Annotated in this window: 60 protein-coding genes (2 of these 60 cut by a window edge); 27 read left to right on the top strand and 33 right to left on the bottom strand. The window is 47.8% G+C overall.

What is annotated here, in order from left to right; translation table 11 throughout:
* Positions 1–88: the final stretch of a redoxin domain-containing protein gene (locus tag IE163_RS15385; protein WP_189433881.1), read on the top strand. 512 nt of this gene lie to the left of the window's left edge; the window shows 88 of its 600 coding nt (coding positions 513–600); its start codon lies beyond the left edge, outside the window; the stop codon is at positions 86–88.
* 146 nt (positions 89–234) lie between these two features.
* On the opposite strand, the gene IE163_RS15380 is transcribed toward IE163_RS15385, so the two are convergent.
* The 4 genes from IE163_RS15380 to IE163_RS15365 form a co-directional block, all read right to left on the bottom strand.
* Positions 235–1,131: an exo-alpha-sialidase gene (locus IE163_RS15380; RefSeq protein ID WP_189433880.1), complete on the bottom strand. Its 897-nt coding sequence runs from the start codon at positions 1,129–1,131 to the stop codon at positions 235–237.
* Between the two features lie 60 nt (positions 1,132–1,191).
* A complete protein-coding gene (locus IE163_RS15375; protein WP_229833599.1) occupies positions 1,192–1,980 on the bottom strand; it encodes a transporter substrate-binding domain-containing protein in 789 nt (262 codons plus the stop codon).
* 5 nt (positions 1,981–1,985) lie between these two features.
* Positions 1,986–2,429 (bottom strand): nucleoside deaminase, encoded by a 444-nt coding sequence (locus IE163_RS15370; RefSeq protein ID WP_189433878.1) that lies wholly within the window; start codon positions 2,427–2,429, stop codon positions 1,986–1,988.
* 143 nt (positions 2,430–2,572) lie between these two features.
* A complete protein-coding gene (locus IE163_RS15365) occupies positions 2,573–3,289 on the bottom strand; it encodes a DUF5020 family protein (RefSeq protein WP_189433877.1) in 717 nt (238 codons plus the stop codon).
* Between the two features lie 120 nt (positions 3,290–3,409).
* Here IE163_RS15365 and IE163_RS15360 point away from each other — a divergent pair, with 120 nt between their 5' ends.
* A complete protein-coding gene (locus IE163_RS15360; RefSeq protein ID WP_189433876.1) occupies positions 3,410–4,174 on the top strand; it encodes a substrate-binding periplasmic protein in 765 nt (254 codons plus the stop codon).
* Here IE163_RS15360 and IE163_RS15355 read toward each other — a convergent pair.
* The 6 genes from IE163_RS15355 to mtnK form a co-directional block, all read right to left on the bottom strand.
* Positions 4,171–5,406: an ABC transporter permease gene (locus IE163_RS15355; RefSeq protein ID WP_189433875.1), complete on the bottom strand. Its 1,236-nt coding sequence runs from the start codon at positions 5,404–5,406 to the stop codon at positions 4,171–4,173. The two genes, IE163_RS15360 and IE163_RS15355, sit on opposite strands and share 4 nt — an antisense overlap.
* 1 nt (position 5,407) lies before the next feature.
* A complete protein-coding gene (locus IE163_RS15350; protein WP_189433874.1) occupies positions 5,408–6,589 on the bottom strand; it encodes an efflux RND transporter periplasmic adaptor subunit in 1,182 nt (393 codons plus the stop codon).
* On the bottom strand, positions 6,589–7,593 hold the full coding sequence (locus IE163_RS15345; RefSeq protein WP_189433873.1) for an HlyD family secretion protein: 1,005 nt from the start codon (positions 7,591–7,593) through the stop codon (positions 6,589–6,591). The genes IE163_RS15350 and IE163_RS15345 overlap by 1 nt, the downstream gene beginning before the upstream one ends.
* A 1-nt stretch (position 7,594) precedes the next feature.
* Positions 7,595–8,536, bottom strand: coding sequence for an HlyD family secretion protein (locus IE163_RS15340; protein ID WP_189433872.1), 942 nt, complete (start codon positions 8,534–8,536; stop codon positions 7,595–7,597).
* Positions 8,524–9,204 (bottom strand): ABC transporter ATP-binding protein, encoded by a 681-nt coding sequence (locus tag IE163_RS15335; RefSeq protein WP_189433871.1) that lies wholly within the window; start codon positions 9,202–9,204, stop codon positions 8,524–8,526. The genes IE163_RS15340 and IE163_RS15335 overlap by 13 nt, the downstream gene beginning before the upstream one ends.
* Positions 9,205–9,364: 160 nt before the next feature.
* A complete protein-coding gene (mtnK, locus tag IE163_RS15330; RefSeq protein WP_189433870.1) occupies positions 9,365–10,567 on the bottom strand; it encodes an S-methyl-5-thioribose kinase in 1,203 nt (400 codons plus the stop codon).
* Positions 10,568–10,658: 91 nt separating this feature from the next.
* Between mtnK and mtnA the strand changes: the two genes are divergently transcribed.
* The 3 genes from mtnA (at position 10,659) to IE163_RS15315 (ending at position 13,182) form a co-directional block, all read left to right on the top strand.
* Positions 10,659–11,690: an S-methyl-5-thioribose-1-phosphate isomerase gene (gene mtnA, locus IE163_RS15325; protein WP_189433869.1), complete on the top strand. Its 1,032-nt coding sequence runs from the start codon at positions 10,659–10,661 to the stop codon at positions 11,688–11,690.
* A 117-nt stretch (positions 11,691–11,807) separates the two neighbouring features.
* The gene (locus IE163_RS15320) at positions 11,808–12,134 is read left to right on the top strand and encodes a hypothetical protein (protein WP_189433868.1); all 327 of its coding nucleotides are present in this window, start codon (positions 11,808–11,810) and stop codon (positions 12,132–12,134) included.
* A gap of 199 nt (positions 12,135–12,333) precedes the next feature.
* Positions 12,334–13,182 carry a substrate-binding periplasmic protein gene (locus tag IE163_RS15315; protein ID WP_229833598.1) on the top strand — a complete coding sequence of 283 codons (849 nt, stop codon included), beginning with the start codon at positions 12,334–12,336 and terminating at the stop codon, positions 13,180–13,182.
* A gap of 428 nt (positions 13,183–13,610) precedes the next feature.
* Here IE163_RS15315 and IE163_RS15310 read toward each other — a convergent pair whose 3' ends face one another.
* The 4 genes from IE163_RS15310 to IE163_RS15295 form a co-directional block, all read right to left on the bottom strand.
* Positions 13,611–14,516 (bottom strand): LysR family transcriptional regulator, encoded by a 906-nt coding sequence (locus IE163_RS15310; RefSeq protein ID WP_189433866.1) that lies wholly within the window; start codon positions 14,514–14,516, stop codon positions 13,611–13,613.
* Between the two features lie 223 nt (positions 14,517–14,739).
* On the bottom strand, positions 14,740–15,282 hold the full coding sequence (locus IE163_RS15305) for a 1,2-dihydroxy-3-keto-5-methylthiopentene dioxygenase (RefSeq protein WP_189433865.1): 543 nt from the start codon (positions 15,280–15,282) through the stop codon (positions 14,740–14,742).
* Positions 15,283–15,285: 3 nt separating this feature from the next.
* Positions 15,286–15,960 carry an acireductone synthase gene (gene mtnC, locus IE163_RS15300; protein WP_189433864.1) on the bottom strand — a complete coding sequence of 225 codons (675 nt, stop codon included), beginning with the start codon at positions 15,958–15,960 and terminating at the stop codon, positions 15,286–15,288.
* Entirely contained in the window at positions 15,957–16,598 is a 642-nt protein-coding gene (locus IE163_RS15295; RefSeq protein WP_189433863.1) for a methylthioribulose 1-phosphate dehydratase, read from the bottom strand. The genes mtnC and IE163_RS15295 overlap by 4 nt, the downstream gene beginning before the upstream one ends.
* A gap of 217 nt (positions 16,599–16,815) precedes the next feature.
* On the opposite strand from IE163_RS15295, the gene IE163_RS15290 reads away from it, so the two are divergent.
* The 6 genes from IE163_RS15290 to IE163_RS15265 all read left to right on the top strand — a co-directional run bounded on the left by IE163_RS15290 (position 16,816) and on the right by IE163_RS15265 (position 22,735).
* Positions 16,816–17,994 (top strand): methionine aminotransferase, encoded by a 1,179-nt coding sequence (locus IE163_RS15290; RefSeq protein ID WP_189433931.1) that lies wholly within the window; start codon positions 16,816–16,818, stop codon positions 17,992–17,994.
* Entirely contained in the window at positions 17,982–18,758 is a 777-nt protein-coding gene (locus tag IE163_RS15285; protein ID WP_189433862.1) for an amidohydrolase, read from the top strand. The genes IE163_RS15290 and IE163_RS15285 overlap by 13 nt, the downstream gene beginning before the upstream one ends.
* An 80-nt stretch (positions 18,759–18,838) precedes the next feature.
* Positions 18,839–20,008 (top strand): MFS transporter, encoded by a 1,170-nt coding sequence (locus tag IE163_RS15280; RefSeq protein WP_189433861.1) that lies wholly within the window; start codon positions 18,839–18,841, stop codon positions 20,006–20,008.
* A gap of 62 nt (positions 20,009–20,070) precedes the next feature.
* A complete protein-coding gene (locus tag IE163_RS15275; RefSeq protein WP_189433860.1) occupies positions 20,071–20,499 on the top strand; it encodes a cytidine deaminase in 429 nt (142 codons plus the stop codon).
* 8 nt (positions 20,500–20,507) lie between these two features.
* The gene (gene deoA, locus IE163_RS15270) at positions 20,508–21,830 is read left to right on the top strand and encodes a thymidine phosphorylase (protein ID WP_189433859.1); all 1,323 of its coding nucleotides are present in this window, start codon (positions 20,508–20,510) and stop codon (positions 21,828–21,830) included.
* A 44-nt stretch (positions 21,831–21,874) separates the two neighbouring features.
* A complete protein-coding gene (locus IE163_RS15265; RefSeq protein WP_189433858.1) occupies positions 21,875–22,735 on the top strand; it encodes a hypothetical protein in 861 nt (286 codons plus the stop codon).
* 16 nt (positions 22,736–22,751) lie between these two features.
* Here the strand turns inward: IE163_RS15265 and rho are convergent, their stop codons facing one another.
* Positions 22,752–24,017: a transcription termination factor Rho gene (gene rho, locus IE163_RS15260; protein WP_189433857.1), complete on the bottom strand. Its 1,266-nt coding sequence runs from the start codon at positions 24,015–24,017 to the stop codon at positions 22,752–22,754.
* Between the two features lie 191 nt (positions 24,018–24,208).
* On the bottom strand, positions 24,209–24,535 hold the full coding sequence (trxA, locus tag IE163_RS15255; RefSeq protein WP_189433856.1) for a thioredoxin TrxA: 327 nt from the start codon (positions 24,533–24,535) through the stop codon (positions 24,209–24,211).
* A gap of 101 nt (positions 24,536–24,636) precedes the next feature.
* Here trxA and rhlB point away from each other — a divergent pair, with 101 nt between their 5' ends.
* Together rhlB and gppA are read left to right on the top strand one after the other, a co-directional pair.
* Complete coding sequence (gene rhlB, locus IE163_RS15250; RefSeq protein ID WP_189433855.1) at positions 24,637–25,926, top strand: ATP-dependent RNA helicase RhlB; 1,290 nt, start codon at positions 24,637–24,639, stop codon at positions 25,924–25,926.
* Positions 25,892–27,448, top strand: coding sequence for a guanosine-5'-triphosphate,3'-diphosphate diphosphatase (gene gppA / locus IE163_RS15245; RefSeq protein ID WP_189433854.1), 1,557 nt, complete (start codon positions 25,892–25,894; stop codon positions 27,446–27,448). Before rhlB ends, gppA begins: the two co-directional genes overlap by 35 nt.
* A gap of 14 nt (positions 27,449–27,462) precedes the next feature.
* Here the strand turns inward: gppA and hemB are convergent, their stop codons facing one another.
* From hemB to IE163_RS15195, 10 genes are all read right to left on the bottom strand, one after another.
* On the bottom strand, positions 27,463–28,464 hold the full coding sequence (hemB, locus tag IE163_RS15240) for a porphobilinogen synthase (RefSeq protein WP_189433853.1): 1,002 nt from the start codon (positions 28,462–28,464) through the stop codon (positions 27,463–27,465).
* Complete coding sequence (locus IE163_RS15235; RefSeq protein WP_189433852.1) at positions 28,454–29,251, bottom strand: TatD family hydrolase; 798 nt, start codon at positions 29,249–29,251, stop codon at positions 28,454–28,456. Before IE163_RS15235 ends, hemB begins: the two co-directional genes overlap by 11 nt.
* A gap of 1 nt (position 29,252) precedes the next feature.
* Positions 29,253–29,741 carry a hypothetical protein gene (locus tag IE163_RS15230; protein WP_189433851.1) on the bottom strand — a complete coding sequence of 163 codons (489 nt, stop codon included), beginning with the start codon at positions 29,739–29,741 and terminating at the stop codon, positions 29,253–29,255.
* A complete protein-coding gene (gene tatC, locus IE163_RS15225; RefSeq protein ID WP_189433850.1) occupies positions 29,738–30,490 on the bottom strand; it encodes a twin-arginine translocase subunit TatC in 753 nt (250 codons plus the stop codon). Before tatC ends, IE163_RS15230 begins: the two co-directional genes overlap by 4 nt.
* Positions 30,468–30,848, bottom strand: coding sequence for a Sec-independent protein translocase protein TatB (tatB, locus tag IE163_RS15220; RefSeq protein WP_189433849.1), 381 nt, complete (start codon positions 30,846–30,848; stop codon positions 30,468–30,470). The genes tatC and tatB overlap by 23 nt, the downstream gene beginning before the upstream one ends.
* Before the next feature lie 2 nt (positions 30,849–30,850).
* Entirely contained in the window at positions 30,851–31,117 is a 267-nt protein-coding gene (gene tatA, locus IE163_RS15215) for a twin-arginine translocase TatA/TatE family subunit (RefSeq protein WP_189433848.1), read from the bottom strand.
* A 61-nt stretch (positions 31,118–31,178) separates the two neighbouring features.
* On the bottom strand, positions 31,179–32,807 hold the full coding sequence (gene ubiB / locus IE163_RS15210; RefSeq protein WP_189433847.1) for a ubiquinone biosynthesis regulatory protein kinase UbiB: 1,629 nt from the start codon (positions 32,805–32,807) through the stop codon (positions 31,179–31,181).
* Between the two features lie 3 nt (positions 32,808–32,810).
* On the bottom strand, positions 32,811–33,416 hold the full coding sequence (locus IE163_RS15205; protein WP_189433846.1) for a ubiquinone biosynthesis accessory factor UbiJ: 606 nt from the start codon (positions 33,414–33,416) through the stop codon (positions 32,811–32,813).
* Positions 33,416–34,171, bottom strand: coding sequence for a bifunctional demethylmenaquinone methyltransferase/2-methoxy-6-polyprenyl-1,4-benzoquinol methylase UbiE (gene ubiE / locus IE163_RS15200; protein WP_189433845.1), 756 nt, complete (start codon positions 34,169–34,171; stop codon positions 33,416–33,418). Before ubiE ends, IE163_RS15205 begins: the two co-directional genes overlap by 1 nt.
* A gap of 109 nt (positions 34,172–34,280) precedes the next feature.
* Positions 34,281–35,303 (bottom strand): GGDEF domain-containing protein, encoded by a 1,023-nt coding sequence (locus tag IE163_RS15195; protein ID WP_189433844.1) that lies wholly within the window; start codon positions 35,301–35,303, stop codon positions 34,281–34,283.
* A 376-nt stretch (positions 35,304–35,679) separates the two neighbouring features.
* Between IE163_RS15195 and IE163_RS15190 the strand changes: the two genes are divergently transcribed.
* The gene (locus IE163_RS15190; protein ID WP_189433843.1) at positions 35,680–37,419 is read left to right on the top strand and encodes a DUF885 domain-containing protein; all 1,740 of its coding nucleotides are present in this window, start codon (positions 35,680–35,682) and stop codon (positions 37,417–37,419) included.
* A 47-nt stretch (positions 37,420–37,466) separates the two neighbouring features.
* Here the strand turns inward: IE163_RS15190 and IE163_RS15185 are convergent, their stop codons facing one another.
* Positions 37,467–37,709 carry a hypothetical protein gene (locus IE163_RS15185; RefSeq protein ID WP_189433842.1) on the bottom strand — a complete coding sequence of 81 codons (243 nt, stop codon included), beginning with the start codon at positions 37,707–37,709 and terminating at the stop codon, positions 37,467–37,469.
* 50 nt (positions 37,710–37,759) lie between these two features.
* The gene (locus tag IE163_RS15180) at positions 37,760–38,215 is read right to left on the bottom strand and encodes an EVE domain-containing protein (protein WP_189433841.1); all 456 of its coding nucleotides are present in this window, start codon (positions 38,213–38,215) and stop codon (positions 37,760–37,762) included.
* 63 nt (positions 38,216–38,278) lie between these two features.
* Between IE163_RS15180 and tesB the strand changes: the two genes are divergently transcribed.
* On the top strand, positions 38,279–39,142 hold the full coding sequence (gene tesB / locus IE163_RS15175) for an acyl-CoA thioesterase II (protein ID WP_189433840.1): 864 nt from the start codon (positions 38,279–38,281) through the stop codon (positions 39,140–39,142).
* Here tesB and plsB read toward each other — a convergent pair.
* Positions 39,133–41,580 carry a glycerol-3-phosphate 1-O-acyltransferase PlsB gene (gene plsB, locus IE163_RS15170; protein WP_189433839.1) on the bottom strand — a complete coding sequence of 816 codons (2,448 nt, stop codon included), beginning with the start codon at positions 41,578–41,580 and terminating at the stop codon, positions 39,133–39,135. The two genes, tesB and plsB, sit on opposite strands and share 10 nt — an antisense overlap.
* 194 nt (positions 41,581–41,774) lie before the next feature.
* On the opposite strand from plsB, the gene lexA reads away from it, so the two are divergent.
* The 5 genes from lexA (at position 41,775) to IE163_RS15145 (ending at position 46,879) form a co-directional block, all read left to right on the top strand.
* A complete protein-coding gene (gene lexA, locus IE163_RS15165; protein ID WP_189433838.1) occupies positions 41,775–42,395 on the top strand; it encodes a transcriptional repressor LexA in 621 nt (206 codons plus the stop codon).
* A gap of 382 nt (positions 42,396–42,777) precedes the next feature.
* Positions 42,778–43,848: a cytochrome c oxidase subunit II gene (coxB, locus tag IE163_RS15160; RefSeq protein ID WP_189433930.1), complete on the top strand. Its 1,071-nt coding sequence runs from the start codon at positions 42,778–42,780 to the stop codon at positions 43,846–43,848.
* Positions 43,849–43,851: 3 nt separating this feature from the next.
* On the top strand, positions 43,852–45,435 hold the full coding sequence (gene ctaD / locus IE163_RS15155; RefSeq protein ID WP_189433837.1) for a cytochrome c oxidase subunit I: 1,584 nt from the start codon (positions 43,852–43,854) through the stop codon (positions 45,433–45,435).
* A gap of 9 nt (positions 45,436–45,444) precedes the next feature.
* Entirely contained in the window at positions 45,445–45,999 is a 555-nt protein-coding gene (locus IE163_RS15150) for a cytochrome c oxidase assembly protein (protein WP_189433836.1), read from the top strand.
* Between the two features lies 1 nt (position 46,000).
* Entirely contained in the window at positions 46,001–46,879 is an 879-nt protein-coding gene (locus tag IE163_RS15145; RefSeq protein ID WP_189433835.1) for a cytochrome c oxidase subunit 3, read from the top strand.
* A gap of 23 nt (positions 46,880–46,902) precedes the next feature.
* Here the strand turns inward: IE163_RS15145 and IE163_RS15140 are convergent, their stop codons facing one another.
* Positions 46,903–47,112: a DUF2909 family protein gene (locus IE163_RS15140; protein WP_189433834.1), complete on the bottom strand. Its 210-nt coding sequence runs from the start codon at positions 47,110–47,112 to the stop codon at positions 46,903–46,905.
* 22 nt (positions 47,113–47,134) lie between these two features.
* Here IE163_RS15140 and IE163_RS15135 point away from each other — a divergent pair, with 22 nt between their 5' ends.
* Genes IE163_RS15135 through IE163_RS15115 form a run of 5 tightly spaced genes read left to right on the top strand, consistent with a single transcriptional unit; the run spans position 47,135 to position 50,971 of the window.
* Positions 47,135–47,875 carry an SURF1 family protein gene (locus tag IE163_RS15135; protein WP_189433833.1) on the top strand — a complete coding sequence of 247 codons (741 nt, stop codon included), beginning with the start codon at positions 47,135–47,137 and terminating at the stop codon, positions 47,873–47,875.
* Positions 47,868–48,374: a redox-active disulfide-containing membrane protein gene (locus IE163_RS15130; RefSeq protein ID WP_189433832.1), complete on the top strand. Its 507-nt coding sequence runs from the start codon at positions 47,868–47,870 to the stop codon at positions 48,372–48,374. Before IE163_RS15135 ends, IE163_RS15130 begins: the two co-directional genes overlap by 8 nt.
* Positions 48,375–48,426: 52 nt before the next feature.
* On the top strand, positions 48,427–49,419 hold the full coding sequence (locus IE163_RS15125) for a COX15/CtaA family protein (protein WP_189433831.1): 993 nt from the start codon (positions 48,427–48,429) through the stop codon (positions 49,417–49,419).
* Positions 49,420–50,328 carry a heme o synthase gene (gene cyoE, locus IE163_RS15120; protein ID WP_189433830.1) on the top strand — a complete coding sequence of 303 codons (909 nt, stop codon included), beginning with the start codon at positions 49,420–49,422 and terminating at the stop codon, positions 50,326–50,328.
* On the top strand, positions 50,321–50,971 hold the full coding sequence (locus IE163_RS15115; RefSeq protein WP_189433829.1) for an SCO family protein: 651 nt from the start codon (positions 50,321–50,323) through the stop codon (positions 50,969–50,971). The genes cyoE and IE163_RS15115 overlap by 8 nt, the downstream gene beginning before the upstream one ends.
* 7 nt (positions 50,972–50,978) lie before the next feature.
* Here the strand turns inward: IE163_RS15115 and IE163_RS15110 are convergent, their stop codons facing one another.
* Both IE163_RS15110 and nfuA read right to left on the bottom strand, forming a co-directional pair.
* On the bottom strand, positions 50,979–51,986 hold the full coding sequence (locus IE163_RS15110; protein WP_189433828.1) for a polysaccharide deacetylase family protein: 1,008 nt from the start codon (positions 51,984–51,986) through the stop codon (positions 50,979–50,981).
* Positions 51,987–52,090: 104 nt separating this feature from the next.
* Positions 52,091–52,669 (bottom strand): Fe-S biogenesis protein NfuA, encoded by a 579-nt coding sequence (nfuA, locus tag IE163_RS15105; RefSeq protein ID WP_189433827.1) that lies wholly within the window; start codon positions 52,667–52,669, stop codon positions 52,091–52,093.
* 136 nt (positions 52,670–52,805) lie between these two features.
* Here nfuA and IE163_RS15100 point away from each other — a divergent pair, with 136 nt between their 5' ends.
* Positions 52,806–55,352 carry a M14 family zinc carboxypeptidase gene (locus IE163_RS15100; RefSeq protein WP_189433826.1) on the top strand — a complete coding sequence of 849 codons (2,547 nt, stop codon included), beginning with the start codon at positions 52,806–52,808 and terminating at the stop codon, positions 55,350–55,352.
* Here the strand turns inward: IE163_RS15100 and IE163_RS15095 are convergent.
* The gene (locus IE163_RS15095; RefSeq protein ID WP_189433825.1) at positions 55,337–56,059 is read right to left on the bottom strand and encodes a ComF family protein; all 723 of its coding nucleotides are present in this window, start codon (positions 56,057–56,059) and stop codon (positions 55,337–55,339) included. The genes IE163_RS15100 and IE163_RS15095 overlap by 16 nt on opposite strands.
* A 33-nt stretch (positions 56,060–56,092) precedes the next feature.
* Here IE163_RS15095 and bioH point away from each other — a divergent pair, with 33 nt between their 5' ends.
* A protein-coding gene (gene bioH, locus IE163_RS15090; protein WP_189433824.1) for a pimeloyl-ACP methyl ester esterase BioH crosses the window boundary here: on the top strand, positions 56,093–56,130 show its beginning. Its footprint extends 727 nt past the window's final position; 38 of the gene's 765 nt are visible here — the first part of the coding sequence; its start codon is at positions 56,093–56,095; its stop codon lies off the right edge, out of view.

Raw genomic sequence — 56,130 nt, 5'->3', positions numbered from 1 at the left:
TTTTGCTAATGCGGGCAAAGCGGTGTTAGCAGGGCAAACGCCTGATCCTGCGGTAACCCGGCCTTATGGCTGCAGTATCAAATACTAAAAGCTGAACAGCTTTAGCCGCAAGCTGCTGCAATCAAATTGGTTGTCGCAGCTTTTTTATCGTTTTTCCTACGTCGCGTTTTATTGTAAATGCAGACACGTAATTTATAACTTAATATCGTTGTAACTGGTTGAGTAACCTGATTTTTACAACAATAATGTCGCCAGGTAAATACGGCTTTGTCCTTCATGTGACGAGTAGTAACTGATATAGAGCTGTTTGTCCTGCAACACCATGCCGGCGTAGCTGCAATCGCCACCAGAGGGCAAGGCCTGCCACTCGGTAAGCTGACCACTGTGCCGATCTACCCAGCAAAGGCTGGTCCTTATCCGCTCATCGTACAGCCGCACACAAGCCAGTAAGCGTCCATCCGCTAGTGCTAACCACTGCGGGCCGCCAATCCGGCAGCCAATATCCTGCCAGTGCCATTCGTTATAAGGTGGCTTGGCTTGGCCAAATAGCCCATGCTCTGGATCGCGACGCAGCAGGCACAGTGCGGTACCATCGGTCGCAAACACTAAACCGCTCTCATTAGCGTAACTGCTGCTGTAAATGTCTGGGGTAATAGGCTGAAAGTCTATACCGTTTTCAGTGGTATAGGCGCGCACAAAACGTGGCTCGCCGCCGCATTTGTAACCTAGCGCTAACCCCTGATGCTGCTGCCAGTTCAGGCGCCAGATCCAGATATTCGGCTCACCAATAGTCACAGCATCTGACCAGTACAAACCATCTACTGAAAACCAGGCAAAGCTTTGATGGCTCTGCTGGCTGTTGTCATGTAAGGCACCCGCACCATACAGCATCAGTCGACCATCGGTTAGAAGGCTAAATTTAGCATCACGCAAGTCAGCTGATGGATGGGTTATTAGGGCCACACTTTGCCAATGTTGTCCTTGATCGATGGAACGTAGTAAGCGAAAAGCGCCGTCTGCTGACACATGAGCACTGCCTTCGCGAAAGACACACCAAAGCGCATCCTGCCAAGCAATCAGATCGGTAAAGGCATTATGTGTCGCTGCTTGCCAGATACATTGAATATTCATTTACGAACCCTGTTAAGCGGTAATAGCAGACTGGATGATTGGTTGCTAAACATGATAGTGCTATTCCGCGGCAATAGGTGGCAGGAGTTGCAGTCCATACTGTGCTAGGGCATGTTGTAAAGCAGGCTGTTGCAACAGATGTTGCACCCACTGATACAAGGTGGCGATATCAAGTGGATGCTCCGCACGCAGCAGGAGCTGATGCTGATAACTTTGGTCAATGCGCTCTGAGATCAGCAAGGTCTCACGGTATTGCGGATGTAAATCCAGATATTGTGATAAGAAAGATCGGGTCACTATGGCGGTATCGGTACGTTGTTTGAAAACAAGCTCTATGCTGGCATGGTGATCAGTTACGGGAACAAGCAAATACTGGCTGCTCAATAACTCTGGAGCAGTTTGATAATCAGCAATGCGATAATGATAACCCAGAATGCCGGCCATACTTTTTCCGCTAAGATCATCAAACCATTGCTGCGATTCGGCCCTACTGCGTAGCGCAATAAAAACTTCATCATCTTTGGCAAAGGCTGGCGACTGTTGTAGTTCGATAGCGCGTTGTTGCCAGCCCCAATTTATATCTTCAAAGAAAATGGCGTCAAACAAACCCTGTTGAAAATCCTGATGACGACGAATAGCGGTGGTCATAACCAGTTCAAAGTGATACTCCTGCTGCAATTGATTTAGTTGTGCAATTAGCTCAACAAGTAAGCCTGTGGCCTGGTCTTGCTGAAATTGTACATAAGGTGGAAACTCGTAAGCGCCAACCCGCACCGGGACTTTGGCGAAAGCCATTGGTAACAGCAGCATTAACAAACATGACAGCGTACGTACTGTGTTCTTGTACACGGCTTTCATACCTTACCAATATCTTCAAACCACAATTCAGGTGCGGCGGCGATAAAGTCTTGCATCAGCTTTATACATTCCTCGTCCTGCACTATGCTAAGTTCCACGCCGCGGCTACGGACATAGGCTTCAGGCCCCTGAAAAGTTTGGTTTTCACCAACGACTATTTTCGGTATGCCATACAGTAAGGCGGTGCCACTACACATATCGCATGGCGATAAAGTAGAGTAGAGGGTGGCTTTTTTATAGTCAGCCGATGACAAACGACCCGCTTGCTCCAGGCAATGCATTTCGGCATGCAATATAGCACTGCCTTGCTGTACCCGCTGGTTATGGCCGCGGCCAACAATTTTGCCATCGATCACCAGGACAGAGCCAATAGGGATGCCACCTGCTGCTAAACCTTTTTTGGCTTCATCAATGGCCGCTTGTAAAAAGGGATCGCGCATTTTAATCTCCTTAACGTTTCTTACTCAGCCTAGCTGTTTTAAGGCATTTGAGCCATGTTTTTCGTAACGCCTCGCTCAGCCGTGGCTAAGTGTAAGTTTGGCGCCATATTAGCCAGCGTAATTCAGATTTTGCAGTGGTCTTGCTAAAAATGCCACTTGATTAACACATTTACATTTCTTTCATGGCTTCGCAGGTGTTCGCTATCAGCAACACCAAATTTGTTTTGCCACAGCACATACTCGATACCCAGCCAAAGCGGACTCTCGAGCCCCAAATGGGGGCTGATTAGCCATTTAAGTTGCGGTGTAAGATTTAGATTAGCACGTTGGTCAACACTGCCACTTGCCCAGTCTAGAAAACCATCCAGCAGAAATTGTTGTTCGCCAATCTGAAAAGGATAGGCCCAGACCAGGGTTAATTGCCAATTATCAGCGACTTTGTCGTTGTTGCGTCGATAAAGATTGGTTTGGAAAAAACGAAATCCCGGTATGGCTAAATCTAAACCGATACCATATAAAACATTGGTCGCGAAGCTGCTCATTTCTATATGTGCGGCAAGCAACACATCTTGCACCGGGCCAAATTGATAATTGAGATGGCTATTTTTCGCTAAACTAAAACGCGGCTGGATTTCGGCATAGTTGGTGCGATTACCATCTTGAAAACGCATATGATCAAGAAAAAAGAAATTATCACCCCAGCTGGTTTGAGCGGCGTGTTCAATGGTAAGTACCTGCCGGGTTGGTTCACCTAAACGGTAGTTTTCACCATAAAGGTAAGTTAACCGATAATCCTGCCACAGCACCTTGGAGTTGCTTTGCGAAGAGAATAATGCACAGAGTATTAAAAAAATGCGCATCGCGAACCCCTTTAAAACCTCAACACGCCCTAAGTTAAGCCTGCTTATTTAATTGTCGCAAGCTCGGTCGGGTGTAAAATCAACTACACTAAGTATAGGCTTTGCTAAGAGGAGCTGTGGATGCGAAGTTTATATTTTGGGTTATGTTTAGTCTTTGCTATATCTTATCCTGCACTGGCAGAGCCTCCTAGGGTGCAGGTGCTGGTTGGTTTACATAAGCCTCCTTATATTGATCTGACTTCTGGCTCTGGATATGAACTAGAGTTGTTAACTGCCTTGTTTGCAGCGGCAGGGATGCGTGCAGAATTTACTCATGTACCGAACGGTCGTTTGCTTCCTTTGTTTAAAAGCGGCGCATTTGATGCAGTGACATTGCAGCCGATGCATAGCACCTTGCCAGAATATTTCTACAGCTGCCCTTATATTCATTACCAAAACGTCGTGACGACGTTAGCTGACGGTAAACTGGATATTCAAAGCTTAGCCGATTTAGCTCGGCAGCGCGTTATTGCGTTTCAGACAGCTGAACAGGTGCTTGGTGAAGAATTCCGCTGGGCGGTTACGCAAATGATGGATTACAGTGAAACCGTCGATCAGCAAGCGCAAGTTGATATGCTGTTACGGGGCAGAGCGGACGCCATAATATTAGATCGTAATATCTTAGGTCACCATTTGGATGCATTAGCTGCAGAGCCTGCACTGAAGCTTTTTAACTTACCCGGCGGCTTTTATCGGCTGGCTTTTCATCGTCCAGAGCTTGCTGCTGCCTTTGGTGAGGCGCAGCAGCACTTGTGGCAACAACCCGCTTTTACCGAACTGCAGTTAAGGTATTTCCGGCAAGCCAACCAAAATCTGCAGCCGGCTTGCGATCAGCAACGTCGTTAATCCGTTTGTAAAGCGGTGATAGGATCTAACTCTGAGGCTTTAATGGCTGGATAGACGCCAAAAGCGATACCAATTAAAGCGCAGATGCTAAAGCTAAGCACTATCGCCGGCAACGACCAGGACACCGCCCAGCCCGAGTAAAATGCAATCAGCTCGGAGAGAATAATCCCAAACAGAATACCGGCGATGCCGCCAACAATAGCAATGGTAAAACTTTCGGCCACAAACTGCAGTTTAATATCGCGCTTAGTTGCGCCAATGGCACGTAGCAAACCAATTTCTTTGGTGCGCTCTAACACGGTGGCCAGCATAATGTTCATAATGCCAATACCCCCTACCAGCAGGGAAATACCGGCAACACAGGACATAACAATATTAAAAATTTTCTGAGTTTGCTCTTGTTGTGCCAGCAGTGCAGCCGGTACGATCAGGCGGAAATCATCAATATCATTGTGGCGTTGCTGTAACAAATGATTGAGCATGCGCGCAGCCACTGCGCTGTTTGCGCCTTCTGCCAGTTGCAGCCGAAAGGAGCTGAGTTCTGCTTCCAATGGTACGCTGCGAAAGCGGTTTTGCGCGGTTTGCAAAGGCATAAACAATTGGTTCTGCTCACCGCCCAGCTTGATGCCCTGAAATTCGTTTTGGCTGTTGTAGGGTTCAGCCAGCACACCAATAACTTGTAACCAGACATGGTTCGCTTTTACATACTGGCCTAAGGCATCACCTGCAGGAAATAAATTGGCGGCCATTTGCGAGCCGAGTACCGCGACCTGGGCCGCATAAAGATCCTCTTGCTCGGTAAAGTTTCGACCGCTGGCCAAAGGGAGGCTGCTGAGCTCCATATAGCTGGGCAGTACGCCTACCGCAACGCCTTCACTTTTGCCGCTATGGCTGATAATGGCGTAAGTTTCCAGTTGGCGCTCCGCACTAAAACCCGTAATGCCCGGTAAAGTGCTTACCGCCGCCTGCAAATCACTTTGGCTAACCCCCAGAGAATGTTTACGGTGCTCTAATAGAGTTTTTTCGTCAAAACTTTTACTTTCAACAATAATATTACGCAGCCCCATGGTTTCAATAGTTTTTAAGGCTTCGCGCTCCGCACCTTCACCGATGTTTAGCATGGCAATTACTGCACCTACCCCAAAAATCATCCCCAGCAAGGTTAAAAATGTCCGCAGTTTATGCTGTGCCAACTCGGCCAGCGTATCTTTTAGCATGGCGCTATGTTTCATTTTATTGCTCCGGTGGCAGTAAACTAATGCGATCGCCAGCACTAAGGCCAGCGGTAATTTCGGCGTGAGTGAGACTTTTGGCGCCCAAGGTCACCTGTTGCCGCTGCAAACTGCCGCCTTGTTGTTGCCAGACATATTGGCCTTGTTCATCATTAAAGATAGCTTGTAGTGGGATAGCCACGACCTCTGCTAGGGTATTGGCTTGGATCTCGGCGCGTATCTTAGCACCCGGTAAGAAAAAATCCTGTTGGGCACTTGGCTCTACAATCACTTCAATATAGCGCCGCGGATCCCGTCGCTCGCGTGATTGAGCAACCTGACCAACACTTTTTACCCGGCCTTCCAGTACTTGCTCTGGACGCGCTGTTAAGCGAAAAGACACTAACTGATCTACCGCCAAGCCAACCGCCTCTTGTTCAATAATTTGCAGTTTCAGATGTTGCAGGCTTAGATCCGGAATACTGCCAATTTTTTCTCCCGGAAATACCATACGGCCAACTTCAGGTTTTTCACCGCGCCAGTTGGTGTCGTAAAGCAAAATACCATGATGTGGCGCTCGTATTTCCAGTGCGGCTAAGCCAGTTTCTGCTTGCTCCAACAAACCCTGTTGCTGCCCTTTTTGCAGTTGCAATAAATCTAGCTCGCCTTGGGAGCGAGCCGCAAAGCTTTGTTGCTGCCAGTTTAAGTAAGACTGCTTTTCACCCAAAAATTCTTTATTTTGCATGGAGTCCAGAATTTCCAGCCGTGAGCGAATTTGTACATCGTCGATGCTAAAGCGATCGGCAAAGGCAAACTCTTGCTGCACTAAGCGCTGATCCAGCCCAATATTGGTCAGTTCAGCTTGTTGCTGTGAGCCTTTAAAATCCTGATCTGCCAGTACACCGGACAGTGCATTGGCGGCATCGCGGCGACTACGCTCTAGCTGGGTAGCGTCAAAACGGATCACTAAATCGCCCGGTGCGACGCTACTGTACTCAGCGGTTAGCTCAGCAATAAAACGCGGGCCGCGGGTACTTTGTGGCGCATTAATATTAATGGCATTAACGGCATAGAGTTCGCCTTCAGCCTGAATTCGATGTTCCAGCGCAGTAAGTTGTACCTGCAGTAAGGCGGTATTTTCTGGCGCCTTACCACAGGCGCTCAGGAAGCAAAGGGAACTGACGATAACGACTAGATGGCGCATTATTCGGCTCCCTGCGTTAAACGAATTTGTAAACGGGCGCTCATCCCGGGGCGCATAATGCTGACATCGGTTTCATCCAGCTTAATACGGGCATCCACTACACGGCTGAGGTTTTCCGCGGTTTTGTTGCGTACGGCAGTGCCTAAGTCGGTGAGAATGCCGCTAAAATTGCGCTCAGGATAGGCGTCCAAAGTGATCTGTACCGTCAAACCAGACCGCAAATATTTTAAATCGACCTCATCAATTTCGGTTTTGACATACAGGCTTTCTAACTGACTGACCTCGGCAATGGGCTGGCCAAATTGAACGGTGTCGCCTACGGAAGATTTTTCACCATTGTAGTCAGGCACATAGACCATAATTCCTGCAAGGGGCGCTGTGATTTGCAATGAGGCAACTTCACGTTGTAATTGCTGTACTTCGGCAGTCAAACGCGCAATCTTCGAAGAAATAATTTGCTCCTCGGCCGCGCGTTGTTGCTGATGAAAGTCTAAGCGGCTTTGTGCCAGCTGATACTGACTTTGGGCAATAGTATAATCAATCTGCGCTTTACGGCGGTCATTCTCTGAGCGTGAGTGATCCACAATTTCCGCTTTGCGTTGTTCACGATCATGATCATTCTTGCGTTCCGCCAGCTGCAGCTTTAGCTCTTCGTAGCGTTGCTCGTCGGTGGTTAAACGATTGGCTAGCTCTTGCTGGGCACTACGTAATTCAATATTTTTATTACGTAACTCGTCTTGTACCGTTTGGCTATCAAAAGCGATAACCGGCATGCCGGGCTCTAGCAGAGTGCCTTCGGCTGCCATTTCTCTAATATTGTACTGCCACATTCGGCCGACACTAGGGGGCGACACAGTATAAAAGCTGGCTGCCGCCAACTGGCCCGTAGCGCGAACGTGCTGGCGCTGCTGTGGGCTACTGCTGGTTTCCGGGGCGGGGGAGCAACTAGCCAGTAGCAGTAAACCTAAGCTTGCTGTAATAGCGATTAACCGTTTTTTACTCATCTTAGCGTACCTCCAGCAACAGGCCCATGCCTAATAAAGGCTGAGCTACCGGCAGGCTGTTGGCCGTAAATTTGGCTCTATAATACAAGGCATTACCCCAAGACTGCCGCTTTTCGCCTTGTCCTGCCAATAGTTGCAGGCTTACCGGAAATTGCTGCTCTGGGGCGATATCAAAGCGGGCACTGATGGCGGTGGCTTGCTGTAAGCGCGGCACGTCTACTTCGTGCACCCAGGCCTCGACATAAAGCCCCTCCAACTCAGTGACTTCAGCAATTAACCAACCAGGTTGGGCGGTAACACCGGCAAACAGCTTAGTGCGATACCAGGGATGCAAACTATAGCTAATAGCACCATCGCGCTCGGCGTAAACACTCATTTTGGTGAGGTTTTGCTCTGCTTCGGCCAGCTCTGCAGCGGTTTTTTCAATTTGTAATTGTTGTTTAAATAAGGCGGTTTGTTGTTCTTGCCTGGCAGTAGCCAGTGTTTCGCGGGCTTTTTTTAGTTCGGTAGTAGCGCGTTGTTGTAGTAGCTGGTTATTTTCATAGTCGTACAGGCTAAGATTATCTTTGGGTACTGCCGCATCAATGTCTGCTTTTTCTAACAATAATTGCCGTCGCGCTAGCTCAAATTCTGCTTCCATCACTTTTAACGCATGCTGACTTTCTAGCTGCTTTAATTGTTCCTGGGTGCTGATGAGCTGATTTTTTAACCGCTCTATATTGGCCTGAATAGTGCCAGCGTCGAACACCGCCACTAAATCACCGGCTTTTACCGCTTCAGCTTCCGGTTTTAACCATTGCACCTGAATGCGCCAGGTATCACTCATCGGCGCGACAATGTTTTGCCGGTACTCTGATACCAGACTGCCGGTAAGCAATAGCGGTAAGTCACTTTGTAATTGTTGACTCAAACTCGCGGCAAGTAACAAGCTTAAACCGAACATGCACTATCCTCCAAAATTTGCCCATCGCGCATCTTAATCACCCGTTGTGCATAGGCCGCGATATCATCCTCGTGGGTAACCATCACTACGGTATTACCATTGCGGTGTAGTTCGGTTAAGAGCTGCATAATTTCGACTGAGGTTTTGCTATCGAGGTTACCGGTTGGCTCATCGGCAAAAATCACTTTGGGATTGTTAATTAAAGCCCGTGCTATGGCGACGCGTTGCCGCTGTCCGCCTGACATCTCAGCAGGTTTATGATGCATACGATGGCCAAGCCCCACTTGCTGTAACAATCGTTCGGCGCGCTGCAATGCTTCATCAGTAGGCGTGTCGGTGTAGCGCAGTGGCAAGGCAACGTTTTCGGCAGCACTTAAGCGGGGTAATAAATGAAAAGACTGAAAGATAAAGCCAATATGCTGGTTGCGCATGGCAGAAAGCTGCTCGTCATCCAGCTCACTGACGCTGGCGCCCGCTAATTTGTAGTGGCCACTGCTTGGGGTATCCAAACAGCCCAGGATATTCATTAAGGTCGATTTACCTGACCCAGAGCTACCCATAATGGCGACAAATTCGTTTTCAGCAATCGTTAAGCTGACATCGCGTAGGGCTTTTACCTGAGTATCGCCACTACCAAAAAACTTACAAAGCGCGCTGGCTGCTATCATCGCGGTTCCCTGTTGTAATAGATTATTAACAACAGTGTGCCATGGCTGCCCAATTGCAGCCAGCGACCTGTATTCGCAAAAATGTAAGCAGTTATTGCAGCGTTGATAACGGGGCGATATTCCGGTATTTGAGCTTGTAAATCAGGGGTTTTAACCCTAGTTAGCGCTTTAGTGTTTGCACTAAAGCCAATAGCTGCTCTATCGATGTGAGGTTCTGCCGGGCGAGAATTAAACGGCGGCCCAGCTCAATAGCATGGGTTTCGCAGCTAGCCCGGGTTTTTGCATCGCTAATTTTCTCCAAATCGGCTACATGCGCTAAGCCAACGGTGCGGCGAATTAATTCACAGCCGGCATAGCCAATCGCATCGGCAAACACCTGCTGTAAAAACCGGGCCTGATAGCGCTCATTTTGTAACGCCGGATCCTGGGTAGCCGTTTGTTGCAGGTGGCTAAAGGTTTCAGCAAACTGTTGCCATAACGCTTGAATTTGCGATAACAGGTATTGTTGCTGTTTTAGCACTTGTTGTGGATCGCTAAATAACCCGGCGCTCGCCACGTAGTTAATCAGCAAATTACCCATTAAGGAGCCGACATCAAAACCAATAGGGCCATAAAAACCAAATTCAGCGTCGATAACTTTGCAGTTTTCTTCGTTAATAAAAATGCTGCCACTGTGCACATCACCATGCAGTAACGCCTGAGGTTTGGATAAAAAGTCAGCTTTTAATGCTGCGACTTCGGCTTTTAACTCCTCGTCTTGCCAGAGCTCGCGTGCCCTTGGTTGAATAAGGCTGTGGATATTATTGCGCTCGTGGTTGCAGTAAGGATCGGTAAAAAACAAATCTTCGGTTATTAAACATAGGTCTGGGTTAATAAATTGTGCCACTGCCGCTTTTTTTGCCGGGCCGGTTAATACAAAGTCGCTGGTATAAAACAAGGTTTGCGCCAGATACTGCGCCAACTGTGCTGCTAAGTGGCTAAAATGTTTACCTTTGATTAAGGCCGTGCGCAAGATGTCATACTGCTTTAGGTCTTCCATTAAAATCGCCGATAACTCGCGGTCGAAATGTAATACCTCTACCGTATGTTCCGGGCAAAAACGCGCATGTAGCTGCAATACTTCGGCTTCTATCCGCGCACGGTCGGTACTCAGTGGCCAGCTTTCGCCCACGCAGCGGGCATAGGGCAGGGCTTGTTTAACGATAAGTGAGGTACCTTTATCATTGACTACCCGAAACACCAGGTTAAGGTTGCCATCGCCAAACTCGGCCGCGCTAAGTTTGCTATGTTCACCAAAGAGCTCACTATGCTCATCGGCAAAACGCATCGCCTGTTCGGGAGTAAAGATATGATAAGCCGTCATCTAAAAAAGCCTCTGTTGCTTGTATCGGAAAACGAAAGCTTGCATAATCGCAAAACTTCTAGACGTCCGCAACGCTAAATGGATATATGTTATGAAAAACTTGCTGGCACTTAGCCTAAAAACTGTTCAGGGCGAGCTCTACGTATTAGATCAAACGCTATTACCGCACCAGCAAAACTGGCTGCATTGCACCACCGTAGCACAGATGGTGACCTTGATTCAGCGCTTACAGCTGCGCGGAGCCCCGGCGATTGGTATTGGTGCCAGCTTATTGCTGGCATATCGGGCGACTCAGGGGGATAGCCGTGAACAACTGCTGCAAGCGGCTGAAATACTGCGCGCTGCCCGGCCTACCGCAGTAAATTTAATGAATAACCTCGATTCGATGATTCAGGCCTTACGGCAAGCCGATTTTGCCGATGCCGCAGTCGCTTGCGCCGAAGCGTTATTCGCCGAAGATGTGGCCCTGTGCCAAAACATGGCCGAGCATGGCGCTGAGTTAGTACAGCCAAATGAGCGGCTATTAACACATTGCAATACCGGTGGGTTAGCCACTGCGGGTGTCGGCACAGCCTTAGGGGTGATTAACCTGGCGCAGCAGCAGGGTAAAACTATTCAGCTTTGGGTCGATGAAACCCGGCCGTTGTTGCAAGGTGGTCGCTTAACGGCCTGGGAGTGCCAGCAGTTGGGTATTCCTTATCAGCTTATTTGCGACAATATGGCTGGCATGCTGATGGCGCGTGGCGAAGTGGATCGCATCTTTGTCGGCGCCGATCGTATTGCCGCCAATGGGGACTTTGCCAATAAAGTGGGCACTTACAGCTTAGCTGTGCTGGCGCATTATCACAAAGTACCGTTTTACGTGGTGGCCCCTCATACCACCATCGATTTAAGCTGCCCGGATGGTAGCGCTATCCCGATTGAACAGCGCGCAGCCGATGAAATACGAGGGGTAAGTGGTGCCTTTGGCCAAACGCTGTGGGCACCGGAACAAGCGTCGGTATTTAACCCGGCGTTTGACGTGACCCCCGCCAGTTTAGTGACGGGTTGGGTGCTGGATACCGGGGTCTATAATCAGCAGCAAATTGCTGATGGAGTGTTAGAACATATTGTTAGTCATTGACGTGTTTTTGATCATTTAGACTTTTTTAATACATGCACAGTGGCAATCAGCTAAAGTTCGTCTAGTTTTAAAAAGACGTGGTTTATGACGTTAATATTAAAACTCGAAGGAATTTTTATGAAGAAGATTGTAACCTGTTTGGTGCTCTCTGTTGGTTTATCCGCGGTAAATGCGATTGCAGAAACAGATGACGAAGTGGTTTATTCGACAGAAGCCTATTGCTTGCTCAGCCTTGCTGGCGCAGAGCAAAGCTATTTAACCGCGTACGCGAGAAAGCTGGGCATGACGCCATCACGGTCTGTGTGTAACAACTTTAAGCAAATTGCTGAAGAGAGTACACCAAAAGAATGGAACTACGCGGGTGGTCGCCCTTACCCTGGTAGTGCTATTCGCTTAAGTAAAAGCCAAATTGAGTTATTAAAAGCCAGTAAAACCAGCAATTAATCTTCATCCTCAAGGTGCTATTGCTGCTATTAAGTGGCAATGGCCCTTTATAAAACTCCAGTTGCGTTTAAAAATGATTTTTTGACAGCTCCGGCCAGCTTTGTAAAGATAGCGAACCGAGCTACTAATTTGTTGTTATCGTATGAACCGCAGTTTTTTTACCTCAAGTCTCTTAATTGGAATAATACTGTTACTTGTTTTGATAGCAGTAACCCCAGTATCTGCCAGTGATACCATTGATCAGGGAGATAGTTATCAGGTTACCCAGCAAGCTCAGATGAGCGGGCTCGCGAGGACGATACAGCTTACTGTGTTGTACGTACCTGCCGAAGGCTTTGCTTATATTAATCCGCAAGGGCAACTAACCGGGGTTAGCGTAGAAATTATGCAAGACTTTGCCAGTTGGCTAAAGCAACAACATCAGCTAGCGGTGCAGCTTAACTTTGTTAGTGAGACAAATTGGCAGCAGTTTTATCAACGTATCGTGCACGCACAAGGTGGCGTCTTTGGTTTGGGCAATGTCACCATTACTGAGCCCCGCAAACAAGAACTTGCCTTTTCACCGCCTTATTTGCATAACATCGCTGCGCTTATTACCCATCAGGATATATCGCCATTGCCAGAGTGGCAGGCATTGCCTAAGCAGTTTGCGAAGCTAAAGCCGCTCGCCTTTAGCGGCACCTTGCATGAACAACGGATCAACCGCTTGCGCGATCAATATCAGCCCAATGCTATAGTGCAGCAGGTAAGCAGTAACCCAGATTTATTAGCCAAGGTAGCCAGTGGTCAATATTATGCCTACGTTGATGCCTATAATTACTGGCGCGCCCGTGAAGCAGGTATGCCACTGCGTGATCATCCTATAGCCGCAGAAAGTGGCGAAACCTTTGGGTTTATTATGCCGCACAGCAATGATTGGGCAGGCTTGCTAGAGGCGTTCTTTGCCGCAGACGGCGGCTATTTGCAAAGCCCACGTTATCAGCAAGTGTTAACTGAACAACTGGGTGCTGAGCTTGCGCAGTTGTTGCTGAAAAACCAGAGTGAGTAAAAGAAGGTGGGTTATGTCCAGATATTTCGCCTATATAAAAAAAGTTTCATCTGCAAAACTTGATTAGAACATTAATGCTAATTGGGTTGCAGGCTGTTAGTGCCTGCTCCAATCTGGGGTGACTAGCGCGACGTTGTTAGCAGAGGCATGATTTTTTGGCAAAAAAAGGCCCGACTTATTCAATCGGGCTAAGACAAGGTAGACAGGTAAGGGTAGGTTACACCCTTCAACAACTTTAACCGCTGTATTCGAATCTCGAACACGGGTTAACTATAAGCCGTACCAATCAGCTGTACAAACGATAAAAAAAAACCTGACAAGTGAAAAAAATTCACCTGTCATAAAGGAACTTTTGTCAGAAAGATGCTGGCGGTTTACGCTTGCCAGCTTGCAAGTATATGTTGATTGATTAAGGCGTGATCTAGTGTTTAAGTGACTGGTGGTAAAGCAAAATCGGTGCTATTAAAGCTTTGCAGGATCCAATCTATCAGCAGTTTAATTTCTGGCCGCTCGGAATCGGAATCATGCTGTACCAGATAATAACGATCGCGGCTTACCAATTCTTGCTCAAATAACTTGACCAAAGAGCCGCTACTAAACCAGGCATGGCTAATAGGCATAGGGATCAGCGCTACGCCTAAGCCCTGCTGCGCAGCGCGGGCGACGCTAAACATGCTATCGAGCTGCATAATTTGCTTGGGTTGAAATTGATGAAAGCCCACTCGCTCGGCCCATTGATGCCAGGCGGTAGGGCGGGCCTGATGCAGGATGAGCGGGGTTTTTTCTAAAATGCGATAGCCTTTGCCATGCAGTCTTTGAAATAACGCCGGGTTACAGGCCGGTAAATAGCTGATTGGAAAGAGATCATAAACGGTGCCTTCGACCGGCTTTTTGCCGGATAAGATCACCGAGACATCGGTATACTTGGGGCCTTCGCGGCGAGACTTTACCGTTTCCAGCTTGATATTGATATTCGGGTATTGCTCAGACCAACCGCGTAAGCGCGGCACAAACAGCTCGCTGGCAAAAAACTCGGGCATAGAGATACTGACTTCCAGTACACGCTCTACCTGGCTAAACTGATTAATGGTTTGGCTAAGCTGCTCTAACAGCGGCTTTATCTCCAGATAAAACTGTTTTCCCGTTTCCGTGAGTTCTATCGCCCGGGTTTTCCGCTCAAACAGGCTAAGGTTTAAGTTATCTTCTAATTGTTTAATTTGATGGCTAACTGCAGACGGCGTTAGATAAAGCTGCTTCGCAGTTTCTTTAAAGCTAAGGCATTCAGCGGCCACACAGAAACAACGTAAGCCACGTAGCGGGGTTTGCAACGACATTCAATCTTACCTGCAATTAAGCATCCAGTTAGTAGATATATCCAAACAACTTCACGATAGCGTGTCGTTTAGCCTGAAGTGACTTGGGTATAGCATTAAAGTATGACAAATTTACTGCAAGAGCTGAACCATTATATAAAAATAACCTTGTTACAGGCGGTAATTGCGGTTTTATTTTTACTGCGAGCCGTGGTTGCCCTGATTTAGGGCAACCACTAAGCCTTTAATCCAATAAGGGGAATTGCCGCGATAAGGTGGCACCGGTAAAGTGCGCGACCCAACCTTCGGTATTATTAAATAAACGGATGGCAGTAAAGTCAGGCTCAGTGCCCATATCAAACCAGTGTGGCGTATTGGCCGGCACACTAATCAAATCATTTTGTTGGCACAGCACTTGATACACTTCATCGTCTAAATGCAGGCAAAACAAGCCTTGGCCACGTACGAAAAACCGTACTTCGTCTTCAGTATGAATATGTTCATCCAAAAACTTCTGCCGTAGGGTTGCTTTGTCCGGGTGGTTTGGGCTTAAGGAAATCACGTCAACGGTAATATAGCCTTGCTGCTGTTTTAAGCGCGTTATATCGTCGGCATAAGCCGCCATTACCTGCTCGGTAGTGCTGTCGGCGGTAATGGGGGCTGCGGCTTGCCATTGTTCGAAGCGTACGCCTTTTTGCTGTAGTTTTTCTGTAATCAGCGTTACATCTTCCGTCTGCAAGCAGAGATCCTGAGGTTGGTTTACCGAAAAAATACGCAATGAACTCATAGCTTATGCCTCTATCTGAGAAAAATCGTGGGCGATGGCATGATCGCCAGCGGCTTGCTGCTCGCGGATCAATTGCACCGTAGCAATGCCTAATTCTCTGGCGGGATCTAACTCGGCGACCACATCGGATAAAAATAACACCTGATTAGGTGGAAGTTGTAGTTGCTGTAAAATGGCGGCATAGCTGGCCAGTTCGCGTTTCGCGCCAATGCGGGTATCAAAATAGCCACTTAATAGCGGCGTAAGATCGCCAGCATCACTGTACTTAAACAGTAACTGCTGTGCAGCGACTGAGCCTGAGCTATAAATATACAGCTTAATGCCTTGCGCATGCCAGGCCTGTAATTGCGTTACCACATCTGGATATAAATGGCCGGTAAAATGGCCTTGCTCGTAACCCGCGCGCCAAATCATGCCCTGTAGGCTTTTTAGCGGGGTAATTTTTTGGTCGGCATCCAGCCAGCTAAGCAGGGCACTAATGCATTGCTCAATATCAGCGTCAGGCTGCTGTAACTGCTGGCGCACCGCGGCGAGTTCTTGCGCCACTTCAGGTTGCTGGCACTGGCTACGTACAAAGGCAGGTAAATGCTGCCGGGCATAGGGAAATAACACCTCGGTCACAAAACTAATGCGGCTGGTTGTGCCTTCGATATCGGTAATAATGGCGGAATACTTCACGGCTTTCCTGTCAGTTTAATACGTTCAAGTTCGCAGTTTATAAGAAATTCCCAACCTTCTAAATGCCTTTTTGCCTGTTCTAAGCTGTAGCCCCAAACATAAAGCCCATGACCGCGTACTAACAAACCAAAATTCAGCGGCTTAGTTTGCCAACAGTGTTTTACTTGTTGTGCTAGGGCAGGAATATTCTGGGTATTATCGAAAATGGCCAGCGGCAAGCTTTGTTCGTGGCTGGTGACACCTGTTATCGCCTTTTGCATTTCATAACCGCTAAAAAAATACTGCTCAGTGCTGATAATGCGGGAAAACACAGTGGCCGCAACGGAGTGGGTATGCAGTACCACTTTAATAGCCGGATCGAGCTGATAAAGCTGGGCATGCAGCGCGGTTTCGGCCGAGGGTTTACCTAGTGGGCTAAAGAGTTCTTCCTGCTGCCAGCTTACCGGCAGTAAATCTTGCGGGCTAAGCTCGCCTTTATCTCTGCCCGAGGCGGTGACTAAGGCGGTGTTTTCATCCTGGCGAATAGAGAAATTACCGCCGGTAGCCGGTACCCAATGGCGGCTGGCGATCCAGCGTCCCAGGCTACAGAGTGCTACGGCGTTCGGATTGAGTTGTTGAATATGTGTCATATGATTCATGGTTATCAGACCTGATTGCGACATCCTGGCTGCTATTAACACAACCTTGTTTTGAACTTTGATTTGTTCCAGCGTTGTCGGAGTTAAGGTAAAAGCAGCTCAGAGCGTGTAACAATATTAGCTCTATACCCAACACCCCCGTACCTTCAAGGATGAAGGGTATATACGTTTGAACGTTTAGATGTCTATACTTAAAACCTGCCAAATGATAGCATTGATGCAGGTTTTCGCAACTTTTTCTCTGCTTATGTCGATTATCTCCAAGTTACCTGCGGTGGGTACCACCATCTTTAGTCAGATGTCGCAATTAGCCGCGCAGCAGCAAGCCATTAATTTATCTCAGGGGTTTCCGGATTTTCCGGCGGATAGCAGCTTGCTGGCCCGCTTAGCGGCGCATAGTCAGGCAGGGTTAAATCAATATGCTCCTATGCCAGGGGTAGTCGCCTTACGTGAGCAAATAGCCGCGTTAACTTCACACTGCTATCAGCGAGAGGTCAGTGCTGAGACTGAGATCACTGTCACCTCCGGCGCCACAGAGGCGTTATTTGTGGCGATTCAAATGCTGGTACAGCAGGGCGATGAAGTGCTCCTGTTTGACCCTGCTTATGATAGCTACAGCCCGGCAATTCAATTGGCCGGTGGCGTGCCGGTGCATCTACGCTTAGAAGCACCAAGCTATCAGGTGGACTGGCAGCAGGTTGCTGCGGCCATTACGCCGCGTACCCGCTTGATTATTGTTAATAGCCCGCATAACCCAACCGGTATGGTATTTAACCGGGCCGATTGGCAGGCGCTAGAGCAGTTGGTGTGCCAGCATGGCTTATATTGTATTAGCGATGAAGTGTATGAACATATGGTGTTTGATGCCAAGCCTCAATTGAGTGCTCATGGCTTTGCCGCGCTGGCTGAGCGCACTGTGGTGGTGTCGTCTTTTGGCAAAACCTTTCATGTTACCGGTTGGAAGCTCGGTTACGCCATCGCACCCGCCGCCTTAACGGCAGAGTTTCGCAAGATCCACCAGTATGTGACCTTTGCCAGCTTTACCCCGGCACAATATGCCATTGCCGATATGCTGGCAGCACATCCAGAGCAGGTCGCAGGCCTTGGTGTTTTTTATCAGCAAAAGCGCGATTTTTTTGCAAAGCAACTCGCGGCTAGCCGTTTTCGCTTGTTACCCTGCCAAGGCACCTATTTTCAGCTGGTCGATTACCGTGCTATTGCCCCTGAACTTACAGATGTCGAATTTTGCCAATGGCTAACGGTACAGCATAAGGTAGCCGCTATTCCCTTATCGGTGTTTTATCAGCAAGGCTCAGAGGCGCGGATCATTCGCCTCTGCTTTGCCAAACAGCAACAAACACTGGCTGCTGCAGCGGAGCTATTATGTCAACTTTAACGGTCGCGGTATTGCAAACTGCACTTGTCTGGCAAGATTGCCCGGCGAATATACAGCAGCTTACGGCACAATTGGCAACACTAAAGCCAGTTGATCTTATTGTGCTGCCAGAAATGTTTGCCAGTGGTTTTAGTATGGACAGCACGCAAATTGCCGAGCCAGAGCCTGGGCCAGCCCTTTGCTGGATGCAGGCGCAGGCCGCACAATATCAGTGTGCTATTACGGGATCTTTAGCGGTGCGTACCCAAGCTGGTGCCCTGGTTAATCGTTTGTATTTTGTTACGCCCGATGGTCAGGTACAGTATTACGATAAGCGGCATTTATTCCGGATGGCCGGTGAGCATCAGGCATATCAGGCTGGCCGCGAGCGGGTTATTGTCAGTTATCGCGGCTGGCGTATCTTGCTGCAGGTTTGCTACGATTTACGCTTTCCGGTATTTAGCCGTAATCACGGTGACTACGATGCGATGATTTATGTAGCCAATTGGCCAGCTGCTCGTAGCCGTGCCTGGTGGCTGTTATTGCAAGCCCGTGCTATTGAAAATCAAGCTTATGTGTTTGGCTGCAACCGGGTAGGGTTGGATGCTAATGCCATCGATTATGCAGGTGATAGCTTAATCGTCGATTATTTAGGCCAGCCACTGGCAGAGTTAGCGCCAGCGCAAGCCGGGGTGTTGTATGCCGTGGCCGATTTGGCCGCCCTGACAACCTTTAGAGCTAAGTTCCCGGCGCAGTTGGATGCAGACGATTTTAGCCTTAACTAGCATCAGATAATGTCTCTGGTTTTTTGGTGAGACAGAGCAGTACGGCCGGCGTTCGCCGGTCTATTTTTTTGGAGTAAGCCATGTCGCGCAGCGCGCCTACCGCCGTTATTTTCAGCGGTTTTTTTCTATTGGGAAATCTCATTATTCTTTGGGGCTTATTATTGCCCGATATGGCGGCGGCACTGGGCATGTCTGCAACCATCAGTGGGCTGTTTTTTAGCTTGATGTCGCTTGGCACTATTATCGGCGCCATCCTGGGCGGCAAGTACGCACAGCGCTTTCATTTTCTGCGCTTATTTGCTGCCTTGGCATTTTGTGAAGTGGTATTGCTGTTGTTGCTCTCTGTTATCCCGTCGTGGTACTGGCTGTTGCCGCTGATTGTGCTGGTGGGCATGACCTATTCTATTATGTTTACTATTGGCCATACGCTTATTGCCAGGCTATTTGCTAATAAAAGAGCTGCTATGATGGGGCTGATGGACTTTATGTTTAGCCTGGGCACCTTAACGGCACCATTGTGGGTGGTTGCGTTATTTTGGGTATTGGATGACTGGCGCTGGCCAGTGCGGATTATTGCGCTGGGGCTTTTGCTCGTTGGGCTTTATAGCTGGCAAGTCGCGAAAGCGCAGCCCATGCTGGCGGCAGCTAGCCAGTCGAGTGGCCGAAGCTTGTCGTATGGTAATGTCTTACGGCAGCCGTTATTTATGCTGCTGTTACTCGTTATGATTGGCTATGGTGCAGCAGAGTGGGGTCAGGGTAATTGGTTTGTCAGCTATGCAGTTGATGGTTTGGGGTTAGCATCAGAGCAAGCGCGTTTGCTGCTAGCCTGGTTTACTGGCGGTATGGTACTTAGCCGGCTTGGGTTTGCGCTATTGCTGCGCTGGTTAAGTGCCGCTTCGCTTATGCTGCTGTTGGGTATTTTGGCACTCAGTGGCGCCTTACTTATTAAATGGGGTGTGGGTATCTCGTTGCTGACTGCCGGCAACTTCCTACTTGGGCTGGGTATTGGTGGTTTATTTCCATTAATGCTGGCAACCGTAATGGATATAGATAGCGACAATGGCCCGGTGCTATCCGGCATTGCCAGCATTGGTAGCTCTATCGGTTTTCAGTTTGCCGGCTTGGCTACCGGTTTGTGGGCGCAGCAGGCGGGTATTCTGCAAGCCTATTGGCTGGTGCCGTTAGCCTGCGGTTGGTTATTGTTAATGCTTGTGCTGTTTTCTCGGCGACTTAGCCGCTTACACCAGTGAGCGCTTGACCTTAACGTAAAACAACGCAAAACTATATGCCCATTAGCAATAGAGTTTTTGCCGTGACTACAATTAATTGGGCAGCCTTACAAACGGCTGCCAAACAAGCCGCCGCGCAGGCTTATGCGCCCTATAGTCAGTTTCCGGTTGGTGTAGCAGTACTGGCAGAAAACGGCCAGATCTTTAGCGGTTGTAATGTTGAAAACGCCTCTTACGGTGGCACTGTTTGCGCCGAGCGCAATGCGATTGCGGCGGCCGTAGTGGCTGGGCAGCGCAAATTCAGCGTCTTAATGGTCTATACCCCACAAGAAAAACTGACACCACCTTGTGGTATTTGCCGGCAAGTGATTGCAGAGTTTTTCTTACCGGAAAGCCCCATTGCCAGTTGTAATCATCTTGGGCAGCAACAAAGCTGGAGCTTACAGCAATTATTGCCCGACGCCTTTACCCCGACTTATCTGGCCGCCAGTAATAAAATTAACAAGGAGTGATAACCAAGATGGCAATTCCACAGGAAATAATTAAAACCAAACGTAATGGCCAGATGTTAGCCGAAGCCGAAATTCAGCAATTTGTTAAAGGCTTGACCGATGACAGTTTTAGCGACAGTCAGGCGGCTGCGTTGGCAATGGCGATTTATTTAAATGGCATGACAGTGCCAGAAACAGTAGCGCTGACCTTAGCCATGCGAGATTCCGGCACGGTATTAAACTGGCAGGGCAAGTTAGATGGTCCGGTAGTTGATAAGCACAGCACCGGTGGCGTGGGTGATAAAGTGACGTTAATGCTGGCGCCGATGGTAGCAGCCTGCGGCGCCTATATGCCCAGTATTGCCGGGCGCGGTTTGGGCCATACTGGCGGTACCGTCGATAAGTTAGAGGCGATTCCGGGTTACAGCTGTACCCAGTCGTTAAGTCGCATTCAACAGTTACTGCCAGAGCTGGGCTGTGTCATTGTTGGCCAAAGTAGCGAGCTGGCACCAGCCGATCGTCGCTTATATGGCATTCGTGATGTTACCGCGACTGTGGAGTCTATCCCGTTAATTACCGCCTCTATTTTATCGAAGAAGCTGTCAGAAGGGCTGGATGCGCTAGTGATGGATGTCAAGGTGGGTAATGGCGCCATTATGGCCACCGCCAATGACGCCCAGGCCTTGGCACATAGTATCGTAAATACCGCGACCGGTGCTGGTGTTGCTACCCGGGCATTGATTACTGATATGAATCAAATCCTTGGCACTACCGCAGGTAATGCGTTAGAAGTAGTGGAAACGCTGGATTATTTAACCGGTAAATACCGCGAGCCGCGTTTGCATCAGCTAACACTAGAACTCGGTGCCAATATGTTACTGCTGGGCAAATTATATCAAGATAAAGCCTCGGCTATTGCGGCGCTGGAACACAGCTTAAGCTCGGGTAAAGCTGCAGAAATTTTCGCAAAAATGGTGTCTGCTATGGGCGGGCCTAACGACCTGCTAGAGCGGCCAGAGCAGTATCTGGCAATAGCGCCGGTAGTACAGGCTATTTTGGCACCACAAAGCGGGAAACTGCACTATACTCACACTGTTGGCTTAGGTATGGCCGTTGTGCGGCTGGGTGGTGGGCGTTCGCACCCGGCCCAGCAAATTGATCCTGCAGTCGGTTTTAGTGCTATTCTGCCAGCTGGGGTCGAAGTGGTCGCTGGCCAGCGTCTGGCGTTGGTGCATGCTTCTTCTATTGACGCTGCGACCAAGGCGACTTCAGAGTTTCTGGCTGCCTGCACCTTTGGCGATTCAGCTGATCATCAGAGTTTGCCACCTTTAGTGCACCAGTTGATCGGTTGATGCTTGTTGCGGTGCCGGGGATGGTACGATGAAAGGGAGTTTAGATGTTAACATTTGCCATCATGGCGCTAGCATCGCTATTGCCGCAAACAGAACAAAAAGCTGCGACTGTCGTATGGTTACAAACCGACTGGGCACCGCATCAAATTGTCGAGGGCCCTTTTCAGGGGCAAGGTACTTTTGATGTTTTACAGCAGCGCTTAACCGCCTTATTACCCCAATACCAACACCAGTTGCGGCTAACCAGCCTGGGCAGAATAGAATCGTATTTTTTGAATACTGATGAGACGGTTTGTGCTACTGGTGCGCTTTACACTGAAGAAAGAAGCAAAACACGTTTTTACTCTTTGCCTTTAGCCGTAGGCCCCGGCTTTGCGATTAATTATGTTGCAGGCAGCTTTGTTGAATCTTTACTGGATCAGCAATGGCAACTGGACTTACGTAAATTAGTCCAGCATCCGGAGTTGCTCGGGGCATATCAGCCTAATCGCCATTATCCAGAGGTGATGCTGCAAGCCATAACGCAATCTGGTGCAGCCTTGCTGGCAAGTGCTTTTACCAGTGAATTAAATGCGGCTGCTTTGCTACTGTCTAAACGGGTAGATTACGTGATTGAGTATCCGGAGCGCTTACAGTTTTATCAGCGCACTTTAAAAGCGCAGCAGATAATAAAAAGCGCTGCGATGTTAGATGCCAAGCCGCAGTCTGTTTCTTATATCACCTGTAATAAAACCGTATTAGCCGAGAATTTAATTAACGATATCAACAAGGTTATCCCAGATCTCTGGTTAGCCGAGGATTACGCTGACGTCTTATTTTTCTGGCTGGATGAAAATGCGATAAAGATTTTAATGCCGACATTTGAAAGCATTCGCGAGCAAATGGCAGAAAAAAACCGGCTGTAGTAGCCGGTTATTCTGATTAAGATTTTTGCCGTTTCATAGCATCGAAAAATTCGTCGTTAGTTTTGGTCATCGACAACTTATCGATCAGGAACTCCATGCAATCTGTTTCATCCATCGGATGCAGAATGCGGCGCAGAATCCACATTTTTTGCAGTTCTTCCGGCGATGCCAAAAGCTCTTCGCGACGGGTACCTGAGCGGTTAAAATCAATGGCTGGGAATACGCGGCGTTCCGCAATTTTCCGCGAGAGATGCAGTTCCATATTACCGGTACCTTTGAATTCTTCGTAAATTACCTCGTCCATTTTCGAACCGGTATCAACCAAAGCGGTGGCAATAATGGTTAAACTGCCGCCTTCTTCTACATTACGCGCTGCACCAAAGAAACGTTTTGGCTTATGCAGGGCGTTGGCATCGACACCACCGGTTAACACCTTGCCTGAGCTTGGAATAACAGTGTTATAAGCGCGGGCTAAGCGGGTAATGGAGTCGAGCAGGATAATAACGTCTTTTTTATGTTCAACCAGACGCTTGGCTTTTTCGATAACCATTTCGGCCACTTGTACGTGGCGGCTGGCCGGTTCATCGAAGGTCGAGGCGATAACTTCGCCTTTAACCAGACGCTGCATTTCGGTAACTTCTTCTGGCCGCTCATCAATCAGCAATACCATCAGCACACATTCAGGATGATTAGCGGCGATGGACTGTGCAATATTTTGCAGCAAAATGGTCTTACCGGCTTTTGGTGGCGCGACAATTAAACCACGCTGGCCGCGGCCAATGGGTGACGCTAAGTCGAGTACCCGTGCCGTGATATCTTCACGGCTGCCATTACCGCGCTCCATCCGTAAACGAGAGTTAGCATGTAAAGGCGTTAAGTTTTCAAATAAAATCTTATTACGGGCGTGCTCTGGTTTGCCGAAGTTTACTTCGCTCACTTTTAAAAGTGCAAAGTAACGTTCACCTTCTTTCGGTGGCCGGATTAAACCCGAAATGCTATCGCCAGTCCGTAAGTTAAAGCGGCGAATTTGACTGGGAGAAACATAGATATCGTCAGGGCCAGCCAAGTAAGAACTGTCTGAAGACCGCAGAAAACCGAAGCCATCTTGTAAGATCTCCAGTACGCCGTCACCGTAGATTTCTTCACCGTTTTTGGCATGGGCTTTAAGAATGGCGAAGATGATATCTTGTTTGCGCAGGCGGGCCATATTTTCCTGGCCCATAGACTCGGCTAACTCAACCAGTTCGCTAATTGGCTTCAGTTTCAGTTCTGTTAAATGCATATTTGATGGGTTCTTGTTGGTAAAAACAGATTAAATGCTTATCAGCTCGATAAAATTAGGATAGAAGTTGGTTTATTCGACGGACAAGCGTGGTTTCAGATATTTGCTACTGCACACAATAGCAGCTGTGACTAGTTACGTCCAGCGCACAATAAAAAAAGGCGTACAAAAAATACGCCTTTCTTGCGAATTTAGATATTGCTATCCAAAAACTGTTTTAACTGCGTTTTAGATAACGCCCCTACTTTAGTGGCTGCCACCTGACCATTTTTGAACAGCAATAAGGTTGGAATACCACGAATACCAAATTTTGGCGGCGTATTAGGATTTTGATCGATGTTAACCTTAGCGACGGCGACTTTGCCGGCGTATTCAGTCGCTACATCGTCCAGTATCGGCGCGATCATTTTACAAGGGCCACACCACTCTGCCCAGAAGTCTACCAGTACTGGAACTTCTGCTTTTAACACGTCAGTTTCAAAACTGTCGTCAGAAACCTGTAAAATATGTTCGCTCATCTATTTCTCCGTTCAGGCTGTGCAGTTACACTGCTAAAATATACTATCAATTTAATCGCGGCTGTTTCTTATTGCAAGCGTAACAGTTATGCTAGGCAGGTATGAATAAAACACACTTAACATCGCATAAATTCGCCGATTTCGCATTGGCGCCACAGGTTCTTGACGCGCTTAACGCTCAAGGTTATAGCTATTGTACGCCAATTCAGGCGCAATGTTTACCCCTTGCATTAGCAGGTAAAGATATTGCAGGCCAGGCGCAAACAGGTACAGGTAAAACGTTAGCGTTCTTAACGGCTACGTTCCACCACTTGTTAACCCACGAACCTAAGGGTTCCGGCCAACCAAGAGCCATTATTATGGCTCCTACGCGTGAACTTGCTGTTCAGATCCACAACGACGCCGTTATTTTGGCGCAAAAATCTAACCTGCGTCTAGGTTTGATTTATGGGGGCGAGGGTTACGATTCTCAACGCCAGTTGCTGGAACAAGGCGTAGATATTTTAATTGGTACCACAGGCCGGTTAATTGACTATTTAAAACAAGGCCTGTTTGAGCTGTCACAAATTCAGGTGGTGGTACTGGATGAAGCCGACCGGATGTTTGATCTGGGCTTTATCAAAGACATCCGCTTTATGTTTAATCGTATGCCACCCGTGACGGAACGCTTGAGCTTATTATTTTCTGCTACTTTATCTTATAAAGTACAGGAATTGGCTTTCGAAAAGATGAATCAGCCGGTGCATATCCATATCGCACCAGAAGAAATGACCGGTAGCCGGATCAGCGAAGAGCTGTTTTACCCCGCGCATGAACATAAAATGCCTTTGTTATTAACCCTGCTCGAGGAAGAGTGGCCAGACAAAGCCATAGTGTTTGCTAATACCAAACATGCCTGTGAAGACGTTTATCACTGGTTGGATACGGACGGCCATCGCGTAGGTTTATTAACCGGTGATGTGATTCAGAAAAAACGTCTGAAAATCCTGGACGATTTTACCACCGGTAAGTTAGATATTTTAGTGGCAACCGATGTTGCTGCCCGTGGCTTACACATTCCAAAAGTTAGCCATGTATTTAATTATGATTTACCGGATGACTGTGAAGATTATGTGCACAGGATTGGCCGTACTGGCCGCGCGGGTGAAAGCGGCAAAGCCATTAGTTTTGCCTGTGAACGCTATGCGTTAAATTTAACAGCAATAGAAGACTATATCCGTCATCCTATTGCTGTTACCCAGTATGACGCCGAGGCGCTATTAACCGACCTTACACCGCCAAAACCTCGGGTTCGGCGTCGGCCAGGTCAGGCACGCAGCGGCTCCGGTAGCAGAAGTAACAGTGGGCGTTCTCCTAATGGCTCAAGATCCCCGCGCAGCCGCCCTCGCTAATAGTTCCGATAGCAGCGACCTCGCTGCTTTGGCTAATTCACCGCATAGCGATATCTATGCGGTAATTGATCTTGGCTCCAACAGCTTTCATATGCTTATGGTCAAGGTGGTTGGTGGCTCGGTGCAAGTGATTGGCCGGGTTAAACGCAAGGTGCGTTTAGCCGCTGGCTTAAACGATAATTTGGTGCTTAGTCACAAAGCGATGAAGCGCGGCTGGGAATGCCTGGCGTTATTTGCTGAGCGTTTGCAAGATATCCCACCGCAAAATATCCGTATTGTTGGCACTGCTACGCTACGGTTAGCACAAAATGTGAAAACCTTTCTGCAAGAAGCTGAAGCCATACTTGGACAAAAAGTTCAGGTGATCAGTGGTGAAGACGAAGCCCGTATTATTTATCTTGGTGTAGCCCATACCTCAAATAGTGAAAGTAATCGCTTAGTGATTGATATTGGTGGTGCCAGTACCGAAGTAGTGATTGGTCAGGGGTTTACACCAAAGTTATTAAGTAGCCTCAATATGGGCTGTGTGACATTTTTAGAGCGTTATTTTAGCGATCAGCAACTAAGTGAAGAGAATTTTCAGGCCGCTATTGATGCGGCAGAGCGTGAAATACAACAGATAAAGCAAAGTTTCCTGGATGAAGGTTGGCAAATTGCTGTTGGCGCTTCGGGCACTGTGCAAGCCATGCAAGAAATTTTGGTGGCGCAGGGTAAAGACGAAGTGATCACCTTGCAGCGGCTGGAAGATATTATGCAGCAGGCGATGGCATGCGGTCCGGTCGAGCAATTGAATATTCTGGGGTTAGCGCAAGAACGTAAGCAGGTATTTGCCTCGGGTCTGGCCATTTTAATTGCCTTGTTCCGCCAGTTACAAATACCCGGTATGACCCTCTCGGGCGGTGCACTGCGTGAAGGTGTGCTCTATAGCATGTTGCCGCAGCTGCAAGATACTAATGTGCGTAGTCGTACAGTGAATAGCCTGATGGTGCGCTATTTTATCGATCAACAACATGCTGAGCGGGTAGCAGAAATGGCTGCTGAGCTGGCGGAGCAGCTGCAAAGCCGCTGGGACTTACAGCGTTTTGAGGGCCACAGCATGTTGCGCTCTGGCGCCTTGTTACACGAGCTGGGCCTGTTAATAGAGTATAAAAACCATCATCATCATGGCGCTTATATTATTAACCATTCTGATTTACCTGGCTTTACCCGTGCCCAGCAACAGTTGGTGATGGCGCTGGTTTATAATCATCGGGCCGATATTGCCCGGGAGATCATTGCCCGTCAAACCATGACCTCAGTACTTTTAACGGTACGTTTGACCCGCATTTTACGCTTAGCGGTCATTCTCTCAATGCGCCGCCGGCATGAAGCCTTGCCGCAGGTGAACATTAGCGCCAAAGCAGAATCCCTTACCTTACATATGCCTGCCGGCTGGCTGGAGCAACACCCGCTAATGCGGGCGGAGTTGGAGCAAGAGGTACAGTATCAGCAACAGGCAGGCTGGGAACTGATTATTCAATAGCACAATATCTGGCTTTATTGCTTAAGCCAGATAGCCACTTTTTTGGCGAAATAAGTGAGGATACCATCGGCACCCGCCCGTTTAAACGCCAGTAATGACTCCATAATCACGGGCTGTTCCGCTAACCAACCATTTTGGATAGCCGCCATATGCATGGCATATTCGCCACTCACCTGATAAGCAAAGGTCGGGACGCCGAATTCATCTTTGACCCGGCGCACAATGTCCAGGTAGGGCATACCCGGTTTCACCATCACCATATCAGCACCTTCTTCTAGATCCATAGCAACCTCATGCAAGGCTTCGTTGCTGTTGGCAGGATCCATCTGATAGTTCTTTTTATTGCCGCCTTTTAAATTGCCTGCTGAGCCAACGGCATCCCGGAAGGGGCCGTAGTAGCTGGACGCATATTTAGCGGAATAGGCCATAATACGAGTATTTACAAAGCCTGCTTCTTCCAAGGCTTCACGAATAGCACCAATGCGGCCATCCATCATATCGGAAGGGGCCACAATATCTGCCCCTGCGGCGGCGTGTGACAATGCCTGTTTGACCAGCGCTTCAGTTGTAATATCATTCAGCACATAGCCCTGTTCATTAATAATGCCATCCTGACCATGGGTGGTAAAAGGATCTAAGGCGACATCGGTAATAATACCCAGCTCAGGGGCATGCTGTTTCAGCAATCGCACTGCGCGCTGCGCTAGGCCCTCTGGGTTCCACGCCTCTTCTGCCGTTACAGACTTTTTATCTGCCGGTGTTACCGGAAACAGCGCAATAGCTGGGATACCCAACGCGACCAGTTCATGGGCTTCGGCCAGTAACAGATCTAAACTCAGGCGTTCAATGCCCGGCATGGAGGCAATGCTTTCCCGTTTATTTTCGCCTTCAATAATAAACATTGGGTAAATTAAATCATGCACCGTTAGCTGGTTTTCAGCCATTAAACGGCGACTAAAATCATGCTCACGCATCCGGCGCAGGCGGCTGGCAGGAAAAAAACGATTAGTGTGCATCTGGGGTGTCCTCGACGGGTAATTGCAACAAGCGACAACTGTTCTGATAACTCTGCTCAGCTATCTGCTGCACGCTTGCGCCAGTTAAACGGGCAACTTCGCTACCTATAGCAGCCAGTAAAGCCGGGCTATTGCAGCGTGGTCTGGGGCGAATAGTTCTTGGTGTTAAATAAGGGGCATCAGTTTCCAGGATCAGCCTGTCTGCAGGGATATAGGCTAAGGCTTGCTGTAAGTCCTGACCGCGTCGCTCGTCACAAAGCCAGCCAGTGATCCCAATATAGAGGCCTAAATCCAGGTAGGCTTTTAGCTGATGGCTATCGCCGGTAAAACAATGGGCAATGCCAGCGATGGGTGGCTGAGCTTTTAGCATGGCAATTTGGGTAGCAAAGGCGTCACGCTCATGTAAATACACCGGCAACTTTGCTTGTTGTGATAATGCCAGTTGCGCTTCAAATACCCGCTGTTGCTGTATTCTGGGCGAGAAATCACGATTAAAATCCAACCCGCACTCACCAATAGCAACAACCGAAGGCGCCAGCAGTTGTTGCTGCAACTGCGCTAGCCAATTTTTTGCAACGAAGGCAGCCTGATGCGGATGCACGCCGGCAGTATTAAAACAACCGGAGTGCTGTTGGCAAAAGTCGGTATTTTTCTGGCTTTCTGATAAGTCACTGCTTATCAGTAAACAGCGTTGCACGCCCGCGGCACGGGCAGCTTCGATAATAGCCACTTCCTGGCCGGCAAACTGTGGACTAAACAGGTTTACGCCACAATCAAACCAGCGCATCTTAGTCTTCGCGTTTTACTTTTAGCGTACGGTTGTTGTTATCATTGCCAAGATAAAAAGCGCCTAACATACCGCGTTTGATAAAGTGCCGCTCACCAACCTTAATTGGGTAAGTGCCAGAGGCGGTTTGCCGCCATACCTGACCATTGTCAAATTCGATAATCATTTCTTTGCGTGGGCTATAGGTAATCTTGCTAACGATAGCAGAGACTTTATCTGCAGTATCATCAGTTTTTTTGTGCTCTAAACCAAAATCGTTGTTGCCGGCCGGCCGGGTAGCTTTGGCTTCAGCGCTACGACCTGATGCAGCCGGCGTTGCGGCAACTGGCGCATTGGGTGTTTTTATTTCATCGTAACAGACTAGCCTTTTCAGGGCATTTTGCTCTGTACGGCATTGCTCTAAGGCTGAGGATAGTGAGGTTTGTGCCAGCAATGCCGGGCTAAGTAACAAAGCCATTAAGCTGGCGCTGCAGAGTAAAATTTTATTCATTGTTGTAGTTCCTCGGTAGAGTCATCTGCTTTTGGTACGTAAAAGCGGCTTAGCCACAAACCCACTTCAAATAATAAGCACATTGGAATTGCTAATAATACTTGTGATAACACATCCGGTGGCGTAAGTAACATACCGACAATAAAAGCGGCCACGATAATATAGGGGCGTTTTTCAGCCAACGCTTGCCGGGAAACACTACCACTCCAGACCAGTAGTAAGATAGCAATAGGAATTTCAAAAGATAAGCCAAAGGCAAAAAACAGTTTTAATACAAAATCCAGATAGCTACTGATATCAGTGGCGATAGTAACACCCTCAGGGGCAACGCTGGTAAAAAAGGCGAAAACCAGTGGAAATACAATAAAATAGGCGAAGGCAATACCGGCGTAAAATAACAGGGTGCTACTAAAAACCAGAGGTGCCATTAAACGCTTTTCTTTGCTGTATAGCGCCGGCGCAATAAATTGCCAGACTTGCAGCAGGATATAAGGTATGGCTAAACAAATGGCAACGATAAACGTCAGTTTAAAGGGCGCAAAAAAAGGCGCTGCGACATCGGTAGCTATCATGCTAGTGCCCTCTGGGAGCACCGCGAGCAAAGGTTGCGCTAACAGTGCGTATATATCGCGGGCGAAATAGGCCAAAGCGATAAATACCAGTAGCACTGCAACAATGCAACGTAGTAAACGATTACGCAGTTCCAGCAGGTGGCCTAACAGGCTGTCAGGATCCGGTTTTGTTTTCATCTTTTACAGCGGTCTCAATCAGGGGTTGCTCTGCAGGTGTGGCAACGGCATTGTTAGTTGCATCAGGCAAAAGTTGGGCATTAGCTGGACGTACCGAGTTAGCTGCTTCAGTGAGCTCTTTTAAAGCGGCTGTTTCATCTGCAGTAAGGTTTAGCATGCCTTTGGCTTCTGCATCTTTCAGTTTTTGATGTAACTCATGTACCCGCAGATTGTCATTCAACTCAGCTTGCATTTGATAGCCAAACTGTTTGATGCTTCTTACGGTTTTCATGGTACTGCGTATCGCACCGGGCAAGCGTTCAGGCCCTAATACCAGTAGGGCCACAACCGCAATAATCAGCAGCTCCCAAAAACCCATAATTATACTTTATCTTTGTCAGTAGTATGTTGGTTACTTGTTGCGGCATCGGCGGCAGGCTTAGTCTGCTCGGCAATTTGTGCTGGTTTCGTTTCAGCTTTTAACTCAGCGTCGTCTTTTTGCTCTTCATCTTTAATGGAGTTGCGGAAGCCTTTTATTGCTGAGCCTAAATCAGTACCAATACCGCGCAGCTTTTTGGTGCCAAATAGCAGCACTATAATGGCTAAAATGATCAGCAAATTCCAAATACTAATACCACCAAAACCCATGTTAACTTCCTCGTTTTATTACCTAAAATGCCGGGTAGGCACCTTACTGCGACTAAGCGGATTATGCCAGTGAAGCTTTTATGGCAAATACGACAGCGGCTGCGCCAAGCGTAGCGGCTAACCAGCCTGTACTAATACTGAACGCTATACTAGCACTAATCAGGCAAGCTGCCGCAAGAATAGCGCTAATTATTTGTTGTTTGCTCTGTTGCTGCTGCTGTTGCATTTGCTGCATTTGTAGCAGCAAGGCTTGCTGTTGTCTGGGCCCTTGCTCCAGATAACGATGCAGTAGTTCTGGCATCTGCGGCATTTTTTCAGCCCAAAACGGCAGATTTTCTTTTATCTGACGCCAGATAGCGGGCAGCCCCACCTGTTGTTTGACCCAATTTTCCAAAAAAGGTTTGGCGGTTTTCCACAGATCTAGCTGTGGGTAGAGTTGTCTGCCAAGACCTTCAATGTACAACAGGGTTTTTTGTAATAATACCAATTGCGGTTGCACCTGCATTTCAAAGCGCCGCGCGGTATTAAACAGGTTGAGCAATACATGGCCAAAGGAAATTTCGGCCAGTGGTTTTTGAAAAATAGGCTCGCACACGGTACGAATCGCGCTTTCGAATTCTTCTACCTTGGTGTGCGCGGGTACCCAACCGGAGTCTAAATGCAGCTGGGCGACTTTGCGATAATCACGGTTAAAAAAGGCCACAAAGTTTTCCGCTAGATAGCGCTTATCTTCAGCGTTTAAGGTACCCACTATGCCGCAGTCAATGCCAATATATTTCGGGTTTTCTGGGTGATCATAGGAAACAAAAATATTACCCGGGTGCATATCAGCATGGAAAAAACTGTCGCGAAATACCTGGGTGAAAAACACCTCTACGCCACGTTTTGCCAGCAGCTCCATATTGGTGCCTTGCGCTTCCAATGCAGGAATATCGGAAACTGGGATACCATAAATACGCTCCATTACCATCACGTTACTGCGGCAATGATCGGCATAAACAAAAGGAATATACAGTGAGTCTGATTCGGCAAAATTGCGCCGCAATTGAATGGCATTCGCGGCTTCGCGCTGTAAATCCAGTTCATCTAAGATGGTTTTGCGATATTCTGCGACGACCTCGCGTGGGCGTAAGCGTTTGCCATCGGGCAAAAAACGGGCGGCCATCACAGCCAGGCTATCCATAAGTGCCAAGTCAGCAAGAATTTGCTTGCGGATCCCAGGGCGAATGACTTTGATCACGACATCCGCTAAGCTACCATCTGCTTGTTTAAGTTGCGCGGTATGAACTTGTGCAATAGAGGCAGATGCCAGTGGTATCAATTCAAAGTGCGCGAATAATTCACTGATCTCTGTCAGTTCAAGCGCTTCTTCAATCAGGCGTTGTGCTTCTTCGCCCGCAAAGGGTGCCACTTTATCCTGCAGAATGGCTAACTCGTCGACCAGGGCTGCGGGTAGCAGATCTCGGCGGGTCGACAGCATTTGACCAAACTTGATCCAAACCGGCCCCAGGCTTTGCAGTGCCAACCGTAGGCGGGCACCTATACTGTGCTCCGGGTAGCGATTGCGCAACCAAAACAGACTGCCACGCAGCAGTTTTGCGTACCAAGGTTGCCATTGTGCCGGGATTAATTCATCCAGGCCGTATTGTAACAAGGTTTTCTGGATCTGGTAAAAACGGCTTATCCGCACCTATTACTCCTGAAGTTTGCTTAGCTGGCGGCGCAATAACTCTACTCTGGCTTGCAATTCACTAAGTTGTTGGTTGAATTGTTCGGTTTCAGCGCGGCTTGGTGCGAGCAATAACTCATCTTGTGCTAGCTCAAGTTGTAACTGGGCCAGTTGGGAATTTTTTAGCTTAATATACTGCTGTAATTGCGTTAGGGTGCTGCTTATTTTATAAGCAAGGGCGTCACCCATATAATGCGATAACGCCAGCTGCCAATCGGGGCTTAGCTGTTGCACAAACTGCGAAAAAAGCTGAGCAACTTGCAAATCACCCTCTATTTGCAAGGCATCAGATTTGATTAAACGAGTTAATTGGCTCGGATCTCTAAGCTGTTTTAGGGTGCGAATGTCTGCACTGATCTGACAATCGGTTGCATCGTTATGTTGGTTAAATAACAGGGCATCCTGGCAAGCACTGACTACTAAAGTGAGCTTGAGATCTCGCAGTGTTACCGATAGCTGTTTGTCTTGCAAACGTTTTAACGCAGGTTGACAAGCTGGGTCCAGCGCTATCAATTTACGACTGACATTCTCTGCTGTGGCACAGAGCAGCTGAGGTAACAGCGGCAGCATTAGAATTTATAGCCCCGATGTAAGGCGACTATACCACCCGTCATATTGTAGTAGCTGACTTCGGCAAAGCCTGCTGCTGCCATCATCTGCTTTAATGTTTCTTGGTCCGGGTGCATGCGGATCGACTCAGCCAGATACTGATAGCTTTCTTTATCGTTGGCGATTAGCTGGCCCATAAACGGCAATAGCCGGAACGAATAAAGATCATAGGCTTTGCTAAGCCAATCGTGAGTAGGTTTAGAGAATTCCAGTACCAGTAAGCGGCCACCTGGTTTTAATACCCTGAACATAGAACGCAAAGCCGCATCTTTATCGGTCACATTTCTTAGGCCAAAACCGATAGAAATGATGTCAAAGCTGTTATCGGCAAAAGGTAAAGCTTCGGCGTTGGCTTGCACAAATTCAATATTGTTGATTAGGCCGAGATCGCGCAGTTTGTCGCGGCCAACATTAAGCATCGATTCGTTGATGTCAGCGAGTATCACTTTACCGTTAGCGCCGACGCGCTTCGAGAACAGGGCGGCGATATCGCCGGTACCTCCGGCAAGATCCAAGACTTGCTGGCCCGGTCTTACGCCGCTGCAGTCAATGGCAAACCGCTTCCATAAGCGGTGGATCCCCATGGACATTACATCATTCATAATGTCATATTTAGCCGCGACAGAATGAAATACATCTGCGACCATGGCGACTTTTTGTTCGGCGGGTACCGATTTATAACCAAAATGCGTGGTGGAGTTGCTAGGTTCGCTCATAACAGTGCCTGATTGCGATTGATAAGCGGCTAGTGTAAAAGATTACGCTGGCTGAGCCAACAGCCGCAGTCAATCAAGGGTAGAAAATTAGCGCTTTGTGTGAACCTTGCTATACAGAGGCTAACATAGCTTCGCTGGCAACCTGATTGCGACCTCGCTGTTTCGCCAACTGCATAACATTGTTGGTCCGAGCTAAAAACTGGTACCAGTTTTCTGAGGCATGATAGAGGGCAACGCCCAGTGAAATAGTCACCTTGGGTAGACTTTTCTTGTCCCGGGCGGAAATAAAGCGGAGTTTCTCTACGCCTTTGCGCACTTGCTCAGCAATCTCGGCCGCGGTACGCAAATCAACATCAGGTAACAGTAATAAGAATTCTTCACCGCCAGCGCGTATTGGCATGCCACTTTCTTGTACATAGCTGCCAACCTTACGTGCCACTCTCGACAAAATAATGTCACCAATGGTGTGGCCATAATCCTGATTAAACCGGCTAAAGTGATCGAGATCTACCGAAATGGCAGCGATACGCCGATCAGGCTGCTCGCTTAGCCATAATTCTACCTGATTCTGCATGGCCACTCTATTGTACAGGCCGGTAAGTGGATCTTGTAAACGTTGTTTTTTTAGTTGCTCGATTTCATTGCGTAATTGATGGCTTTGTTGGTTAGCACTAATCAGCTGCTGATTGAGCTGTTGCTGTTGCTTACGGTAAGACAAGGTAACTTGCTTTAACTCAGCTAAAGCCGGTGGCATGGGTATCGCATCCTGCTCCAGCTTAAAAACGGTATGATCAAGCTGGTCAATAAAGTTTTCGGTTGCTTCGGCGGCAAGATCTGTATAGCCCGACAGGCGACTAACCATACCAGATACGTCTTGTAATAATTGTTCTTGTTGCTGCTGTTCGGGGACTAAATAACGATTGTAGAGCTCCGCCATAATGAAATCATCAAAACAGGCTTTTGCAGCCAATTTCTGTTCAATGGCCTGACAGAGCTCGCTATTGTTACCGCTAATGTATTCGTAGCCCACAGTGTAATTTGTAGGATGTGCGGCCAGTTGATTGTGCTTTAAAAATGCACCAACCTGGGCGGCTTTGTCCATGGCTTGCTGCATCGTATCTTTATACTTCATAGCACGAATCAGAGCTCCAATAGCGGTAACAAGTTAATTAACAATTTCTATAGTACGTGATAAAACAGGACTGGCAATATGTTTTCAGAATAATTTCAGAGATATGTCGAAATTACCGTCAGTTGGGCCCAAATAAGGTCGAGTTTAACAGCGATAGAAGCGGTAGAGTGGGCAATTGACGCGGCCCGCTGCCATGTGCAGTCTCTAAAAAGCGGTTACAATCATCGGTAGCGTTATTGCTGTGCTGCAGTTAGCCCGCTGTAAACATAAACTTTAGTACTACGGATTTGCGAAAACTAATGGCACTGCGGTTACCTTAATAGAACACAGGTAAGGCTAAAGGGTCTCGAATAGAAGAATAAACAGGGAACTGAATATGAATAGAATTAATAAGGCGTTTAGCTTGCTCGCAGGTGCAATGTTGTTAGCTGGTTGTGCCAGCAAAGCTCCTGAGGTAGCCACCCCGACCTTTGCTGAGTTGGCGGCACAGATTTGGCAAGCCGAAACAACATTGCGCACGCCAGCACCTGGCAACTTAACCGATATGTCGATGGCTGGGCTGGCCGAGCGGCAACAACAGCGGTTGTTATTGCAACAACGATTACTTGCCGTTGATGTGACTAAATTATCTGAGCAAGAGCAAATTGATCATGCCATTTTGGCCTACAGATTGGCAGATGAAATTGATCAATATCGCTTTGACGCACATTTTATGCCGTTAACGTCTGAATCGGGTTTTCATACCTTTTTAGCGATGAGTTTTCAGCGAAGCGTCTTGCGTCAAGCGGACGATTATCAGTTGTATTTACAGCGGTTAGCTGCCATTCCAGGCTATATGACACAGCAAACTGCGTTGATGCGGGAAGGTTTAGCGCGAGGCATTACACAGCCCAAGGTGGTGTTAGCGGGGTTTGAACAAAGTATCAGCTCTTATATCGCTGTCGATGCCGAGCAAAGTGTATTTTTCCAACCCTTGCAGCGTAAACCGGACAGCCTGGACGAGCAGCAATGGCAGCAGTTCCGGCAACAAGCTGCTGAATTAATTCGTACCCAGGTGAATCCTGCTTATCAGGCATTTTACAACTTTATGGTCGCCGACTATTTACCAGGTGCTCGCGAGGACATTGCTGCCAGTTCACTACCGAATGGCAGTGCTTTTTATCAAAACCGTTTAGAGCATTACACTACTTTGCAATTAACCCCTGCGCAGGTACATCAAACGGGGTTGGCTGAAGTGGCCAGAATTCGTGCAGAGATGCAGCAAGTTATCGACAGTCTGGGCTTTGAAGGCAGTTTTGCAGACTTCATCAATTATCTACGCACGGATCCGCAGTTTTATCCTACCTCGGCAGATGAGTTATTAAGGTATGCGGCCTGGTTATCCAAACGTGCTGATGCCCAGTTACCGCGTTTCTTCAATTTGCTGCCACGCACACCTTATGGGGTGGTAGAAGTGCCTGCAGAAATTGCCCCTAAATATACTACTGGCCGCTATTCCGGGGCCTCTCGTGATGATCAAGCGGGCTTTTACTGGGTGAACACCTACGCACTGAATCGGCGACCACTCTATGAAATGGAAGCGTTAACGTTACACGAAGCAGTACCGGGACATCATTTGCAAATTTCGTTAGCGCGAGAGCAAAGTGAATTGGCAGATTTTCGTCGTTCATTTTATACCTCGGCTTTTGGCGAAGGCTGGGGATTGTATGCCGAGTACTTAGGGCTGGAAATGGGCTTTTATCAGGACCCTTACAGCAACTTTGGCCGTTTAACTTATGAGATGTGGCGTGCCGCCAGATTAGTCGTTGACACCGGTATGCATACTAAAGGCTGGACCCGGCAACAAGCGATGGATTTTCTGGCAGAGAATACTGCGCTATCCATGCATAATGTGCAAACCGAGATCGATCGTTATATCAGTTGGCCAGCACAAGCCTTGTCATATAAGTTAGGTGAGCTCACTATCAAGCGTTTACGCAAGCAGGCCGAGGAACAGCTGGCTGATCGTTTTGATATTCGTGAGTTTCATGCTGTGGTGCTGGGTAATGGTAGCGTACCGCTAGCGGTGTTAGAACAGCAGGTTGAGCGTTATATAAAACAAAAGCAGCAGCAATAAAACATGCTGTAACAATAACGCCGGCAGTTGCCGGCGTTATTGTATTATTAATGTCTTAAGATCAGTGACGGCTCGGTATCAATCTGCCCATCATTATCAATAGCGGCCAGCTTACCGGCAAAATCCAGTATCGCTAGTTGGCCGGCCGGCAACTGCCTGACAAACTGCAACTGATAACCGTAGCGTTGTAGTTCGGCGACAGAAAATTTCTGCGCGAGCGTAAGCTGTTCCCAAAGCACATGAAGGTCTTTCGCCGTCTGGCGCCGCTCTGTTATTTTCATGGCGTGCATATTCGTGGCTCCAAAACAGGTTAGATGCTTCAGTAAGAGCGCCAGTTTGGCTACAAGTTCAACAGATCTTGCCACTGCTGCGCAGTAACGGGCATCACAGACAATCTACTGCCTTTTTGCACTAAAGGTAAGCCGGCCATTTCGGGACAAGCTTTAATTTTGTCTAGAGAAATGAGTTGCGGTAATTTCTCTACAAAAATCAAGTCTACTGCGACCCAACGGGGTTGTGCATCTGAGGCTTTGGCATCAAAGTAGGGACTTTGGTTATTGAATTGGCTGGGATCCGGATAGGCTGCCCGCACCACCTTAGCAATACCTGCCACGCCAATTAACTTACAGCTAGAATGATAAATAAAGACCTGATCGCCCACCGCGACGGAATCTCGTAAAAAATTGCGCGCCTGATAATTACGTACGCCTTCCCAAACAATGGCTTTGTTGGGTTCACGTGCAAAATCATCAATACTGCATTCCTCAGGTTCGGTTTTAAATAACCAATAGTTCATTTTGCCAGACTCCTCTATTTACGGCAGAATAACAGCACTTTAAATCACAGCATAGGCCAGAGTATGAGTCAGGTATTAGCCAATTTATTATCTTTACTAAAGCTAGAAACTATAGAGCTTGGGCTATATCGTGGTCAGAGTCAGGATTTGGGCTTCAAAGCCGTGTTCGGTGGCCAGGTAATGGGGCAGGCGTTATCGGCTGCTAAAGAAACCTTGCCGGAAGAGCGCAAGGTGCATTCCTTTCATTCTTATTTTTTGCGGCCGGGCGATGCCAGCAAGCCCATCGTTTATGAAGTTGAAAATATTCGGGATGGGAAAAGTTTTAGCACTCGCAGAGTCAGTGCTATTCAGTTTGGTAAACCCATTTTTTATATGACGGCCTCTTTTCAAACCGAAGAGCAGGGATTTGAGCATCAAACACCCATGCCAGCCGTACCCGGACCTGATGAGTTAGTGTCTGATTTAGATTTTTATCAGCAGCATGCCGCACAAATTCCGGAAAAGTTGCGCAGCAAGTTTATTTGTGAAAAACCGATAGAAATGCGACCAGTGGATTTTCAAAATCCCTTTTCACCGCAAGTGAGCGCGCCAAAGCGTTTTGTTTGGTTTAAAGCCAATGGCAATATGCCGGATGATGTCAGGGTACATAAATATTTGTTAGCGTATGCCTCGGACTTTAATTTTTTACCTACGGCACTGCAGCCACATGGTCGCTCTTTTATGGCGCCGCAGATGCAAGTTGCCACCATTGATCATGCTATGTGGTTTCATCACGATTTCCGTTTTGATGATTGGTTGCTGTACGCGGTAGATAGCCCCGCCGCTTCAGGCGGCCGGGGCTTGGTACAGGGCCAGTTTTTTAGTCGGGATGGCAAGCTGGTGGCTACCACCATCCAGCAAGGCGTGATTCGGGAGTATCAGGTCTGAGGGATCTGCTCTGGCATAATGCTGTTAATACTTTGCAATACCTCGCTGCGTAGCAATAGGTTAACGGTTTTAGCCAGATTGGCCAAACTTGCCGTGGCATTTACTCTATTGTCTTGATCCAATTGGGTATAGCCCTCGGCTTTTAACGCCTGACTAAGGGTGGCAAACAGGTTTTTGTCATAATATTCTGGGGCATTAATGCCATGCAGGGCCAGTAGTCGCTGCGCCAGCTGATGGCTTTGCTGCTCCAGTTCTGCGCGATTGAGTGGGCCATGAGCCCGCAGTAAGTTAAATACCATCGCATAGCGTTGTAAAGTATGTTCGGCATTATGCGCTAAGAGGTCAAGCATAAAGTATTCGCGGCTATGTTGAGCGGGCGCCTGATACAAGTCGCCATCTTGGAGCAATAATCCCTGGCTGGTTAATTGCTGCAAAATCGTTTTGCTGTACTGGCTAACTGAAGGGACATATAAATACAGCTCTTGGCGTAATAAACCGTAGAGTTGTTCGACCAGTATCAAAAGTTGCTGTTGGTGTAACTGCCCCTGACGCAGCACAGCTGCCGCTAAAATAGCGGGTAGGATAAATAAATGCAGTACGTTATTGCGGTAATAACTCATCAATACGGCATTAGCCGGGGTTAAGCTGATTAACTCACCAAAGCTATCGCGTGACACCTGAATTTTCTGCATCTTTTCTGCGTGGTCTATCATTTGCTCCGGGCTCATTTCCGGCAAACTCACTAAGCGGTGGTAGGGTGCTTGCTGCTGCAGTTGCAGATAACAGGTTAATTGCTGTAGCAGTTCCTGTCGGGTTAAGGTTTGTTTGTCACTGGCCAGTAAACAAAGAGCCAACATATTTATACTATTTAAGGCTGCAGCCTGATTAATATGTCGCATTATTTGATCTGATAATTTGGCAACCACTGGATTAAGCCATTGCGGTTTAGGTGCCTCTAACGCGTTAATTTCACCTTTCCAATCTGGCGCTTGTTGGTTTAAATATTGATTCAGCGAGATTGGCTCGCCGAAATTAACATAACCATAGCCGTAATCCCGTAAATTACGGATGGCTTTTAAAACGCCGGTTACCGATTCTTTCTTTTTGCCAGAGCCTTGTAGTTCGCTCAGGTAAGTATTGACCTCCATCACATGTTCGTAGCCCAGATAAACCGGTACTAAGGTCACTGGTCGATCAATACCTCTAAGCATCGATTGCACTGTCATTGCCAGCATGCCGGTTTTTGGGGTTAATAAACGACCGGTGCGGCTGCGGCCACCTTCGGTATAGTATTTAACCGCATAACCTTTCATAAAAAGCAGACTTAAGTATTCACGAAACACCGCGGAGTAAAGTTTATTACCGCTAAAGCTACGCCGGATAAAAAAAGCACCGCCGCGGCGAAACAAGGTGCCCGCTGGCCAGAAGTTCAAATTAATACCAGCAGCGATATGGGGCGGCACCAAGCCCTGATGATAGATAATATAGCTAAGTAGCAGATAATCCATATGGCTGCGATGACAGGGAACATAGACGATTTCGTGCCCTTTTTGCGCTAGATCGCGCAACATGTCGGCATTATTAATTTTGATGCCGTTATATAGCCTTTGCCACAACCAACTGAGTATCCGATCGCCAAAACGTAAGGTAGAAGTACGATAATCAGCTGCAATCTCTTGCAGTAACTTGCGGGCTTCTTGCTGAGCAGCACTAGGACTGATGCGTTTACTGCTTGCTTCATCTGCGATGGCTTTTTTCAGGGCAGGGGTCGCTAATAGTGCATTAAACAGCTGGCTGCGATTCATTAATTTTGGACCGGTAGCAGCTAATCGCTGCCGGTAAAAGTGAATTCGTGACATTCGTAACAGCTTACGGGCCGTGTCTTCGGCAGCGCCAAACTGGGCGGCCATTTGTTGTAAATCGACTGGTTTACTCAGACGCACCAGAGTATGGCGCCCTGAGATCAATACAATGACTAATTTTGCTAACCAATTAGGCGAGTGCGCTTCGCCTAGCAGCCATTTAATGCTGTTTTCTTTTCCGGGTGCACGGCCCCATAAAATGGCGGCCGGCATTAATTGTGCTTGTAAGGTTGGGTCTGCCAAATGGGCTGCTAACAATGCTTGACCTTGTTGTAGTGCCTGTGTTTTAGCGCGGCCGCCTATTAGCTGATGTGGTTTCTCCAAAAAAAGAGTGCGTGGTAATTGCTGACCATTAAGCGAAACAGATGCTAAAGGATCGGGCAGGGACAATTGCTGACAGACCCGGCGCAAGGTTGCCAGATCGCTGGCCGATTCGGTATGGCAGATATAAAATAAGGGCCGCTCAGTTACTATTCCTAACTGATTTAGTGGATTGTCTGGCACGATTTTAAATTTAACTAACAGCCGCAGTGGCCATTTCAAAAGCCTGGTAAACAGCGATAAGCTCGACAACATACCCAAAGATACCTAAATAAAAATTAATATTGCTTAGGTGGAGTTTAACATATCTTCGCCTCTGCACTTTTTAGCTAATACATTTTGTCTAAAATTAACTGCCACTAAGGTGCTCACAGCGAAAGGCGTAACACTTGGCATTTTGTAAAAGGCTGTATATACTCACAGTAAATACTGTATAGGTAGCCAGCATTATGAGACCACTTACGCCACGTCAGGCAGAAATTCTGCAACTTATTAAAGATTATCAGCAAGAAACAGGTATGCCGCCCACTCGAGCGGAAATTGCGCTGAAATTGGGGTTTAAATCAGCGAATGCCGCAGAAGAGCACTTAAAAGCGTTGGCAAAAAAAGGCGTGATTGAAATGCTGCCCGGAACATCCCGTGGTATCCGGTTGCTGGAAGATGACAATGCTCCCGAGCAGTTGGGCTTACCACTAATTGGTAAAGTAGCAGCAGGTCAGCCGATTTTAGCGGCAGAGCATGTACAAAATCATTATCAAATAGATGCGCATTTATTTAAACCTCATGCCGATTTTCTGTTAAAGGTGCAAGGGATGAGCATGCAGGACATCGGTATTTTGGACGGTGATCTATTAGCGGTGCATAAAACCAGTCAGGCTGAGCCTGGTCAGGTAATCGTGGCTCGCGTTGATGATGAGGTCACGGTAAAGCGTTTTCAGCGGAATGGTCATCAGGTATTACTGTTGCCAGAAAACCCAGAGTTTGAGGTGATTAAGGTGGATCTGCGCCAACAGCATTTTGCCGTGGAGGGCTTGGCTGTAGGGGTTATTCGCAATGGCTCCTGGTTATAAAGTACCTCTGACTCAATAAGTTATTTTACTGCTGCGCTGGTATGACCAGAAGGTTTTATCGGCGCTTTTGCATTTTAGGGGTTTACATAATCTCAATACTGGATAATTCTTAGTCGGTGACTGCTTAAAAAATAATAAAGGATAGCAGTAACTGATTTCAGCGCTTGCCTCGAAATCACTTAAAACAATAACAATAAAAAATTGCGAAACTTATCACATAGATTCGGTTGGGTGGGTAGTTAAAAACCGTGTAGTTCTGTGTACTTAGTTTCTGCAATTGCGTTGCAAATGACAGAGGAGAAGTACAGTGACAAACGCACGTTGTCTGGTTTGGTCGCTGCCGACCCTGCTTTTTGCCGCATCGGCAACTGCATCAACATCTATGCCTTTAAATATGACAAAAGGTGTTACGGAAATTAGTCAGCAGGTTTATCAACTGCATATGACGATTTTCTGGATTTGTTGCGTTATCGGTGCTGTGGTGTTTGGGATTATGTTTTGGTCCATCATTCGCCATCGTAAAGCAAGAGGGGTGCAGCCGGCTTCATTTCATGAAAGCACTAAAATAGAAATTCTTTGGACAGCCATTCCGATTGTTATTCTCATTGGTATGGCTATTCCTGCCACTAAAACGTTAATCGCAATGGAAGACACTACTGCGGCTGACGTGACAGTGCTAGTTACTGGGTCGCAGTGGAAATGGCATTACAAATATCTGGAACATGATGTTGAGTATTTCTCATTACTTGCCACGCCCCGCGAGCAAATAGCCAACAAATTGGCTAAAGGCGAAAACTACCTGTTGGAAGTTGATCGACCTTTAGTTATTCCTACCGGCAAGAAAGTACGTTTTCTAATGACGTCTGATGACGTAATCCATTCCTGGTGGGTACCTGCTTTTGCTATTAAAAAAGATGCTAATCCAGGTTTTATTAATGAGGCCTGGACTCGAGTAGACCACCCCGGTATCTATCGCGGTCAATGTGCTGAACTCTGTGGTAAAGATCATGGCTTTATGCCGATAGTGGTGATAGCTAAAGACCCCGCCGATTATCAAGCCTGGATAGTACAAGAAGAAACTCGGATTGCCGCAGCTAAAGCGGCTGAGCGCGAACTACTCGCCATGAACATGAGCATGCAAGAGTTAATGAGCACGGGAGAGCGGGTTTATCAGGGGTGGTGTGTCGCTTGCCATCAGGCGACGGGCGGCGGTTTACCGGGAATTTTCCCTGCCATTAAAGGTAGTCAGTTGGTGCTAACTGATCGCGCTGCGCATATTGATATTATCGTTAATGGTAAGCCTGGTACCGCCATGCAAGCATTTGGCCGGCAATTGAGCTTAAAAGAACTCGCCGCAGTCATTACCTATACCCGTAATGCATTTGATAATAACACCGGTGACACCGTGCAGGCTGCCGATGTGTTCGCTGTTCAGCAAGGCAAGGGAGAATAACGGATGTCAGCTATTACCTCAGAACATGATGATCATGCGCATGATCATAAGCCTAGCGGCATAAAGCGCTGGCTTTTTACAACTAACCACAAAGATATCGGTAGCATGTACCTTATCTTTGCTCTGCTTATGTTTTTTATTGGTGGTGCCATGGCAATGGTGATCCGATTGGAGTTATTTCAACCGGGTATGCAATTTGTTGAGCCGCAATTTTTTAACCAAATGACCACAGTGCATGGCCTCATTATGGTGTTTGGTGCCGTAATGCCTGCCTTTACCGGTTTAGCTAACTGGATGATTCCTATCATGATTGGTGCGCCAGATATGGCATTACCCCGCATGAATAACTGGAGTTTCTGGATTTTACCTTTTGCCTTTTTAATTCTTATTTTGAGCTTGTTTATGCCTGGTGGCGGCCCCGATTTTGGCTGGACTTTCTATGCGCCACTCTCCACAACCTACAGTAACGACAGTACCGCACTGTTTGTATTCGCGGTGCATATTATGGGTATTTCCTCCATTATGGGGGCAATTAACGTTATTGTGACTATTTGGAACATGCGCGCGCCGGGCATGACCTGGATGAAAATGCCGCTGTTTGTTTGGACTTGGTTTATCACGGCTTTTTTATTGATAATGGTGATGCCAGTTTTGGCTACCGTGGTAACGATGGTGCTGACGGATAAATACTTCGGTACCAGCTTTTTTGACGCGGCAGGTGGCGGTGATCCGGTGTTGTTTCAGCATATCTTTTGGTTCTTTGGTCATCCAGAAGTTTATATTATGATCTTACCTGCTTTTGGTATTGTCTCAGCCATTATCCCCACCTTCGCTCGCAAACGGCTTTTTGGTTATGCTTCAATGGTATACGCTACAGCCAGTATTGCCATTTTGTCCTTTTTGGTTTGGGCGCATCATATGTTTACAACAGGAATGCCGGTTTTTGCCACCCTGTTTTTTATGTATGCGACCATGTTAATAGCGGTGCCGACTGGGGTGAAGGTATTTAACTGGGTAGCAACCATGTGGCGGGGAGCTATGACCTTTGAAGTGCCGATGATGTTTGCGCTGGCTTTTATTGTGCTGTTCACTATTGGCGGTTTCTCAGGCTTAATGCTGGCAATTACACCGGCCGATTTCCAATACCATGATACCTATTTTGTGGTGGCGCACTTTCACTATGTGTTAGTGACTGGTGCTGTATTTTCTATTATTGCCGCTGCTTATTATTGGTTACCTAAGTGGACCGGCTATATGTACGATGAGCGTCTGGGCCAACTGCATTTTTGGTGTTCGCTAATTTCCGTCAACTTGCTATTTTTCCCAATGCATTTTGTGGGGTTAGCGGGTATGCCGCGCCGCATACCAGACTATGCACTGCAATTTGCCGACTTTAATGCCTTTATCAGTGTCGGTGGTTTCCTGTTTGGCCTGTCTCAGCTCATTTTTGTATGGGTGGTAGTGAAATGTGCCCGTGGTGGTGAAAAGGCAACGGCTCAGGTTTGGGAAGGGGCTGAAGGCCTGGAGTGGGAGATCCCGTCGCCTGCGCCTTATCACACCTTTGATACGCCACCGGTGATTAAATAGGACACAGCTATGCAAGCACATCGCGCTTTAGTGAGTAAATTATTGCTGGTCGCGCTACTGATGTTTGGCTTTGGTTATGCCTTAGTGCCCTTGTACGAGGTATTTTGTGAGGTTACCGGTCTTAATGGTAAAACCTCCAACACACCTGCTGCAATGTTGGTCGATGGGGTAGATACCAGCCGTGAAATTACCATTGAATTTTTAGCCAGGCCGAATAAAGACATGCCTTGGATCTTTAAACCGGAGATTCGCCGGATGACGGTGCATCCGGGAGAGGTTCATGTGATGAATTACCTGGCAGAAAACCCGACTTCACAATTTATCGTAGGGCAGGCGGTACCGTCGGTATCGCCTGGGCAGGCTGCCCTGTACTTGCATAAGATTGAATGTTTCTGTTTTACCCAACAACAATTAGCTGCTGGCAAAAATATGTTAATGCCAGTGCAGTTTTATGTGGACCCCGCGCTGCCAGCGCAGTTTAACACCATTACGCTGAACTATACCTTGTACGATGTGACGGCAAGCTGGCAGCCTGAGACGCAAATAGAAAAAATTGGGGAATAAAATGAGTAAAACCTATGAAAAGTATTATGTGCCAGCGCAAAGCCCCTGGCCAATAGTAGGTGCCGTAGCATTATTTTGTATTGCCTTTGGTGCCGGGCACTATGTGATTGATATGAGTAAACAGCAAAGCGGTTTTGGTGGTTGGTTGTTGCTGTTGGGGCTGGCTATCTTGGTTTTTATGTTAGTTGGCTGGTTTCGTAATGTGATTGAAGAGTCAATGACTGGCTTGTATAGCAGCCAAATGGATCGCTCATTTCGCCAGGGTATGAGTTGGTTTATTTTATCCGAAGTTATGTTCTTTATGGCGTTCTTCGGTGCCCTATTTTACGGCCGCTTTATTGCCATGGAGTGGTTAGGTGGTGCCAGTAACAATGCCATGACACATGCCATACTCTGGCCAGAGTTTCTGCCATCCTGGCCGCTGCTGAAAACGCCAGGTGGTATTGAAACTCAGGCCATGCCGGCCTGGGGCTTACCGGCAATTAATACAGCGATTTTAATTATCTCGTCCATAACCTTGCATTTTGCTCACACTGGGCTGAACCAAAATAAACGTGGTCAACTTAAGTTTATGCTGGGTTTGACCTTGGTGCTGGGGGCAATATTTCTCTGTTTACAAGGCTATGAATACGTACATGCTTATCGTGATTTGGGATTACGGTTAGATTCAGGTTTTTACGGCAACACCTTTTTTCTGTTAACCGGTTTTCATGGCGTGCATGTTACCTTGGGTGCGGTTATTTTGTTGTTCGTATTTTTCCGGGTACTCAAGGGGCATTTTACCCCTGAAAAACACTTTGCGTTTCAAGCTGGGGCTTGGTACTGGCACTTTGTTGACGTGGTTTGGATTTGTTTATTCTTCTTCGTCTACGTGTTGTAACACCAGTACCTTTTTTGCCTGAGTTAGTATGGCCGTGGGTTAGGGGTAATTAAACCTGCGGCTATAGCAACTAAAATAAGCACCAGTGCAATGGCAGAGAAAAGTACGCGTTTACCCAAAAAGTGTGACATAGGTACGGTGCTGTCTTGCTGGCGTAACATCGCTAAGCCGGCGCGAAACAGATTAAAAAGAATAAATAATAATAATAATGTGATGATTATTTTAATCAGCATAAATAACTCCGGAGTTTGACTGATGCAGTTTACGTTGTTCGGTCACAAATTTTTCGTTAACCGCCTTTGGTTAATGATTACTCTGGCTGCTTTTGCCATTTTAATCAAGTTGTCGTACTGGCAATGGCAGCGGGCAGCAGAAAAAACAGTGCAATTGCAGCAACTCGCTGTGCAGCAGCAACAAGGCCCGGTATTGGGTGCAAGCTTGCTGGCACAGGCAGTGACCGAGGTTGACGGCTTGGTCGTTAGGGATCAAGCCTATTGGCTACCACCTTACGTTTGGCTTTTGGATAATCAAATTGTAGAAGGGCGTGTTGGTTATGATGTGATCATTCCGGTGCAATTTGCTGATGCCAGTAGTTTGGTATTGGTAAATCTGGGATGGTTGGCGGCGCCCGGCAGTCGGCAACAGCTGCCACAACCAGAGATCCCTGAAGTGTTGCAACTGGATGCGCTGGCTAGAACCAAATTGGGTGGCGTGCTGCTTGGCCAGAACCTGGAAGGTAACAGTTACCCCATGCGTATGCAGCAAGTTGACTTTGCTACTTTGCAACAACAACTTCCCTTATCACTTTACCCTGCTTTACTGTATCAGCAACAGCCTTCTGCTTTTATCCCACATTACCAACCTGTGGTGCTGCCACCAGAAAAACATCGCGGCTATGCGTTGCAATGGTTTGGTTTGGCGATAGCGGTGCTAGGTGTGGCAATTGCCGCCAGCATCCAGCCCAAAATAAGAGTAACCGGAGAAAAACATGAATAAGAATAAATTTTTATTACTCTTTATCCTTTGTTGTGTGCTGCCTTTGCTTGCCGCAAAGTTGGTGCTGGAATTCGGTTGGTTTAACCCAGGTAGTTCCAGCCAGGGGCAGTGGTTGCAGCAAGAAATTTACTTACTAGACGATGCCAGTAAGCAGCCAAACCACTGGCGTATAGCGGTCGTGGCGGAAGAATGTCAGCAACAACGTTGTCAGCAAGCGTTACATACGGTACAGCAGCTCTATTTAGGGCTGGGGCGGAAACAAAAGCAGGTGCAACCGGTGTTTGTCGGCCAAACCTTGCCTGCCGATTATCCGGTATTTCAGTTACATCAAACTCAAGCTGCCAGTCAATTACAAAATCAGATAATTCTGGTTGATCAACAAGGTTTAGCTTTGCTCAGTTACCCAATGCCGGAGCAAGCGGAGCAAATGGCTGCTACTGCAAAAGCGATACGCGCTGATCTGATGAAGTTACTTAATTATGATAGGACCAGCGTATGAAGCAGCTAAAGCAAATGACGCCAAAGCAATATTACCAACAAGGAGTGTCAGTATGACAATACAGAAAAAGCTAATTACTTTTACCTTGTGCTGGACCATGCTGGTAATTATTTTGGGTGCTTATACCCGGTTAACCGACGCCGGGCTAGGTTGTCCGGATTGGCCTGGCTGCTACGGCTTTCTAAAGGTACCGCATAAGGCGGAAAAAATGGAGCTGGCAGCAGCCCGTTTTCCAGAGCGGCCGCTGGAGCATCATAAAGCCTGGAATGAAATGATTCATCGCTATTTGGCAGGCACGCTCGGTCTGTTGATTGGTGCGTTGTTTATCATCAGTTGGCGCCAAAGAAAGCGCTTAACCGTCTTGCCCTCGGCTTTATTAGCCATCGTTATATTTCAGGCGACCTTAGGTGCCTGGACGGTCACTATGGGTTTACTGCCGATCGTGGTATTGGCGCATTTGCTCTTTGGTTTTATTTTATTTAGTTTGTTGGCGCTCTATTGGCTGCAGCAACGGCCTGCCTGGCGCAATTCAGAAGTCCGGTTGCAGGCATTAAAGCCGCTGGCACTGCTGGCGTTGGTCGTGGTGGTATTGCAGATTGCGCTAGGCGGCTGGACTGCAGCCAACTACGCTGCCTTAGCCTGTATTGATTTACCACTTTGTGAGGCGGGTTGGAGCAATCGTTTGGCTTTTGCTGAGGCCTTTGATTTACATCTGGGGCATGACGATTACGAATATGGCGTGATGTCACAAGATGCCAGAGCGACGATTCATGTGCTGCATCGATTGGGAGCCATAGTCACGCTTTCTATCGTTGCTTGGTTTAGCTGGCGTCTATATCGTTTGGCTGAAACAACCTTAATGCAGCGTTTTGCTCAGGCTATAGCGCTGGTTTTGCTGCTACAGTTTGTGTTGGGCTTATTAAATATTGTGCTGCATCTACCTTTAGCGAATGCCGTTGCCCATAACTTTGTTGGGGCAAATTTAATGATGTTGCTGGTGGTGACTTATTATCAAATTAGTAGGCCGCAAGGCAGGGAGGTTTAAATGGCGACGATACTTTTATCCCGGCAGCACAGCCGGTTATGGCGTGATTATCTGGAGTTGACCAAACCTAAGGTGGTGGCGCTACTGGTATTAACTGCCTGGGTTGGTATGGTGTTGGCCAGTGACAGTCTGGCGTCCTGGCCTTTGCTAATTAGTGCAACCTTAGGCATAGGCTTGCTATCAGCCGCTGCGGCAGCGCTAAACCATGTGGTTGATCAACGGATCGATGCCTTAATGGCGCGTACCCATAGCAGGCCGGTAGCGCGTGGCAGGGTAAGCAGTAAAAACGCCATAGTCTTTGCCTGTAGTTTGGCGTTAAGTGGTTTTCTGTTGCTCTATTTTACGGTAAACCCGTTAACCGCTTGGTTAACGTTGCTGAGTTTATTTGGTTATGCCGTGGTGTACACCATGTTCTTAAAACGTGCTACCCCACAGAATATTGTTATTGGTGGTTTGGCTGGCGCTATGCCGCCGTTGTTGGGTTGGACGGCCGTGAGCGGTGAGTTACACGGCCATGCATTGTTGCTGGTAATGATTATTTTTGCCTGGACGCCACCGCATTTTTGGGCACTGGCCATTCATCGGCGCGATGATTATGCCAGAGTGAATATGCCGATGTTGCCGGTAACCCATGGTATCGATTTTACCAAAAGTGCCATCCTACTTTATACCCTATTACTGTGTTTGGTGTGCTTACTGCCCTATATCGTGGGGATGACAGGGGCCATTTACCTGGTGGGGAGCACGTTGTTGAACCTGCGCTTCTTACAATACGCCTGGAAGTTAAAATTTGCCGCCGACAGTAGCACCGCCATGGCGACTTTTAAGTTTTCGATTGTGCATTTAATGGTACTCTTTCTGGTATTACTGGTTGACCATTATTTCAAGGTGCTGGCGCTTTATGTCTGATAAATTAACACTGAGTAAATTGGCTTTTCCGCTATTACTTATCGCTTCGTTAATTGCGGGGGTGGCTTCCTATCTGTTCTGGCAGCAGCAGGCAGAGCCGAAACAGGCGTTAGTCTATCCGCAAGCGCGCAATCTGGTTGAATTTACCTTAATTGATCAACATGGCAATACGGTGGGGCGGGAAGATCTTTATCAGCAATGGACGTTAGCCTTTGTCGGTTATACCTATTGCCCGGATATTTGCCCGCTTACCCTGGCCAAGTTGGCAGGGGCCCAGGAAGAACTGGCGGCGATGGTGCAAGAGCCATTAAAGATCTGGTTTATCTCGGTCGACCCACAACGAGATACGCCAACGCAAATTAATGATTATGTGAATTATTTTCAGCAACCGGCAATACTGGGGGTAACTGCAGGTCATGATCAGTTGTTCCCCTTTGTCCGGCAACTGGGGTTGATGTATGCGATGAGTAGCAATGCTGAAGGCAATTATCTGGTTGATCACAGCGCTTCTGTGGTGCTGATTAATCCACAAGGTCAATTGGTCGCCATGTTTAAGCCTGAAATGGTAGTTGGGCAGCCGCCGGTCATTAATACCGAGCAGCTGCTAGCAGACTTTCCATTAGTGCTGGCGCGTTTACGCTAACATAAAGTTAGTTTAACCAGGGCTGCGAATACCAGTAAAAGTAACCGCGTTTGCTTAGTGAGGGCGCAGTACAATTGTAACGGCTACGTCCTCTGTTTACTGGTTTGCTGGCTTTGACTTCAAAGGTGGTCGCATTGAGCCAGGTTGGTTCTAATACTTCAGAACCCGCATAGCAGCGCAACTGCTCCGCCCTAAAATCTTCTATTTTTAATTCCAGGCGTAATACAGGCGGATTGCTGCTAATCACCTGATTGGCCGCTAAATAGCCGGTGATCGGAAAGGCGAGGGTGCGAAACTTCTGACTCAAGTCTTTTAAATCGGCATATTGGCCTGCTGCCGGATAGCGCGGAATGCGGGTTAGTTTGGTCAGTGGGCCAATAGCGCCAGATTGCTGACCTATGCCGATAAAACCTAATTTGCTCATTAACGCCTCTAGCGCATCGCTAAATTCACCATAAGGATAAGCCAGCCATTGATGGCTTTGTCCGGTTTCTTCTTTGATGCGTTGTTCGGCCTGCAAAATACTTTGTTGCATCCGCTTTAACCAATCAGCCTCGCTTTCACCTTGCTCAGGCCGGGCCATATGCTCATGCCACATGGCATGGTTGGCTACCAGCACGCCCTCATCAGCCATTTGCTTTACCTGTTGCCAGCTGAGTACCGGTCCAACCCGATCGTCAATGGCACCAGGGCTGATAAAAATGGTATAGGGGTAACCAAATTCCTGCAAAATGGGATGCGCTGTGGTGAAGTTGTTTTCATAGCTGTCATCAAAGGTAATCACCACGGCATTATCGGCAATAGGCTTACCGGTTTTCAGCTGGTCAATTAGCACGTCCAGGCCAATGACCTGAAAGTTGTTGTCGCGTAAATAATTTAAGTGCTCGCGAAACTCGGCAGAGGTAACACTGCTGACGCGTGGCGTATCTTCAGCCACATGGTGATAGATTAACATTACCGCGGCGCTGGCTGGCAGTTGCCATAGCAAGAAAACAAACAGCAAAAATACACGCATAAAAAAGCCCCGCTTAACTAAAGTACGGAGCTGTTATAGCACAGACAGCGAAAAAAAGCTGCTGGCGCGTGCTAGCTGCAATGCTATCTATTAAGCACTAAAGCTTAGTAGTAGGAGTGCTCACCGCGTTGATGTTCAGTAATATCTTTCACACCGCTCAGCTCGCCAATAAAGCGGTTTAGCAGCTCTTTTTCAATGCCTTCTTTTAGCGTCAGATCAACTTGTGAACAGCCATTACAGCCGCCACCAAATTGCAGTATGGCGACACCTGCCTCGGTAAGCTCCATTACAGTTACACGGCCACCATGGTTAGCTAATTGCGGGTTAATCTCGCTATCGATAACATACTGCACGCGCTCTAACAGAGGTGCGTTGTCATTCACCTTGCGTACTTTGGCATTCGGCGCTTTTAACGTTAACTGAGAGCCCATCTGATCGGTCACAAAATCAATTTCTGCATCAACTAAAAAGGGTTTACTCTCTTCATCGACCACGGCGTCAAAGCCAGTAAAGCTTAACCGAATATCGGTATCTTCTACCGCATCAGCCGGGCAGTAAGATACGCCACACTCCGCTTGCGCCGTACCAGGGTTAACAACAAAGACCCGAATGTTGGTGCCAGCCGGTTGCTTTTCCAGCAGCTTGGCAAAGTGCGTTTGTGCCTGTTCAGAAATAGTGATCATAGTAGTACCTGACTAAATTACTAGGTTATGCCGTATAATACTCCTACTGTTGCAGCGATGCCAGTCCCGCTTGAGTTTTGTGCAGCTTTCTGGCTAACTTAGCCCCGAAGAATAGGGTACCCCCTAAGGGAGAACAATGAAAAAACTGGCTTTCTTTATTTTGCTCTGCTGTGTATGGCAGGCACAAGCGACATATTTTAATGAAACGGTGGCACGTGAAGTACCGGCACCTGAGCAAACACTGGGTTTTCCAGTGGGTGAATGGCATGCCCGGCACGATCAAATTCAACGTTATTTCGAGGTTTTGGCAACGCAGTCTGCGCGGGCACAACTTGAAGTGATAGGTACCACACATGAGCTGCGGCCTTTGTTGCAGTTAGTGGTTTCGTCACCAGATAATCTGGCGCGTTTGGATGAAATCCGCCAGCAGCATTTAGCGCAAGTACGCGGTAGTCGCGCAGTGAGTGAGAATAGTCCGGTGATTATCTGGTTGGGCTATGGCGTGCATGGTAACGAGCCAAGTGCGGCCAATGCAGCCTTGGTGTTGGCGCATTATCTTACTGCCAGCAACAATCCTGAAGTACAACAATGGTTGCAACAAGCGGTGATTTTAATTCAGCCCAGCTTAAACCCGGATGGTCATGATCGCTTTGCGCTTTGGGCGAATATGCATCGCGGCAAAACGCCAGTGGCTGATCCGCAGCATCGTGAACATGTTGAGCCTTGGCCTAATGGTCGCCCCAATCATTACTGGTTTGATTTAAACCGGGATTGGTTGTTACTACAACATCCGGAAAGTCAGGCGCGTATCGCCCAATTCCATAAATGGCAACCGAATATCGTGGGTGATTTCCATGAAATGGGCACCAATAGCAGCTATTTTTTTCAGCCGGGAATTCCGAGCCGTAATTATCCCCTCACGCCAGAGCGTAACTTTGAGTTGACGCGTATTCTGGCTGGTTTTCATGCTCAGGCCTTTGACCAGCGCGGTCAGCTATATTACACCGAAGAAAGCTTTGACGATTTTTATGTCGGTAAAGGCTCTACCTATCCTGATATCACGGGTAGCGTGGGTATTTTGTTTGAACAAGCCAGTAGTCGTGGCCATGTGCAGGAATCAATCAATGGTTTACTGACCTTTGCCGATACAATAAAAAATCAGTTCGATGCTTCCTTGTCAACTATCCGTGGTGCGGTTGCTAATCGGCAAGCTTTACTCAGTTACCAGCAGGAGTTCTTTCAAAGTGCTACCCAGCAGGCTCGTGCCGAAAGGGTTAAGGGCTATATTTTAACTGAAGCCCAAGATCGCAGCCGATTAGAGGCTTTGCTGCAATTGTTGGCTCAGCATCAGATTGCCGTCTATCCACTTACGCAAGACTGGCAGTATGAGCAAACGCAATTTCGCGCAGGCCAAAGTTATTATGTGCCCCTGCAACAAACGCAATATCGTTTAGTAAAGGCCGCTTTTAGTACGGAAAAAAGCTTTAACGACAATACGTTTTATGATGTATCGGCTTGGACATTACCTTATGCCTACAATATTGCGTTTACTGCGGTAAACCGTGAGCCAGGGCGGGCAGCAGCTGAGCAACCCTGGCAATGGCAGCCTAGACAAAGACAAACCAGCCCGCAAGCAGATGGCTACGCCTACGTGTTAAATTGGCAGGATCAATTAGCTCCTGTTGCGTTACATGCCATGTTAAGCGAGGGCTTAATAGTACGTGCCGCTTTGGGAGATTTTACCGGCAATACGCCGCAAGGTAACCGTAATTTTAAAGCTGGCGCCATGGTCGTTGCCGCTGGCTTGCAGCAGCACCCAGATTGGTTTTTCCGCTTACAAAGAATACAAGAGCGTTTTAACTTGCCGGTGTACACCCTAACTACCGGGTTAACCAGTCGCGGTAGTGATTTAGGTAGCAATAATTTTACGCCAGTGCAGTTACCACAGGTGCTTTTGATTGCAGGTCCTGGCGTTAATTCAACCGAGGCAGGGGAAGTTTGGTACAACCTGGAGCGCTTAGCGGGTATTTCACCGACGATGGTTGAGCCAGAGCGCTTAAACCGGATAAATTTGCACCGTTATACGCATATTATTTTGCCTGATGGTGATTATCGCAACTGGCAAGAGACTGAAATAAATCGCTTGCGGCAATGGGCGCAACAAGGTGGCGTGCTTTGGGGACATAAACGGGGCGCAGCCTGGCTGGTCGATGCCAAGCTGCTACAAGCCGGAGTTTGGTCTGGGAGCGAGATGAGTAAACTGATTCCACAGCAAGACCTCAGTTATGCGGACAAAGAGGCGCTGGCGGGTAAACAACGTATTGCCGGTGCAATCTTTAATGCGGAGCTCGATCTTAGTCATCCCTTGACCTTTGGTATTAACCGTAAAGATTTACCAATATTTAAAAACAGTAATATGCTGTTGCAGCCTAGTTCGTCACCCTTCGTCAATGTGGCCTGGTACAGCAATGAACCACATTTAGCGGGTTACACTGCTGCAGAATATATACCGCGCATCGCACAGGGTGCCGCATTGGTAGCGCATAATCTTGGTAGAGGTAGGGTTATTGGTATGACAGATAACCCGGTTTTCCGTGGTTATTTCCAGGGTTCTAGCCGATTACTAATTAATGCGATCTATTTGGGGCAAAGTTTTAATGCGGTCGTTCAAGCTGAAGAATGATCGGCATTCGGGGTTACTGCTAACGTCCACAAGCTGAGCTGAGTCACTCCATGCTGTTTGAGTATTATGGCCAGCTGATTGGCTGTGGTACCGGTGGTTACCACATCATCAACCAGGGCAACATGTGCAGGTAACAGCTGTACTGTTGCCAGCGAGAAAGCGCCAGCAAGATTTTGCTGGCGCTGTAGCCGGTTTAAGCCAACCTGACTTGCGGTTTCCTTACGTCGTTGTAACACGTCCAGCAATGGAATGCCTAGCTGCGTAGCGACGCACTCTGCCAGAATTTTCGCCTGATTAAAACCGCGCTTACGTTCTTTCTTTGGGGTCATAGGTACATATACAATAGCTGCTGGTAGCGGTTGCCCAGCTTGTTGGTAACGCAATAGTAGCGCCTGAAATTGTTGTTGCAATAAACGCGCGGCAAATAGATCACCATGAAACTTCCAGCGACGGATCCAATGTTGGTAAGGGAGTTGATACCAACCCAAGCTAAGTAGCCGGTCAAAGTGAGCCTTTGGTAAACCAGCACTGACAGCAGGTAACCATAGCAGGTTATAATGGCATAACTGATAGGGGAGTTGTGGTAATGCCCCTTGGCATTCTGAGCAAAGTAACTCTTGGTGTTGTTGCACCGGTAATGAGCACCACAAGCAGGGTGAGGGTAGCAGTTTTTGCCACAGCCAACGTAATTTGTCTACAAAAGGCATAATACTATTAGCATTCTAAAACATAAGGTAAGCATGGCAGAGAATCAGAAAATTGCTCAGCCCTCGTTGGT

The organism is Alishewanella longhuensis, from assembly GCF_014653435.1.
Taxonomy (GTDB): domain Bacteria; phylum Pseudomonadota; class Gammaproteobacteria; order Enterobacterales; family Alteromonadaceae; genus Alishewanella; species Alishewanella longhuensis.
This window is presented reverse-complemented; position numbering and strand designations above follow the sequence as displayed.

Bases quoted from the DNA above. Each gene is read 5' to 3' on its own strand.
- IE163_RS15380 (WP_189433880.1), bottom strand. From the start codon at position 1,131: ATGAATATTCAATGTATCTGGCAAGCAGCGACACATAATGCCTTTACC.
- IE163_RS15370 (WP_189433878.1), bottom strand. From the start codon at position 2,429: ATGCGCGATCCCTTTTTACAAGCGGCCATTGATGAAGCCAAAAAAGGT.
- IE163_RS15365 (WP_189433877.1), bottom strand. From the start codon at position 3,289: ATGCGCATTTTTTTAATACTCTGTGCATTATTCTCTTCGCAAAGCAAC.
- IE163_RS15360 (WP_189433876.1), top strand. From the start codon at position 3,410: ATGCGAAGTTTATATTTTGGGTTATGTTTAGTCTTTGCTATATCTTAT.
- IE163_RS15355 (WP_189433875.1), bottom strand. From the start codon at position 5,406: ATGAAACATAGCGCCATGCTAAAAGATACGCTGGCCGAGTTGGCACAG.
- IE163_RS15350 (WP_189433874.1), bottom strand. From the start codon at position 6,589: ATGCGCCATCTAGTCGTTATCGTCAGTTCCCTTTGCTTCCTGAGCGCC.
- IE163_RS15345 (WP_189433873.1), bottom strand. From the start codon at position 7,593: ATGAGTAAAAAACGGTTAATCGCTATTACAGCAAGCTTAGGTTTACTG.
- IE163_RS15340 (WP_189433872.1), bottom strand. From the start codon at position 8,536: ATGTTCGGTTTAAGCTTGTTACTTGCCGCGAGTTTGAGTCAACAATTA.
- IE163_RS15335 (WP_189433871.1), bottom strand. From the start codon at position 9,204: ATGATAGCAGCCAGCGCGCTTTGTAAGTTTTTTGGTAGTGGCGATACT.
- mtnK (WP_189433870.1), bottom strand. From the start codon at position 10,567: ATGACGGCTTATCATATCTTTACTCCCGAACAGGCGATGCGTTTTGCC.
- mtnA (WP_189433869.1), top strand. From the start codon at position 10,659: ATGAAAAACTTGCTGGCACTTAGCCTAAAAACTGTTCAGGGCGAGCTC.
- IE163_RS15320 (WP_189433868.1), top strand. From the start codon at position 11,808: ATGAAGAAGATTGTAACCTGTTTGGTGCTCTCTGTTGGTTTATCCGCG.
- IE163_RS15310 (WP_189433866.1), bottom strand. From the start codon at position 14,516: ATGTCGTTGCAAACCCCGCTACGTGGCTTACGTTGTTTCTGTGTGGCC.
- IE163_RS15305 (WP_189433865.1), bottom strand. From the start codon at position 15,282: ATGAGTTCATTGCGTATTTTTTCGGTAAACCAACCTCAGGATCTCTGC.
- IE163_RS15295 (WP_189433863.1), bottom strand. From the start codon at position 16,598: ATGAATCATATGACACATATTCAACAACTCAATCCGAACGCCGTAGCA.
- IE163_RS15290 (WP_189433931.1), top strand. From the start codon at position 16,816: ATGCAGGTTTTCGCAACTTTTTCTCTGCTTATGTCGATTATCTCCAAG.
- IE163_RS15285 (WP_189433862.1), top strand. From the start codon at position 17,982: ATGTCAACTTTAACGGTCGCGGTATTGCAAACTGCACTTGTCTGGCAA.
- IE163_RS15280 (WP_189433861.1), top strand. From the start codon at position 18,839: ATGTCGCGCAGCGCGCCTACCGCCGTTATTTTCAGCGGTTTTTTTCTA.
- deoA (WP_189433859.1), top strand. From the start codon at position 20,508: ATGGCAATTCCACAGGAAATAATTAAAACCAAACGTAATGGCCAGATG.
- IE163_RS15265 (WP_189433858.1), top strand. From the start codon at position 21,875: ATGTTAACATTTGCCATCATGGCGCTAGCATCGCTATTGCCGCAAACA.
- rho (WP_189433857.1), bottom strand. From the start codon at position 24,017: ATGCATTTAACAGAACTGAAACTGAAGCCAATTAGCGAACTGGTTGAG.
- trxA (WP_189433856.1), bottom strand. From the start codon at position 24,535: ATGAGCGAACATATTTTACAGGTTTCTGACGACAGTTTTGAAACTGAC.
- rhlB (WP_189433855.1), top strand. From the start codon at position 24,637: ATGAATAAAACACACTTAACATCGCATAAATTCGCCGATTTCGCATTG.
- gppA (WP_189433854.1), top strand. From the start codon at position 25,892: ATGGCTCAAGATCCCCGCGCAGCCGCCCTCGCTAATAGTTCCGATAGC.
- hemB (WP_189433853.1), bottom strand. From the start codon at position 28,464: ATGCACACTAATCGTTTTTTTCCTGCCAGCCGCCTGCGCCGGATGCGT.
- IE163_RS15235 (WP_189433852.1), bottom strand. From the start codon at position 29,251: ATGCGCTGGTTTGATTGTGGCGTAAACCTGTTTAGTCCACAGTTTGCC.
- IE163_RS15230 (WP_189433851.1), bottom strand. From the start codon at position 29,741: ATGAATAAAATTTTACTCTGCAGCGCCAGCTTAATGGCTTTGTTACTT.
- tatC (WP_189433850.1), bottom strand. From the start codon at position 30,490: ATGAAAACAAAACCGGATCCTGACAGCCTGTTAGGCCACCTGCTGGAA.
- tatB (WP_189433849.1), bottom strand. From the start codon at position 30,848: ATGGGTTTTTGGGAGCTGCTGATTATTGCGGTTGTGGCCCTACTGGTA.
- tatA (WP_189433848.1), bottom strand. From the start codon at position 31,117: ATGGGTTTTGGTGGTATTAGTATTTGGAATTTGCTGATCATTTTAGCC.
- IE163_RS15205 (WP_189433846.1), bottom strand. From the start codon at position 33,416: ATGCTGCCGCTGTTACCTCAGCTGCTCTGTGCCACAGCAGAGAATGTC.
- ubiE (WP_189433845.1), bottom strand. From the start codon at position 34,171: ATGAGCGAACCTAGCAACTCCACCACGCATTTTGGTTATAAATCGGTA.
- IE163_RS15195 (WP_189433844.1), bottom strand. From the start codon at position 35,303: ATGAAGTATAAAGATACGATGCAGCAAGCCATGGACAAAGCCGCCCAG.
- IE163_RS15190 (WP_189433843.1), top strand. From the start codon at position 35,680: ATGAATAGAATTAATAAGGCGTTTAGCTTGCTCGCAGGTGCAATGTTG.
- IE163_RS15185 (WP_189433842.1), bottom strand. From the start codon at position 37,709: ATGCACGCCATGAAAATAACAGAGCGGCGCCAGACGGCGAAAGACCTT.
- IE163_RS15180 (WP_189433841.1), bottom strand. From the start codon at position 38,215: ATGAACTATTGGTTATTTAAAACCGAACCTGAGGAATGCAGTATTGAT.
- tesB (WP_189433840.1), top strand. From the start codon at position 38,279: ATGAGTCAGGTATTAGCCAATTTATTATCTTTACTAAAGCTAGAAACT.
- plsB (WP_189433839.1), bottom strand. From the start codon at position 41,580: ATGTTGTCGAGCTTATCGCTGTTTACCAGGCTTTTGAAATGGCCACTG.
- lexA (WP_189433838.1), top strand. From the start codon at position 41,775: ATGAGACCACTTACGCCACGTCAGGCAGAAATTCTGCAACTTATTAAA.
- coxB (WP_189433930.1), top strand. From the start codon at position 42,778: ATGCCTTTAAATATGACAAAAGGTGTTACGGAAATTAGTCAGCAGGTT.
- ctaD (WP_189433837.1), top strand. From the start codon at position 43,852: ATGTCAGCTATTACCTCAGAACATGATGATCATGCGCATGATCATAAG.
- IE163_RS15150 (WP_189433836.1), top strand. From the start codon at position 45,445: ATGCAAGCACATCGCGCTTTAGTGAGTAAATTATTGCTGGTCGCGCTA.
- IE163_RS15145 (WP_189433835.1), top strand. From the start codon at position 46,001: ATGAGTAAAACCTATGAAAAGTATTATGTGCCAGCGCAAAGCCCCTGG.
- IE163_RS15140 (WP_189433834.1), bottom strand. From the start codon at position 47,112: ATGCTGATTAAAATAATCATCACATTATTATTATTATTTATTCTTTTT.
- IE163_RS15135 (WP_189433833.1), top strand. From the start codon at position 47,135: ATGCAGTTTACGTTGTTCGGTCACAAATTTTTCGTTAACCGCCTTTGG.
- IE163_RS15130 (WP_189433832.1), top strand. From the start codon at position 47,868: ATGAATAAGAATAAATTTTTATTACTCTTTATCCTTTGTTGTGTGCTG.
- IE163_RS15125 (WP_189433831.1), top strand. From the start codon at position 48,427: ATGACAATACAGAAAAAGCTAATTACTTTTACCTTGTGCTGGACCATG.
- cyoE (WP_189433830.1), top strand. From the start codon at position 49,420: ATGGCGACGATACTTTTATCCCGGCAGCACAGCCGGTTATGGCGTGAT.
- IE163_RS15115 (WP_189433829.1), top strand. From the start codon at position 50,321: ATGTCTGATAAATTAACACTGAGTAAATTGGCTTTTCCGCTATTACTT.
- IE163_RS15110 (WP_189433828.1), bottom strand. From the start codon at position 51,986: ATGCGTGTATTTTTGCTGTTTGTTTTCTTGCTATGGCAACTGCCAGCC.
- nfuA (WP_189433827.1), bottom strand. From the start codon at position 52,669: ATGATCACTATTTCTGAACAGGCACAAACGCACTTTGCCAAGCTGCTG.
- IE163_RS15100 (WP_189433826.1), top strand. From the start codon at position 52,806: ATGAAAAAACTGGCTTTCTTTATTTTGCTCTGCTGTGTATGGCAGGCA.
- IE163_RS15095 (WP_189433825.1), bottom strand. From the start codon at position 56,059: ATGCCTTTTGTAGACAAATTACGTTGGCTGTGGCAAAAACTGCTACCC.